The sequence below is a fragment of the Longitalea arenae genome (assembly GCF_016924755.1).
Lineage (GTDB): Bacteria > Bacteroidota > Bacteroidia > Chitinophagales > Chitinophagaceae > Niastella > Niastella arenae.
In genome coordinates, this window is record NZ_JAFFJX010000018.1 from 1 (window position 1) to 57671 (window position 57671).

The following is a 57671-nucleotide window of genomic DNA, read 5'->3' on the forward strand; positions in this document are numbered from 1 at the left end:
ATCTTTTAATATCGTATGTTATCTTTCTCTTACCTCTTTCCTATCTCACTTAACGTATTACCTAACTTGTTTTCTTTGCCCCTAACTGCTTCTCTCATCCTCTCTTCCCTTCCCTTCTTCTCTCTCTTCGCTATCCCGTTTTTGATTGGGGTTGCAAAGGTAAGAGTTTCTTTCAATCTGCCAAATCTTTTTTCGATTTTTTAAGAGCTAATTTTCAGTGGATCATCTCGTTATCTTCTCTCCTTCTCCTCACGCTTTTCTCTCTTTTCCGCTGCCCCTTTTTCGTTGGGGGTGCAAAGTTAAGAGCTTTTTTATTTCCACCAAATCTTTTTTCTATTTTTTTCTAAGAACTTCTCAGTGATTGTTACTCTTTCTTCTCTGTCTTTTTCTCTTTTTCACTGCCCCGTTTTCGATTGGGGGTGCAAAGGTAGGCGGATTTCGTTCTCCACAAAATCTATTTTACTTTTTTTAGAAATTTTTTCAGGAAAAGGGCCTGCCGGCCCAAATACCGTCTTCATCCCAGGTCCCTGAGACGATATCAGAAGCATGTTTAAGGAAATTATACAACTGCTTTATCGAAAGGCTCAGTCACCGGTAACCACTAACTTCCTGGTTTCCAGCACCTGCCCGCTGTGGGAAATAAAGCCTACCAGGTAATTTCCCGGCAGCTGCAGGCTCAGCGGGATAATATTCCGCTCATTTACCGGCTCGCGGTGAACCATTTGTCCCTGCACATTCCAGATCACCACATATTTAACGGCCGCCAGGCCATTGACACCCACATAGAAATGACGGGCCGTGGGATTGGGCCATACCAGCAGCTGGAAGCCGCCTGCTTTATTGCCCACAGCCACCACATTGGAGTAAGAAATACCGCCGCTATAGTCAACCAGCCGCAGGCGGTAATAACTGTTGCCCGTGTACCTGTTCGCATCTTCCAATGCATAATGCAAATGAAGATCACTGAATCCATTTACCGCCTGAGACAATACAGAATCCCTGTTGCTGAAGCCGGCCTCATTGCTTAACCTGCGTTCTACCACAAAGTACCTGATATTCATCTCCGGTTTGGTGGTCCAGTGCACTTGCACCTTGTTCTGATCCATCCGGTAAGCATTCAACCATACCCGGGTATAGCGCAGAGAGGTATCGCCTTTGCTGGTAAACTTGGTGAAATAAGAAGCGGACGAGATCCTGCTTTTCAGGATGCGTGTATTTACACCGCCTCCCGACAAGCGACCGGATGAATTCAGATAACCGGTTACCGGGTACACCTGCGGATAGGATGTATCCCATCCGCTGTTCTTAAACTGTGAAATGTAGGAATAACGCCGGTTTGCGCTGAATACACCGCCTTCGTCAGCCAGTTGGTGCTGCAGGGCTATTTCCGTTTCATCGTTATCCGGCCTGTTCCGTTTTCCGATCTGCCAGGTCTTGTTCACGCCCTCTTCTATAAGTTCATTACCGCTAAACAGTTCTTTTTTCACACCATCATAGACCCGCGCGTGATAATCATCGCCCTGCGAGCTGCGGCTTCTGATGGCCACCGGCGTATAGGCATTCACGCTGGTACCAACCGGGAAGATCACCCAGCTGTCGCGGCTGCGGATATTTTCCCGTACGAGCACACCGGTTCCACCAGCGCCGGTTATGATATACCGAATGGAATCGTAACCGGTAATAGTACCTGGCGCCCCATCTCCTACTACCAGCGTGTTATTGTCAAGGTAAAGGTGACCGGCACTGAAATGCAACTGATGCCGCACTTTGGTAGTGCTGCCGGTCAATTCAACGCCCTGTTCATTATGTATCTCGAGCCGCGCAAAGGCGGCGCCGCTACGGGTAACGGCATTATAACCGCCATCGATCTGCTGGCGGCCACTATCTCCGTTGAAGCGAATAAGTCCGCCCACACCACTTGCATCTTCGCCGGCATTGCCTTCATCCGTGATCATTGCTTCTTTGTCGTTCTCCCATTTCCTGCCCTTAAAATTCACCACCGCTTTTTTATCAACGCCCAGTTTGCCATAATTGTAAACATTGGAAAAGATGGTTGCCGTATCGCCGGAGAAATAGACTTTTCCCTTTTTAGGCACATAAATGCCCTGCTGGCTTGTAGCGGTAAATGCAGCGGCCAACAGCAGGTTTAAAAGGATAATATGACGAAGACGAAGGATCACTGAATTAAAGTAACATCAAAGGTGATGGCGCCTACCGCCAGAGGAACAAGGCTTGTATTCACCACACCAACGGTGATCGTATTAGAGCTGCTGATATAAGAATAGGCAATAAGCAAACCAGAGGGCAATGCACTTCTTGGATTGATCATTACTGTATTTTGAGCCGCCGCCCCGCTGATGCTTGCGGTGATCTGGCGGGTAGTTCCAACGGCAATACTGGTATTGTCGTTGATGCTGAAACTGGTTTTTATCAGATTGTTCAACACCGTTCCTGAACTGCCTAGTTTATAGGTACCGGCCACATCTAAAGTGGCCGCCGGACCAGTCGTTGCTACTCCTACCCTGCCTGCACTGGTGATCCGCATTCTTTCATTGGAAGAAGTGATACCACCGGTGAAAAAGATCAGGTTTTTATCTGATGCCGTGTTGCCAATGATGAATTCCTGGCCCGCGCTGTACAGGTAACCGTTGTTGGGGCCGCTCAAAATATTATTGGCGCTGTTATAGCCGCCTCCGTTGATACCGAGGTTCACATAATTGGTGGTCTCGGTTCCATTGTTGGCGGTAGCCACTATATCGGTACTGGCCTGCCCCTGGCCCGACTCATTCTGGATATTGAACTGCAGGTAGCCGTTCCGGCTTCCTTTTGCAATGAGCAGATTGTACGACTCGGTGCTTCCGGCATCTATCAATAATTTTTCCGGAGCAGCTGCATCGAAATCGGCGATGCCTATCGCCAGATTACCGGTTTTGCTCAACCGCATTTTTTCGGTATTGTTCGTAATAAAGGGCAGGTCATAGTTATCGATAGTGCCCAGCTTTTTTTCCGATGTTACGGTATTACCGGTCAACCCCCAGCCTGTGCTGGCGCCGCCGGTAGCTGTAATAACACCCGTAGCGGCATTGTAACTGATACCTGATCCCGCACTGAAAAGGCTGCGTACTTTCTGATAAAAATTGGAAATATGGGTGGTATCGATAGATGTTGTGGAAGCCAGTGACTGCCAGTGGCCGCTCGCGCGTAACAGCAATCGTTTCGATGGCGTAAAATAAACCACCATGCCATCCGGCGGGTTCAGGGCATTGATCAGCGCCGTATCTGTTATGCGGGTAAACAATAAACCCTGGTTGGCTGACTGCAGTTCGAGCACGGCGGATTTCTCCACCGACCAGGGATTGTTCCCCAATCGCAACTGCTGCGACACACCTTTCCCCGAGAGCAGTACTATTAACAGCATTGCTCCCAGCCATCTGTTGATACGCATATATCCTGCTTTAAGCGGTGGGTATACCGGTTATTATTTCTTGATGATGTACCAGTCAGTACCGTCTGTCTGAAGCGTAACGTAGGTCCAGTCGTTATAGATCTTGTAAGAGCTGCCGCCGTCGATCGTACCGCTGGCAGGTGAAATGGTGAGCTCTTTATCGATACCACCGGTACCTACTTTTTTGATGGTGTAAATACGGCCGGCAAAACTGGCGGGAGCTGGTAAAGTAATGGTGAAAGACGATGAGGTGGTATTGGCCAGAATGGTATTGTCGGCGCCCGTAACGGTATAGTTGGCGGTAACTGATTTGATGGCCATAGCTAATGAACCTGCTACTTGCAGAGTTGAATTGGCATTGCCGGTTGTACCGGCCAGGATCGCTTTGCTGGCGGCAACACTGTCCTGGAAGGTCTTATTACCACCAAAGGTTTGTGCCGCTGCGGTAACAATACCCGGATTGCTGGCATTGGCCGGATGCAATACGATCTGGCGTGAAGTACTGTCTGTTACGATGGAAGCGCCTTTCACATTGGATGAAGAAGCAACGGCGCCGATCGTGATGGTTTGAATACCGCTCTGGATCTTCGACCAGTCGTCATAGGTTAAAAACCCATATGGTTTATTGGCCGAAGCGCCATCCTGCACGGGCAGGTAGATAGCAATAGTGCTGTCGGCAGAACGGTTCTCTACTTTTACAGAATCTTCTGAAGTACTGGCTTCCGCAGTGATAGAAAGGGTTTGCTTTTGTATTCCATTGATAGCACTGATGGCATTGGTAAATGCGCTTGATGACATGGTCCTTTTATAGACCGAGCCATCGGCTGCCAGCACCAATACATCTACTTCCGTTGAATTACTGCCCAGGTTTTCGAGCTTTACGGTACCGTTTACGTTGAGGGTAGCAGAGGGCGTGGTAGTACCGATGCCGATATTACCGTTTGAACCGATGATCATGCGGGCTGCATTATCCGTTTTGATCGTAAACGGTTTTCCATCTGTTGTTCCAATAAAGTTAGTGGCTGAATCGGTGCCGCTGTTGCCGGTAAGCGACCAGTTGGCGGTTGCATCGGCCATACTGGCGAGCTTTTTCCAGGCGCCATTGCTGCGGATGCGCAAACTGTTGTCCGCTGTCAGATAAATGATCATGCCATTGGGTGGTGTAAGGGCATTGATCGCAGCCGTATCACTCAAACGTGGTAATAACAAACCCTGGCGGGTACTTTCCAGTTCGAGGATAGAACTCTTGTGCATGTTGGTGGGATTATCACCCACTTTAAGCTGGGCATTTGCCAGCATCCCTGCCCCCATAAGGCTTACCAATAAGAGGGTTCTTTTTCGGTTGATCAGGATGTTGAATACGTTCATGTTCAAGGATTTTGTGTTCGTAATTTTTACTATTATTAAAACAGTGAACCTTATAATTGTATTAGTGCAAAATCGATAACTATTCATGGATTTATTAGTAACATGGAAAAACGGTAGGTAATTATGCTTAACAATAATCCTTCTCCCCCAATACCCCGTAACCTGCACGCCGAACGTCAAACGAAAATTGCAGGCACATCGAACCGGCCAACAGCCAGGAGGCGCCAAACGGGTAAAGCCATAACGTACCTGACATGTACACTATAAATATGAAGAATGTTGAAAACTTAGGCGCCTGCCTGCGGTAACATGGTTTGATGTTTGTTTAGTACGGCTCGATAAAATTGATTTTCCTGCGGTGCGGTTTTATGCTGGTGACAATTTCGCACTAAAATGATAATATCAGTTAAGAACCGGTAAGCAGTAACCAGTATTTTTATTGTTCACATGCTTTCCCATACAGATATACGATGGGCTAGTATAGAACTCATTACACCGCTACACGTGTACAAGCACGTTACTAACGATCAGCTTCCTTTGAATGTTCATATAAATTTCCGGACAATAGCATTGTTAATTGAAAAAAAAGTCTTACTTATGTACTACATATTATCCTGACCAATTAAACCTTATTCATGAAAAACTGTACCCTTAGCGCACTGCCATATGAGAACTCTGCCAGGGCCAGCGGCAGAGTGATTGCCCCGCTGCATACTACCAACAGCAATCCTGCTTATGCAATTGCTTATCCCCCTTTCACCAGTAACATACCGGATATTGCAGCAGTGCCTTTACCGATGGCATGCGTAGCACCATAACAAGGTTTGTATACTAACCCCATTATTTGGGGCCGCCCTATTATGGCCATAGGCCATTCCGTACCTATTCCCTACACTAGTATAGCCCGTCGATGAAAGTTTCAGTAAACGCTGTTTACTGAACCATATACCTATTTGCCTGCCGGAACCCGGTTTCTGCAGGTACCGGAACCGGCATGCCTGACCTTATTCTTTTTAACCATTAAAATTAAACATTAAACACCATGAGTAAACGACGACTACTAACTGGTTTATTGCTTATCCTTTTATGCAGGCTGCAGACCACTGCCCAGGAGGCAGATAACTACAGCGGTTACTTTGCGGAAGCTTATCGATTGTACCCGAATATCCCGCAGGGTATACTGGAAGCTGCGGCCTGGTCCGCTTCCCGGATGTATAATATGCAGCCTACCACGCATGGCGATGGCGATGAAGTGGCTATGCCTTTGCGTTATGGGATCTTCGGACTGATCGAAGATGGCAAAGGTTATTTCAAGAACAACCTTACGGCCGTAACTGCCTTAAGCGGTTTAACGGCGGAACAATTCAAAAAGGATGTCCGGCTGCAGATCCTGTCCGTGGCGAGGTTCCTCAGCAATGAGGCCGGAAAACAAAAAGCGGGCGCCCGTCCCAGCGCCGAAGCTTTTGTGCATGTGCTGGATAAGCTCTCCGAGATCCCCGACGATGGAACAGCGGTTAATAAATATGCGCATTTATTGTACACCTATGATGTGTATGATCATTTACAGCGCGGTTTTGTTTCGCCCCGCTTAAAACAATTGCCCCGCCCTGTACAGCTCGACAAGATCTATGCCCCGCAAACCTTACGCACCTTGCGGGCGCCCGGCGTGCAGGTGAATTATTCACAGGATAAAATAAAAGCCAATGGAACTGTTTTACCTACCAGCCATACAACAGCTGCCAGCAATGCCAGAACTGAAAGCGTTACTGATATTGCGGCCGTGCAAAGCACTGATTATCCCCCGGCTTTGTGGGACCAGGCGAACACCAGCAATTTTACGGTAGGCCGTGGCGGCGTTGTGCCAACCAATATCACCATACATACCACACAGGGAAATTATGCGGGCACGATCTCCTGGTTCAATAACCCATCCGCAAAAGTCTCGGCCCATTATGTAATCCGCTCTTCCGATGGACAGATCACCCAGATGGTACTGGAGAAAGACAGGGCCTGGCATGTGTACAATAACAATTCCTACACATTTGGCATTGAACACGAAGGTTTCGTTGACCAGGGCAATACCTGGTATACCAATGCCATGTATAACAGTTCGGCTGCCCTGGTACGAGATATTTGTGCCGACTGGAATATCGATCGCTCGAAATGTTATCGCGGGCCTGCTTCTGCTACCGTAGTAGTGCTGCCCCGGGAAGTACGCATCAAAGGCCATCAACATTATCCCGATAATGACCATACTGATCCCGGCAGGTACTGGAACTGGGTGAAATATGCCGACCTGATCAATCCACCTACCGCCGTTACCGTTGCTTCTTTTGCAGTGAAAGATCAAAACACCGGACTGGCCATTGCCAGCGCAGCCGTTGCCATCACCAAACCCGATGGTACTACCGCCAGCGCTACTACCAATGCCAGCGGGCAACTCGTGTATGGACTGGACAGCGGCCGTTACAGTTTTACTTTTTCCAAAACAGGGTATAAAAGCCTGGCCACTTTCTTTATAGGCGGCCCCAACGACAGTGTGTATGCCGATATCAACCTCGATGCGGCCAGCACCGCCCGGGTAGCTACCAATACTTCACCCCTGCTTACGACCAGTAACAACCAAATGGTGTTGACCGGTTATGTACGTGATGCAGACGCCAACAGCGCCCTGGCCGGGGTACAGGTGCAGGCAGCTAATTATACTGCTACTACCGATGCCAGGGGATTCTTTTCCATAACGCTTCCTGCCGGTACGGTTGCTCCTGGCAGCACACCACCCACGATCTCTATCCAATCAAGCAAGGCGGGTTATCTCACCAACAGCATTCAGCATTTGTATGCCATTCCCGATACCTATGAAATGCAGATCGCTTTAACCGCAACGGCTTCCCCCCGTGCTGCCGGACTGCGCAGCCTGGGTGACCAGATCATTCGCCGCCATGGTTTATTTGATAAAACGATCGCCGAACAATTGGAATTTACAGGCAGCTTTACGCCCACCACTTTCAATGCCCGCGAGCAAGCAAGTGTTAACACCGCCGCCCTGCTGGCAGCTGTACCAACGGTGATCCGCGTAGTTACCAATTGCGCCTGCGTCAGCTGCGCCCGTCCACGCGTACAGGTCATGAGCCTGGAAGCCTATGTACAAACCGGTGTAGATGATGAATGGGTGAGCAGTTGGAACGCCGCTTCCCTGCAGGCAGGTACAGTGGCTTACCGTTCACGCGGCGCCTGGTTCGTGCAACATCCTGTTGCCAGCAATTATGATATCTCGGCTGCTGCCTGTCACCAGACCTGGCAAAGCGACCGGGCAAGCAGTGTAAAAAATGCGGCCATCGCTACAGCAGGTATTGTGCTCATTAAAAACGGCGCTATTTATAAAGCAGAATACTGCGCTGAATCCAATAACTCGGGTTGTGGGGATGGCTTCAGCGGCACCGGCACCGATTATCCCTGTATTGCCGACAGCCGTTGTGCGGGCCGCACCAAAAGCGGACATGGCCGTGGCATGTGCCAGTGGGGTTCCAGCTTCTGGGGCAGCGATCAAACCTATAGCTGGATCCTGAATCATTACTATAATCCCGACAGCGCCGCGCTTCAAACGACCACCATCGCCGGCGCCAGTGGCAACAACAGCGAGAGCAAGATCACCGAAGATGGCGCATTGAAGCTGGCGCCCAACCCTACCAGTGGTGCTTCTATCAGCATTGAATACACGCTGGCTGATGTATCACAGCCGGCCAGCATTGTAGTGACCGATAACTTCGGCAAATCGGCCCAACAGCGCAATGTGGTATTGCAGCAGGGACTGAACCGCTTAACGGTGAATACCAGCGGGCTCAAGCCCGGGATCTATAATGTTACCATTCGTCTGGGCGCTTCAGGAAAATCAGTAAGTAAGAAATTACTTGTTGTGAAATAGTAACAAAGACCTGTCAGGTACACATCAGGGGGCTGCCAACGCAGGCGGCTAAAGTGTACCTGACAGGTCGCATAAAAACGGTGGCTAGTGGCTAGTGGCGAGTAAGGGATAAACAAAGACCTGTTAGGTACACATCGGCGGCCTGCATATTCAGGCGGTTAAAGTGTACCTGACAGGTCGCACTAAAACGAACCGACCTGTCAGATGGACTCAATTCACTGATCTTTCAATGGCCTGCAGTCCACCTTACAGGTCTTCATCCAGATCAAACTTTATACTATGAATAAAACGCGACAATTCCTTTTAGGGGCACTGGCGGCTTTGCTATTCTCGCCCGTAGCGGCGCAACAGCCGGCTGGCGCCACCCATATTACATTTACCGTAAAAGATCAAAATACGGGATTTGCCGTACCCGGTGCGGTGATCCAGGTTACAGCGCCCAATGGCAGCAGCAGCAGTTTGACAGCAGCTGCCAACGGCAAAGTCCTATTCACGGCCGTGAATGGAAAGTATGACTTCTCCATTGCAGCCAATGGTTACAAACCTTTAGCCACTTATTTTTCATCGGGCGAAGTAAATAATATTGAAGCACGCATTAACCTGGAACCAGCTGACAATACTGTGCGCCTGGAACAACCGGCAGCGCGCGCAGGCGTGAATCAAACCACTATCAGTGGCTATGTACGGGATGAGACGAATAACAGTCCGCTCGCCGGTGTGCAGGTGAACAGCGGCAGCGCTTCAGCCATTACCGACGCCAGGGGCTATTTTTCATTGGCGGTTCCCGCATCCCAGGCAGCTATCGCACCCAATACTATACCGGCAAAAACAACGATCACTTTTACGAAGAATGGTTACGCACCTTATACTGCTCAACGGTATGCCATACCCGATGCTTATACCATGAAAGTGGCGCTTTCGCCGGCGAGTGCAGCGCGAACGCAGCAGCCTGCTGGCGAACCGGAAAAGCAGGTACATGGCATCTTCGACCGAACAGCTGCCGATGAGCAGCAGCGATCAGCGCCATCAACTGTACCAGAGGCCCGGGTAGAAGCGGCCCTGGCCGCCACGGTACCCCGCAGCATCCGGGTTGGCATTAGCTGTAATTGCACTTCCTGCAGTTCGGTGGAAGTAATGACACTGGAAGAATATGCGCAATCTGGCCTGGATGATGAATGGATCGCCAGTTGGGGCGCCGCCTCTTTACAGGCCGGGTCGGTTGCTTACCGTACCTACGGCGCCTGGTATGTATTACATCCCGTAGCCAGCAGCTATGATATTGCAGCCACTACCTGTAACCAGGTTTGGCAGGCCGACAGATATACCAGTTGCGTGAACGCTGCCAAAGCAACGGCCGGCATTGTGCTGGTAAAAAATGGCGCGATCTTCCGGTCGGAATATTCAGCAGAGAATAACAACTCCGGTTGCGGCAATGGCTACAGTGGCACCGGTTCAACCTGGCCCTGTATTTCGGATGGCCGTTGTGCCGGTTATGCCAAGAATGGCCATGGCCGCGGCATGTGTCAATGGGGCTCAAGCCGCTGGGCCAGCGATAAAACCTATACCTGGATCCTGAACCACTACTACAATCCGGGCAGCGTCTTCATTCAACTGCCACCGAGCCCTGCCGTTACCGTTGCTTCTTTTGCAGTGAAAGATCAAAACACCGGGCTGGCCATTGCCAGCGCAGCCGTTGCCATCACCAAACCCGATGGCACTACCGCCAGCGCTACTACCAATGCCAGCGGGCAGCTGGTGTATGGACTGGACAGCGGCCGTTACAGTTTTACTTTTTCCAAAACAGGGTATAAAAGCCTGGCCACTTTCTTTATAGGCGGCCCCAACGACAGTGTGTATGCCGATATCAACCTCGATGCGGCCAGCACCGCCCGGGTAGCTACCAATACTTCGCCCCTGCTTACGACCAGTAATAATCAAATGGTATTGACCGGTTATGTACGCGATGCAGACGCCAACAGCGCCCTGGCCGGGGTACAGGTGCAGGCAGCTAATTATACTGCTACTACCGATGCCAGGGGATTCTTTTCCATAACGCTTCCTGCCGGCACGGTTGCTCCTGGCAGCACACCACCCACGATCTCTATCCAATCAAGCAAGGCGGGTTATCTCACCAACAGCATTCAGCATTTGTATGCCATTCCCGATACCTATGAAATGCAGATCGCTTTAACCGCAACGGCTTCCCCCCGCGCTGCCGGACTGCGCAGCCTGGGTGACCAGATCATTCGCCGCCATGGTTTGTTCGATAAAACGATCGCCGAACAATTGGAATTTACAGGCAGCTTTACGCCCGCCACTTTCAATGCCCGCGAGCAAGCAAGTGTTAACACCGCCGCCCTGCTGGCAGCTGTACCAACGGTGATCCGCGTAGTTACCAATTGCGCCTGTGCCAGCTGCGCCAGTCCACGCGTACAGGTCATGAGCCTGGAAGCCTATGTACAAACGGGTGTAGATGATGAATGGGTGAGCAGTTGGAACGCCGCTTCCCTGCAGGCAGGTACAGTGGCTTACCGTTCACGCGGCGCCTGGTTCGTGCAACATCCTGTTGCCAGTAACTATGATATCTCGGCTGCTGCCTGTCACCAGACCTGGCAAAGCGACCGGGCAAGCAGTGTAAAAAATGCGGCCATTGCTACAGCAGGTATTGTGCTCATTAAAAACGGCGCTATTTATAAAGCGGAATACTGCGCTGAATCCAATAACTCGGGTTGTGGGGATGGCTTCAGTGGCACCGGCACCGATTATCCCTGTATTGCCGACAGCCGTTGTGCGGGCCGCACCAAAAGCGGACATGGCCGTGGCATGTGCCAGTGGGGTTCCAGCTTCTGGGGCAGCGATCAAACATATAGCTGGATCCTGAATCATTATTATAATCCCGACAGCGCCGCGCTTCAAACGACCACCATCGCCGGCGCCAGTGGTAACAACAGCGAGAGCAAGATCACTGAAGATGGCGCATTGAAGCTGGCGCCCAACCCCACCAGCGGCGCTTCTATCAGCATTGAATACACGCTGGCTGATGTATCACAGCCGGCCAGCATTGTAGTGACCGACAACTTCGGCAAATCGGCTCAACAGCGCAATGTGGTATTGCAGCAGGGACTGAACCGCTTAACGGTGAATACCAGTGGGCTCAAGCCCGGGATCTATAATGTTACCATTCGTCTGGGCGCTTCAGGAAAATCAGTAAGTAAGAAATTACTTGTTGTCAAATAGTAACAAAGACCTGTCAGGTACACATCAGGGGGCTGCCAACCCCGGCGGTTAAAGTGTACCTGACAGGTCGCATAAAAACGGTGGCTAGTGACTAGTGGCGAGTAAGGGATAAACAAAGACCTGTTAGGTACACATCGGGGGGCTGCCAACCCAGGCGGTTAAAGTGTACCTGACAGGTCGCATAAAAACGGGTCGAGCTGTGAGGTTTCACAGAAACCGCTGCCAGCTCAACACACGATGACGAACCTTACAGGTTTTGCCAAACAATCATTCTTAATAAACACAAACAACCATCTATGAAAAGAAACACCGCAAAGAACATGTCATTGGCCATGCTGATCAGCATGATGGCGATCCTGTCTTGCAACAAACAGGAAAAACCGGCCACGGAAGCGCAGGACCAGGAAATCACACAAACACCGGTACCAGAAGCGCAGGCAGGCACGGAATCTATAACAGCAGCCCGCGTAGCTTCACCCGTACCCGGTTATACGGTCACTTATCCGTATGGGATCAAGAATCCTAATTATGCGGCGGGTTATCACACGGGTGATGATTATGCGGCGCCCACCGGCTCAAAAGTAGTGGCCGTACTCGATGGCACTATTGCCTGGTCGAACAATAACGGCGGGGCCTATGGCCGCTGGATCGGACTGCGTGCGTCCAATGGCCGCGACTATGTGTATTGCCATTTATCGGTACGCTCTGTTAGCACCGGCACCAAAGTAGTTGCCGGTCAAAAAATAGGGGAAGTAGGCGCTACAGGTAACACCACAGGTCCACACCTGCATTTCGAAGACCGGCCCAAAGGCGGTGGGTATGGACAGGTACGGAAGCCGACCTGGTAAGTTCAAAAGTTGATCAGGGTTGATAAGTTGATAAGGATAATACGCAACTACACAACCATCAGGAACTGAAAAATAAGAAGGCCGCAAGGCTCCGCCGGCTGGCGGAGTTTGCGGGCTAAAACAACCGCTATAAGGGATTCACCAGTGCTCTTTGAACCGGTTTGTTTCATCCGGAAAACCAATGTTCTCTTTATGTGTGTCCCGGCATCTTCTTCTGCCGGGCACACTTTCATTGTAAACAATAAAACCTGAAAAATGAAACAAACAAAATGCCCAAACAACACAAGCACTAAACGGCTGCATGGCCTGCTGGCTATGATGGCCGTGATCGCCTTATCAGCCACTGCCTGCAAAAAAGGCGCTGGGAACAAAGCAGCCGTCACCGATGAGGAAAGAGCTCCGCTAACCGAAGCTACCCAAACCCATACCTATAGTAAGATCTTTGATGGCGGAACAGGCGGCTATCATTCCTTCCGCATTCCGTCGATCGTTCGTACCAATGCCAATACCCTCATCGCTTTTGTAGAAGGCCGCATGAGCATGAATAAAGACCATGGCAATATCAATGTAGAATATAAACGGTCTACCGATAATGGCGCCACCTGGTCGGCCATGATGGAAGTGGTTGGCGCAGGCCTGGGCACCTGGGGTAATCCAACGGCGGTGGTTGACCGCAGTACAGGCCGCATCTGGGTATTTATGAACTGGAATGCAGAAAATAAAAACATCGGCGGCACCGATGGTTATGAAAAAATTGATACCTGGGGCGACCGTAAAGTATACTATTCTTACAGCGATAACGATGGCCTCAGCTTTTCAACACCTACCGATATGACCAGTACCCTGCTGCCCCCCAATTATACCTGGGATGCCATTGGACCCGGCGTAGGTATTCAAACCAGCAATGGCACTTTGGTTATACCTGCCCAGGGCAGAAATATTTACAGCACCGATCATGGGGCTACCTGGCATTATAAATTAATACCGGGCGGCACCAGCGAAGGCGCTATTGTAGAATTGATGGATGGGCGCCTGATGCGTAATGACCGGGCCACTACCACGGTTTGGAATACCGCCAAACGCCGCTGGGTATCGCGGGGAACCATCGCCGGCAGCTTCAGCACATTTGCTCCCGATGATGTATTGCTCGATCCGGCCTGCCAGGGCTCTATTGTTCGTTACACCGGTGCACCTGACCGCATCATGGTGCTGAATTCAGCCAGTACAGAAACGCGCTGCAAAATGCGGGTGCGCATCAGTTATGATGGCGGCCAAACCTGGCCGATCAGCCGAAAGATCTATGACTGGTTAACAGACAGCGAGGCTTTTGCCCAGGGTAAAGGCGGTTATAGCAGTATGGTAAAAACAGCCGACTATACTATTGGCGCTCTTATCGAGATCAATGAGAACACCGGCGACAGTCAGAACAGCCATCGTTCCATTGAGTTCCATAAATTCAATCTTCCCTGGATGTTGAATGGAAGTGCGGAACCTATTCCTTAATAATAAATGTGGCATCCGCCAGTTGGTGGATGCCACAATATTTTTTATGTCATGGGCACCTGTACCAGTAAACGGCAGCCGCCCATAGGTTTTGAATCGATGGTGAGGGTACCGCCCAGGGTTTCAGCCCGGTTCAGCATGTTCAGCAGGCCAATGCCTTTGGTTTGCTTTTTCGTATCGAATCCTTTTCCATTATCTTCAATAAGCAATGACAGGCGGTCATCCTGTTGTTCAATGGCGATCCGCACATAACTTGCTTCTGCATACCGCATGATATTATTGGTTTGCTCCTGGATGATGCGGTACAGCATCAATTGTTTATCCTGCGACAACAGATCTTCCAGTGAAGGGTCACATTCAAAATCTACTATTAAAGGCCGCGCCAGCTGCATGTTCTTGATGATATCTTCCACCGGGTCTATCAGCCCCACCTCATTTATAATAGAAGAATTCAGTGATTTGGAGATCTTTCTTATTTCCTGGATCGCGATATCGATGTACTGCGTTGTTTTTTCGATCAGGAACTCCTGGTCTTCGGCATTAGTCCTGGCGGTGGTCAGCATGATCATGGCCGATGAAAGGATCTGGTTCACATTATCATGCAATTCCTTGGAGATCTCATTGCGCTCATATTCCTGGCCGGAGATCATGGCCTGGTTGATCCGCAGGCGTTCCTTTTCCTTTTGCTGTTCCAGTTCCTCTTCCAGTTTTCTTTTTTCGGTAAGGTCCTGGATGGCGCCGATCGCGCGCACCGCAATGCCATCTTTATATATGATGTAAGCGCGGTCCGACATATACTTATAACTGCCGTCGGCGCAGCGGAAACGGTATTCATCGTGCCAGTAATTCTTCTGCGCCAGCAGCATGGCATTGATCTGCTGCATGACCCGGTGGCGGTCTTCCACATGGATCTTTTCCAGCAACCAGTACAGGTCGTTTTCCATCTCGTTCTGGGTATAACCGGTAAGCTGGCAGAAAGGCTCACTGCGGTAAATGGTGCCTTTTTCAATATTCCAGTCCCAGATATAATCTGACGTAGCTTTGGTTGTATAGTAGAACCGTTCGTTTATTTTACAGATCTCTTCCTGCGCTTTTTTCTCGAAGCTTTGCAAGAGGTTCTCACTGTCAGACAGGCGCAGCTCGGCTTCCCGGCAGGCAGTGATGTCATTGAAAGTACAAGCAACCAGTCCGGGTACCGAATCATTGAACTCTTCCAGTAAACAGGTGCTTACCGATAACCAGGTAAGCACTCCCTGGGCATTCCTGAAGCCAAGCACACTCTTTTTGAAAATGGCGCCCGATTTCACGGTAATGATGCCCGGGTAATCTTCTACCGGCATGGGCGAACCATCTTCATGAAAGGCGCGGCCACCGATATCTGAAAGGTTCTTCCCAATTATCTGGTCGTGGGTGAAACCGGTGATCTCGCAGGCTTTATGATTGGCAGAAATTATGGTTCCCAGGTCGCCCTGTAACAACAGTACGCCTTCTTCCAGGGAATTAAGCAGGGTCTTATACATCACATCGGGCCGGATATCTTTTTTACGCTGTATCACCGCCTGCAGATCGCGCAGGATGATCACTACATCGAGCAGGTATTGCGTACCCGGAAACTTATGGGTATAACAGGAAATGCGAAAAGTGCGGCCGTCAGGGGTGGATACAAAAATATCTTCCACCTGTTCATCGAGGGCGATGGCCCTTTGCAGCTGGTTTTGTACTTCAACATGCCCTGGAAAGAGCCCGTCAAGGAAATCGACGATATTCTTTTTAGCAGGTCTTCGCGGTTGCCTGAACCAAAGTTCTTCGGCCATCACATTCCAGTGCAGTAAATTAAAATGCCGGTCAGTAATAAATACGGCGTCCTGGCAGTCGTTCAGAATAGCTTCAAGCCAGGGAGACATCTCTCGGTAATTAGTTGCAAAAATGGGGGTCATAGGGTTTCTCAAGTAAAATGTTATGGTCACGGATCTTTGTAACACACATCCCAAATTATGCCAATGATGTAAACACTTTACTGTCAACGCGAATACAGATCAGGCACAGGATATTCTTTCCCACAAATAGAAAAACGTTCCCATACATTAGTATCTTATACGAGTCCCATGTTTGTGCATAAATATTTGTTTCTTATACAATTAAATATTTCTACTTACCACTATGTACATAAAAGTCCTCCCACTCTTTTCTGAGCATGGAATACACAAAGAGATCAACGAACTGGTTGTTTACAAATTCGCCCTGCCTGATAATACCTTCGCGTTTGAGACCAAGCCGTTCGGGTATGGCCTGGCTTTTTAGGTTGGCAGTTGCGGCCCTGATCTCGATGCGGTTTAATTTAAGGCGGGCAAACCCCTCATCGATGATCACCTTGCAACAGCGGGTAATAATGCCTTTACCCATATGATCCTTATCGATCCAGTAACCGATGGAGGCGTTTTTATTGTGCTGATCGATATTGTATAACCCGATGCGCCCGATCATCACATGTTTCTCCAGGATCACATAACCCATCTCCAGCTGGCTGGCGTACCGCTGTTTGGAACTGTTAATGTACTTCCTGAAATCTTCTACCGTGCGCATATGATCCACCCAGGGCAACCATTCGCGCAAATGCTGCCTGTTCTGCTTTACCAGCTGATACAGGGTTTCTGCATGGTGGTAATCGATCAGTTCCATTACAATTGTATCATCTACCCTTATTTTAACACCCAGCCGCAACAACATATACCTGGATTTTAAGATTTCGGGATTTTGAGATTTTGGGATTTTGATTTAATCCTTTTGAATTTACAGATTAATTGGATGCCGCGCATAGGAAAATCAGGAAATCTCAAAATCCCGAAATCAGCAATCCCGACCAGTGGTTCATTTCAGTAAACAACTCGTCAAGAACCATTAACACATTTACCCGCCACGAATATAAATTCGTAATTGATGAGAAATGGATATTTTCTCCTGTTCTGATAACTACATGGTAAGCCTGGTCCTGACCCTATACGATTCTATAAATGACCCGGGCAACCGAAGACACCCGCCGTAGCAAGACTATTCAGCACAACCAAAACACCCATAACATGCATCCAAGACTGCTATGTATCATTGCATTTCTTGCAGCGTTCATCATTCATTCCGCTGCATGGGCACAAAGCAAAACAGTAAAAGGCAAAGTGCAGGCTGAGGACGGAAGTCCTTTGCCCAAGGCATCGGTGCTGGTAAAAGGCTCCAAAGCCGGCACCAGCAGCGGCGATGACGGCAGTTTTGAACTGGCCGTTCCGGCCAATGCTACCCTGGTCATCAGCGCCATTGGTTATTCCAAAACAGAAGTAAAAACGGCTGCAACCGATTTTGTCACCGTTACGCTGCAAGCCGACAACCGTTCGCTGAACGAAGTAGTGGTCACCGCGCTGGGCGTAAAACGCGAAAAAAGAAATCTCACCTTCAGCTCCCAGGAAATAAAAGCCGAGGAGCTGCTGCGCGCCAAAGAATCGAATGTGCTCAATGCGATGACCGGGAAAGTAGCCGGTGTGCAGATCACCAGTTCTTCGGGCACGCCGGGCGCTTCGAGCCGCATCGTGGTGCGCGGCGTTACTTCCATCATCGGTAACAATGAGGCCCTGATCGTAGTGGATGGCATTCCCATCAACAATGCAGAGACCGGAGCGGTGAACAGCGGACCGGGCAGTAACCGGCTGATCGATCTCGATCCTTCCATCATTGAAAGCATCAATGTACTGAAAGGTGCATCCGCCACCGCGCTGTATGGTTCAGCAGGCGCCAGGGGCGTGGTCATGATCACCACCAAAAGCGGCGCTGCCAGTAAAAAACCGGCGATCACCCTTTCGCAGGACCTCTCTTTTGAAAGCGGCATCTTTCCCGAGATCCAAAGCAAATATGCCCAGGGCGACCGCAAGGAGATCAATAACGTCATTTACGACAATGTGTATTATGATGGGGAGACGGATAAAGCCAGCAGCTCCTGGGGCCCCCTGATGGATACCTTACGGGTAAACGGCCAGCCGGTACAGAAAAGGAACCAGTTAAAAGATTTCTTTCAAACCGGTGTTACGTCGAACAGCACCATCAGCTTTTCTGGTTCCAATGGAGCTGGCTCCAATTATTTTGCTTCCTATTCTTACCTGGATCAGAAGGGCATGGTGCCTACCACCTTTTTGAAACGCCATTCGGTGTTCACCAAGTTCACCACCAAACTTACTGAGAAGCTGAGCGGAACCTTTCAATTCAATTATGCCAACAGCCGCACGAACCGCATGCCCGAAGGCTATATCCTGGAAAGTCCCATCTGGACCATTTACTCAGCTCCGGTTTCCTGGAATCCGCTGCCTTACCTGAATCCCGATGGCACACAACGCGTTTTCCGGTTCTCGCGTAACAATCCTTATTGGGTATTGGATAATGTTTATACGCGGGGCACGGTAAACCGCTTTATTCCGGTGATCACTTTGAATTATGCGCCGTTCAGCTGGTTGAACATTACAGAAAGAATGGGCCTTGATACCTACAATGAACAGGTAAAATATTATGAGGCCCGCGGTTCCGTAGCCAATATCAACGGGGTGGTCGTTGACCGGGTAAATACTTTCCGGCAATACAATCACGATCTTATTATAGATGTGCATAAACAATTCAACAAGTTCAATGTACAGCTGCTGTTTGGGAACAATGTGCTTTCCACTTATTCGCAGAATGTGGAAGGCCGGGGCGTTGGCTTATCCATCACAGGCGGTTATGATAATGTAGCCAATGCTTCTACCCAAACCTATAGTGAAAAACATTACCTCACCCGTAAAACAGGTTTTTATTCCCAGGCAAATATTGAATACAACCATATCCTGAACCTGGCGCTGACCGGCCGTTATGATGGCAGTTCGGTATTGGCCAAAGGAAATAATTTCTACCCCTATGGTTCTGCCGCGGCTGGATTTATTTTTTCTGAATTGCTGGGCCCCAGGTTATCGGGCATTCTCAATTTTGGTAAACTGCGGGTGTCTTATGCTACCGTAGGTAACGACAATGTAAATGCGTACGCACTCACTACGCCTTATCTCAGCGTAAGCACTACCAATGGCAATACGATCGGCGGCATCTCTTTTCCTTTCCAGGAACAGAACGGGTTCCTGCTGAACGGCGTATTGGGTAATCCATTACTGAAGAACGAACTGGTGCGGGAGTTTGAAGCCGGCATCGAGCTGAAAGCATTGGGCAACCGTATAGGCGCTGAAATTTCCTGGTTCAATAAAAAAGTCACAGATGGCCTGATTCCTGTGACCATCTCACCTTCTACCGGCTATAACCAAACGACCATTAACACGGCGCGTATGCAAACCAGGGGCATCGAGGTCTTGCTGAATGCCAATCCGGTGAGGGCCGGTAAATTCAACTGGGACCTGGTATTCAGTTTTACCAAACTGAACAACAAAGTGCTGGCCCTGCGGGAAGACCTTACCCGGGTAAACGTTGGCTTTACACAGGCTATTGTCGGCGAGCCCTACGGTGTTAAGTTCGGTACCCGCTTTGCCCGCGACAGCGCTACGGGTCAATGGCTGATCAATGCCAGCGGGCTGCCCTTTGCCGATACCCAACAGGGCATATTGGGCAATATTACGCCCGACTGGCTGGCCGGATTGACCAACAATTTTACGTATGGCCCTTTCAGTCTCAGCTTCTTTTTTGATATGAAAAAAGGCGGCGTTACAGAAAATAACGTAGATGGATATGGTTATTTTTATGGCACGCCCAAAGTGACCGAAGACCGCGATGTGCGTGTGGTAGAAGGCATCAGTATTGTTGATAACAAACCCAACACAGTTCCGGTAAAAGGCCAGGATTACTGGCGGCAGTTATCAGGAGTGCTGGAATCGGTTATCCAGGATGCCACCTATCTTAAACTTCGCAACGTGAGCATTGGTTATGTGCTGCCATCGAAACTGATAGAGAAAACACCGCTTAGATCGGCTTCCCTCACCCTTACCGGCAGGAACCTGTGGATCCATAGTCCGCACTTTACCGGCGGCGATCCCGAGACCAATTCCTTCGGTTCTTCAAACGGATCGCTGGGCATGTATTCTTTTTCCACACCAACTGCCCGCTCATTCAATATCAGTTTGAAACTTGGTTTGTAACCATTCCATTGATCCTTTAAACACGTTCATCATGCGCAGTAAAACATATCTTCTTTTTGCGGCCATTTGTATATTGGTTGTAAGCGGCTGTAAAAAATTCATCGACGTTAACAACGATCCCAATAATCCGCTCAGTGTGCAGGAAGCATTGATCCTGTCGCCGGTGGAGCTGAACCTGGCCAGCGTACTGACCGGCGGCGCCGGCACCGGCGGGCTGGCGGCCACCCTGGTGAATCACTATATGCAGAATGTAGCGCTGAACCAGCCGGTACCCAATCATGGCACTTACTGGCTTTTCAATGTGGATCTGGATGACACCTGGCGGAATATTTATGTAACCAGCCTGAACAACCTCAAAGTAATGAACGATAAAGCCACGGCGAATGGCAATTTCAATTATGCAGGCATAGCGAAGATCTTAAGCGCTTTTTGCCTGGGCATTGCCACCGACTACTGGGGCGATATTCCCTATACAGAGGCTTTTAATGGCAGCAACAATCTGCAGCCGGCATACGATTCCCAGGAAAACATCTATAAGACCATTCAGCAGCTACTCGATGAGGGCATCAGCGATATCAACAAGAGCGCTGTTATTAAACCCGGCAAGGATGATTATTTCTACCAGGGCAATATGGATAAATGGAAAAGGCTGGCCTACACCTTAAAGGCACGGTATTATATCCATCTTACCAAAGCGCCGGGTTATACGGCGGAGGCGCAGGCCGAACTGGTTTTAGCCGCATTACAGAACGGCATGCAGGCGAACAGCGATGATCTGAAAATGGAATATCCCGGCGGGGCGGGCGAAGAAAATCCCAGGTACATTACCATGCTGCCGGTATCCACCCTGGTATTGTCATCGGCCTGTGTAGATACCCTGGTGGCAAGGAAGGATCCGCGTTTACAGCAGCTCGTGGCCAAAGCCAAACAAACCGGTTTATACAATGGGCGGCCCATCGGGTCGGTGAATATCAGCGGCAGCCTGGATGTTTATTCATTACTGGGAGAAGCCGCCGGCATGGCCGGTTCACCGGTGTATGTGTTCAATTATTCTGAAGCCCTGTTCCTGAAGGCTGAGGCCACCCTGATCAAATCGGGTTTTGCAGCCGCGCAGCCCATTTACCAGGAAGCCATCCGATCGCATATGAGCAAGCTGGGCGTAAGCGAGGCGGATATGAATACCTACCTGGCAAGCCGCGGTACGCTCACGGCCGGTAATGCGCTGCAACGGATCATGGAGGAAAAGAAGATCGCCAACTTTTTTTCTATTGAGAATTTTAACGACTGGCGCCGCACCGGTTATCCGCAGCTGGCCAAGGTGCCGAATGCATTATCGGAGATTCCCCGCCGTTTGTTGTACCCGCAGGTAGAGCTTACTTCGAACCCGCAGGACATGCAATCGGCCCGGCTGACAGACCGGGTTTGGTGGGACCGGTAGCCCCCGGCCTCTAATCGAATCGAGTAGGCGGCCGTGAGCCAATCGCTCACGGTGCGCCTCTCACACCACCGTACGTACGGTTCCGTATACGGCGGTTTGTTAAAATAACTTTGTTTGGTGAGTTGTTTTCCAGTAATAGTGATTTGCGAACCCTATGTACCCTTGTTGGGTAAAGTAATCGTTGTTCAAGGCCCTACACAGAATGGCACTTCGCGCGATGCGACAGTATCCTTTACTGCTTCCGCCCCATTCAATAGCTTGTCTAACGTTGATTCCTAGTCTTTTCAGGTTCCTCTACCGTGTTGCCGGCTTTTTCCATTGTTTCCATAAACCCATTCGTAGACGCATTCTAACCCAGCCATCCAGATCTTCCATTCTGTATTTGGCTTTGGCTATTATAAAGTAGTTCACCCATCCAACGATTGTAGCCTCTATCTTCGTGATCTTGTCTTTCACTTTACCAGGGGCCTTACGTTGCGTTAAAGTCTTCATCTTTTCTTTTATCTTTCTCACCGACTTGGGGGCAATCCGTACTCCCAGACTTGTTTGCTACGATAGAAAGAAAAACCCAGTAACGTGCTCTCCATTGGACGACTTACTTTACTCTTTGTGCGGTTTACTTTTAACTTTAGCTTTTTCTCAATGAACTCCGTGATTGTTGCCAGCACGCGCGTCGCTGACTTCTCACTTTTCACGTAGATGCTACAGTCATCGCAATACCGTACATACCGGTGGCCTCTTGCCTCTAGTTCTTTGTCCAGTTCATTCAAAACAATGTTGCTCATCAGCGGCGATAGCGGGCTGCCTTGCGGGGTACCTTCCTTGCGCTCCCTTACTACCCCGTTTTCCATCATTCCGCAATTCAGGTATGCCCGCAATAATTTCAGCGTTCGCTTGTCAGTTATCTTTCGGGCAAGCAACGACATTAGCCTGTCGTGGTTCACCCGATCGAAAAACTTATCCAGGTCCAACTCCACTACCCATTCACGGCCATCGTTCAGGTTTGTTTGTGCCTGATACACGGCCTGATGAGCATTCCGGTTCTCTCTAAACCCATAGCTATGTTCGGAGAACTCTCCTTCATACAGTGGGCTTAACCATTGGGCTATTGACTCGGTAATTAGCCTGTCGATCACAGTGGGTATTCCCAGCATCCGTTTTCCGCCTCCATTTTCTTTGTCTATTTCTACTTTCTTTAAATGTTGCGTACCAGTATTTTAGAAGGCACGTACCGCCCCCAGGCAGTAGCTTCCGGCTTATCCTCACACAGGTAGTTCTCTAATGTGTGTTTTCTGTTGTAAGCACCTCGCTCATACATTTCTTATGATAAAGGATTGCCCGTCTACAAGGTGATGAATTTTATCCTTAATAAACACCCTAGCGGCTATGTTGTAGTAGAAAAGCCGCATATACTTTCAGATAATCGCTATGGGTTCCCTTTTATTGGAATAGCTGATAATATTATTCAATACTTGCTCAGCCATCGCACACTTTTTACCAATTTTATTAATGTCAAAGAAAAGATGGTTTGCTTAATAGGTATTGAAGCTGAAAAAAACCCACAATCCGTAGGTTTACCGGCTGATGTATTAGTGCTCAATAAAAAAAGACACAAATGGTACTTCAATAGATACTGTGCAGACGCTTTGCCTACGGAGTAAAATTTTGAAATGGAACGAAGATTTTAGCGTAAGTATAAAGCCTCCCCAAAGGAGGCTTTACTGCGCTATATTCAATAACCCCGTTATGGAAAAGCTTTCAGTAAAAGTAAAAGTAATGTCCACGTACAGGTAATTTTAACAGTTTTAAATTAATAAAGTAACTTCGAAAAAGCCTAATTATGCTTGAACATTTACTTAAGCTGCCTCACATAAGGCTTGTAGCAGGAGTGTTTTTTATTTTTGCTTCAATTTTTGCTCCTTTATCTTTTTATTTTCATTTTGCTCGTTCATTATCAAAGTTTTGATTTTTGGAAAATGATAGTGATCAGCTTCGGTGCAGGATTCCCAGTTGTTCTGTTAAACACTTTCTTTTCCAGTCTTGTACTGCAGGGTATCAGTAAAATGGAATCTATTATGGTGGGAACCATTGGTATTATAGTGCAATTATAGGATCCATTTTAACAATGACTACTTTTTATGTGCCGATGATTGACTTGGTTTATCCGAAGAAAAATAGCGTTGCATCTTTACACTCCGCAACCATTTTTTTGGTTAAAATGGAAGCGATTATTGTCTTGTATCTTTTAGCTTTTGCCTGGCTCAGGGAAATTAGGTGGAAGAATAAAGGTAAAGAAGCAAATGGACAAAGAATTTCTATTTTTGATAATAAAAAAAAGCCCCGACAAATATCAAGGCTTTTAAAGCGTGTTTTCTATTACGATTCTCGACTGATTATAAGTGCACAGCTAGTAGCTCACTGCCTAATTGATGTAAGGCCTCTTCAATTTTTTTCTTTTGAGCAGGCCTGGGCTTCTTTAATCCACTGCTATAGTGTTGTAACTGGCGTTGGTTTATACCTGTAAGATGCTCTAGAGCGCTTTTTGTGAAAACCTTTTGATAGTAATTCAACAAGCTCTCTGTATCAAATTTATAGACAATTTTATATTCTCCTTTTAAAATAGCCGGTATATTGCTTAGTTTGTTATGTTTTTTGAATAGTTTGATTGATTCAACAATAGATTTTATAGCTTCTTCAGGAGTATCGCCCCCTCCATAAATACCTTCCAAATTGTCCGTAAAGGCGCTATAATGGTCTTTGGTTTTTTCGATTGTTACATTTACGATTTTCATACATACATTTATTTGGTTCAGAAAGCAGAAAGGAAGGGGCACTATTTCAACCCCAGTTCCTTTTCGATTTTCTTTTGTAATCCTTTTCCAATTTCTTTTGAGCCATGATTTGGTACGGGATATCTCTTGCCGTCCTTTTCATAAATATAATGGCTCCCTTCAGTACGGATATGAACCCACCCGTTTCTTTTAATTAGGCGATGTAATTCGCTATACTTCATTTTTCAAAGATCTTTATGGTTTATAAAATCAGGGGTAGAGTCGCAAACAAAGGTAGTAATATTACTACTCTTTTCCAAAGCTTATTTAGGAACTTTAGTAAGATTGACTATTGGCGACGCGATTAAACTGTATTTTTAACTTAGATTTGAAATAATGAAAGATCATAAAAAAGTACTGCTAATCGACGGGTGGTATTTCCCGGTAATGGGGTTATATAGCTGAATATCAACTTTATCTTTTTCTGTCTCTATGAGAGCCCGGGCCGCTAGCTGGCGTTGAGAAAGATCTTTAATCTCATTTAAGCCGGCTCGAATTGGAATTTTCTTGCCCGATCGCTTCTTCCTTTCTGAACGAATATTTCCCTGTCTTTTTCCTTAATAGATAGGGATCGGTATCTCAGTTTTTGGGGGTTACCTTGATTTCGCTGCGGGCGCAGCCATTACCTAATTGAATCTTCATTGTGCAATTTTTTAAAAGTGTTCCGGATTTTGTTCCGGTTTAAAAAATTGCTACAAAACTGCAGAGAGAAAAAAAAGGCTTAAGCTATTGATATTTAATATCTTAAGCCCTTTGTTGCCCGAAGAGGGCTCGAACCCCTACATACAGAGCCAGAATCTGTCGTACTACCATTATACTATCGGGCAGACTATTTAAGAACGGATCCCCTTTCTTAAAAGGTGGGTGCAAATTTAAAATTTATCCAAATCGCCACAAAAAGATTATTGGGTGCAGGGCAACTAACCGTGTCATCCGGCTGTAAAACCGTTAGAAGCCCGCTTATGGATGGCTTATCCGGTTTTACCCCACCATATCGAATGATTTCGTAAGTTGTAGGCGCAAACACTAAAAGGCCGTCTTTTTGAACGAACTGGAACTGATACAACGACTCCGCGAAGGAGATGAAGGGGCATTTAAAAAATTGGTAGAAAACTATCAGGACCTTGTATTTAATACGGCCATTGGGATCGTTCAGAACAGTGAAGATGCCGAGGATGTTGCCCAGGAGGTCTTTATCCAGGTCTACCGTTCTATCGATCAGTTCAAGGGTGATGCCCGGTTGTCGACCTGGATCTACCGAATTACCACTACAAAGGCGCTGGACCATATCCGCAGCCGCAAGCGAAAAAAGCGTTTTGCCTTCATTACCAGCCTTTTTGGCCCCAATGATGAACTGATTCATGAACCTGTTGATTTTCAACATCCCGGGGTAGCCCTCGACCGTAAGGAGCAGGCGGCCCTCCTGTTTAAAATGATTGATCAACTGCCTGAAAATCAGAAAGTAGCTTTTACCTTACATAAAACGGAGGAATTGAGTTACCAGGAGATCGCCGATGTTATGCAATTGTCGGTATCTGCGGTGGAATCGCTCTTGTTCAGGGCCCGGCAAAACCTGCGCAAACTGCTTGAAAAACATTATCAACAGAATAATTCACAAGGCAGGTGAGCGTTTCGAAGGATTTGCGATTTATTAGCGTCAAATGTATAAGTTTACATCGTAAATTAGATTTATGTCAATCGATCCAAATAACGACTCCCGGATAGATGCAGTGCTGAGCAGCCTGGATGGCATACAGCGGGCGAAAGCGCCTGACTTTATGTATACCCGCCTGAAAGGAAGGATGGAGCAGGAATTTGACCAGGGCGGTCCGCTCGGCCGCTGGCTTACAAAGCCCGTGCTGGCTTTGGCGATTGCAGCTGTTATACTTATTGTTAATGCTACCACTGTGTTGAAAATGTGGGAACAGGGAACTACTGCCGGCAGTACTATAGAATCAGGACAGCTGGTAGCTGCTGATTATCCGGCAGCCGTATATCCTGTATATAATGAAAATCTGCTGGAACCATGATGAGGCCTCCCCGACAAAAATGGCTGTTGGTACTTGTAGCGATCTTACTGTTGACCAATATTGCCACGCTTTCTATTTACTGGATAAAAAAACCCAACCGGGATGAAGGCCGTGATGCGGGTAAAAAAAGAATGGGCCAGTTCATGGTAGACCAGATGAGATTTGATGCCGCCCAGGAAGCTGCCTACTGGAAACTGCGCGATTCTGTGATGGCTATTCAAAAGCCGGTAATGGATTCCATGCGTGCTGCGAAAAAAAACTTCTTCGATCTGCTGAACCAACCCAATCCTTCTGACTCTGTGTTAGTGCAACGCAGTAATGAAATTGCCGAACTGCAGAAAAAACTCGATATCGTTACCTTCCACCATTTTCAAAAAGTAAGGGCCATCTGCCGCCCCGATCAATTGCAAAAATTCGATACGGTGATCAAAGAGATCGTTAACCGTATGACGCCCTTCAGAAGAAAACAATAGAGAACATTGCTGTTGCACCGGTCAATTTACCACTAAAAGGGTATTATCTGGTACTTATTTTGGTTGTTACTTTGCTTTAACCTGTAACACCAAAACTAACTACTATGCGATCGATCTTTTTAATGGCCGCCTGCTGCGGCCTCCTTTCAAACGCCAGTCTGGGTCAGGATTGCAACACCTTTTACTTACTTCAGAAAGACAAGACCATTGAAATGACCATCTACGATAAAAAAGGTCAGCCCAATGGCAAACAGGTATACACCGTATCAAATGTCAACAACAGCGGCGGCAACACTACAGCAACGGTCAATTCTGAGATGTTCAGTAAAAAAGGCAAATCAATTGCCAAAGGGCATAGTGAGATCGTTTGTAACAACGGGGTCATGATGGTTGATATGAAAATGCAATTGCCCCAGGCGCAGCAGGAACAGTTTGCCAAGGCAGATGTAAAAGCCGATAAGATCTATATTGAATATCCGGTGAACATGAAAGCCGGCGACAAATTAAAAGATGCCACTTTAGACATGTCGATAGACAACTCAGGGATGAAACAGAACGTACATATGGTTACCAGCGACCGTTCTGTCGTGGGCAAAGAAAGTGTTACGACCACTGCGGGCACCTGGGACTGTTTCAAGATCACGTTTAAGAGCAAAATCACTATAAAAACGATGGGCGTTGGAATGCCATTTAATATGGAAGGAACAGAATGGTTCGCACCAGGCTTCGGCATTGTAAAAACGGAAAGCAAACACGGCGGCACAGCCATAACAGCCATCAAATAAGTAATATCCTCAGTACGGAAACCAGGTCCCCCCGGCTCCACCGGGGGGATTTCTTTTATCCCCTTCAAGGTATCATGCTGCGCACCGCCCCAGTATGATTGTATCAGGCGAGCAGCTGCAAACATTTTTGCAGGGAATCTTTCCAGGCGGGGATCGTGCAATGAAATGTCTTTTGCAATTTGGTGGTATCCAACAAAGAGAATGCAGGTCTTTTAGCCGGAGTGGGATATTGTGCCGTCGGGATTGGATTTACCACGCAGGCACTGTTTGTCATCTCTTTTATCGCAACGGCAAAATCGTACCAGCTGATCTTGCCCCGGTTACAGTAATGATAAATACCGGGTACCCAGCTGCCGGCCGACAACTGACTATTGGCAATGATGTGCATGATGCAATTCGCCAGGTCGGCGGCATAGGTAGGCGCCCCGATCTGGTCGTTCACAACATTGATCGCAGGCCTTTCCTGCATCAGTTTCATCATTGTTTTTACAAAGTTCTTACCAAAGGAAGAATACACCCAGGCGGTTCTTATGATAACAGCTGCGGGGTCGGCAGCCATACAAAGCTCTTCGCCTTTTAATTTAGAAGCGCCATAGAGGTTCACGGGATCCGTAGGCGCATCTTCGGTATAAGGCGCCGGCGACTGGCCGTTGAATACATAATCGGTTGAAATATGAATGAAGCGGGTATTATAGGTTTTACAGGCAGTGGCCAGCAAACGGGGACCTTCTGCATTGATGCTGTAGGCAGCCTCCTGTTCCGATTCCGCTTTATCAACGGCGGTATAGGCTGCACAGTTTATACAATAAGCAGGTGTATGTTCAGCAAACAGTTTTTGAATGGCGGCCTCATCATTTACCGGCATATCTTCCCGGGTGGTAAAAACGAATTGAAAAGCAGGATAAGCAGCGGCCAATACCCGCAACTCCTGCCCTAGCTGTCCGTTGGCGCCGGTAACGATAATAACTGGTTGCGACATATACAAGATTATCCGTTAAACTCAAAAGGATTGACACAATCAGCGAATAGCGGCAGTACCTGGTCCTTCTCCGATACAATGGCGTTTTCCAATGGTACTTTCCAGTCTATTTGTAAGACCGGATCATTATATAAAATGCCATGTTCACTGGCCTTATGATAAAACTGATCGCATTTATACAATACTTCAGCGGTATCGCTGAGTACCGAGAAGCCGTGTGCAAAACCGGCGGGGATATACAATTGCTTTTTATTGGCAGCAGATAACTCAATGGCAAAGACCTTTCCAAAGGTAGGTGAGCCTTTGCGGATATCAACTGCCACGTCGAGGATGGCGCCCACTAAAACCCTTATCAGTTTAGCCTGGGCATATGGCGGGATCTGGTAATGTAATCCCCTGATCACTCCATAGGTGGAGCGGGATTGATTATCCTGCACGAACTTGGTTTCTATACCTGCACCACCAAAAATCTTCTGGTTATATGCTTCGTAAAAATAACCACGGCTATCATCAAATACCATTGGTTCAAAAACCAGTAAACCCGGAATGCCTGTGTCAATAAAAGCCATTAGATATTGTAGATTTTAAGTCCTGTTCAATTAGCACAACCTGTACCGGCCTTCGCCGGATGAGCTAATTATCACATTAGCATATCAGCGTTTAGCGTATTGCTCTTCATAATAATGCTGATAATCGCCCGAAGTTACATGTTTTATCCAATCTTCGTTTTGCAGGTACCAGTCCACTGTTTTTTCCAGGCCTTCTTCAAACTGCAGGGATGGTTTCCAGCCCAGTTCTTTATTCAGTTTGGTGGCATCGATGGCATAGCGCAGGTCGTGGCCCGGCCGGTCTTTTACATATGTGATCAATTTGGCAGATGTACCTTCTGGCCTGCCCAGCTTGGCATCCATTATTTTACATAACAGATGAACGAGGTCGATATTCTTCCATTCGTTAAAGCCGCCCACATTGTACTTATCACCTGTTTTCCCCTGGTGAAAGATCAGATCGATGGCCCGGGCATGGTCTTCCACGAACAACCAGTCGCGTACATTTTCACCCTTGCCGTATACCGGTAAAGGTTTATTGTTTTTAATATTATTGATCATTAAGGGGATCAGTTTTTCCGGGAAATGATATGAGCCGTAATTGTTGCTGCAATTGCTCATGACCACCGGCAAACCATAGGTGTGGTACCAGGCCATTACAAAATGGTCCGAAGAAGCTTTGGAGGCGGAATATGGGGAACGCGGATCGTAAGCCGTTTCTTCCGTGAAGAACCCTTCTTCGCCCAGCGAACCATATACTTCATCGGTGGACACGTGATAGAAACGTTTTCCCGCCATTTTACCGGGTGATTGATCCCAGTATTTCCGGCTGATGTGCAGCAGGTTGGCAGTGCCCAATACATTGGTCTTAACAAATGCCAGGGGATCCAGGATGGAACGGTCGACATGGCTTTCTGCCGCCAGGTGGATCACGGCGTCAAATGCATATTTTTCAAACAGCGCCTCTATACTGCCGCTATCGGTAATATCCGCTTTTTCGAAGCGGTAATTGGCAGCATGCTGCACGTCTTTCAGATTCTCGAGGTTGCCGGCATAGGTCAACGCATCGGCATTCACTATCAGATAATCGGGGTACTTGTTTACAAACAATCTCACCACATGGGAACCTATAAAACCGGCCCCACCGGTGATCATGATCGTTTTTGAAACGGCACTCATAGTATATTCAATTATTGTCAATGGTGAACGGTCAATGGTGAATATACTTCAATACCAAACACCAAATAACAAATAAACTTATTTAAATTCAACCAGTCGCTCCCATTGGCCGGGAGATTATTTCTTTGCCTGGAACTCTTTCGGTTGCTTGAACCATTCTTCCTTGGGCAATGATTTAAAGTATTCGTAGGTCACTTTCAGTCCTTCTGATCGGCTCACTTTCGGCGTCCAGCCCAACACCTCTTTTGCCCGCGTGATATCCGGCTGCCTTTGTTTGGGATCGTCAACCGGCAGAGGCTTATGTACGATCTTTTGGGTAGTGCCGGTAAGTTTAATGATCTCTTCGGCAAATTCTTTCAATGATATCTCATCGGGGTTACCAACATTCACCGGCAAATGATAATCGCTCAGCAGTAACCGGTATATTCCTTCAATAAGATCGTCTACATAACAGAAGCTCCTGGTTTGTGAGCCATCGCCGAAGACGGTAAGATCTTCCCCGCGTAAGGCCTGGCCAATAAATGCAGGCAGGGCGCGGCCGTCGTTCAATCGCATGCGCGGACCATACGTATTGAAGATCCGTACTATGCGGGTCTCAACACCGTGAAAGGTATGATAAGCCATGGTCATCGCTTCCTGAAAACGTTTGGCTTCATCGTATACGCCCCTGGGGCCAACCGGGTTTACATTGCCCCAGTATTCTTCATTTTGCGGATGCACCAGGGGATCGCCATATATTTCCGAAGTAGAAGCTACCAGGATGCGGGCGCCTTTTGCTTTGGCAAGCCCCAGGCAGTTATGGGTTCCCAATGAGCCTACTTTCAGCGTTTGAATAGGGATCTTCAGGTAATCGATCGGACTGGCAGGAGAAGCAAAGTGCAAAATATAATGCAGGTCGCCGGGAACATGAATGAACTTCGAAACATCGTGATGATAAAACTCAAACTGTTCCAGCTTGAATAAGTGTTCAATATTGCGCAGGTCACCCGTGATCAGGTTATCCATGCCGATAACATGAAAACCTTCTTTGATAAAGCGATCGCACAAATGAGAACCAAGGAAACCGGCTGCCCCGGTGATAAGCACTCTTTTTCTTGCCATGAGGTTATTTATTTGTTTTTAACACCATTCGCTGGTTCAGCTACTGCGCGGCCCACACTTTCATAATAGAATCCTAACTCTTTTATTGCATCAGTTTCAAACAGGTTACGGCCATCGAAGATCACTTTGTTCTTTAACGCAGTTACGATCTTCAGGAAGTTTGGCGTGCGAAACTCGTTCCATTCGGTGGCAATGATCAATGCATCGGCGCCCTCGAGGCAATCGTACTGGTTTTCAGCATATTCGATCTTATTACCCAATAAAGCGCGCACATTGTTAACGGCCTCGGGGTCATACGCACATACCACAGCGCCTGCTTTTAGCAGTTCATCGATCATATATAAAGCCGGCGCCTCACGAATATCATCGGTATTGGGTTTGAACGCCAGTCCCCACAAAGCAAACCTTTTTCCTTTCAGATCATTCTTGAAGAATCTTTTGATCTTGGGAAGCAGGTGCAGTTTTTGTTTTTCATTCACATCCATCACGGCATTCAGGATCTGGAAATCATAGCCAACTTCAGTAGATGATCTTACCAACGCCTGTACATCCTTGGGGAAACAGCTTCCGCCATAACCGATGCCGGGAAACAGGAAACGTTTTCCAATGCGGTCGTCGCTGCCAATACCACGGCGAACCATATCCACATCGGCGCCCAGGCGCTCACAGAGCTGGGCGATTTCATTCATGAAGGATATTTTGGTAGCCAGGAATGAATTGGCGGCATATTTGGTAAGCTCGGCAGAGCGAACATCCATATAAATGATGGGGTTACCCGAACGAACGAAGGGTGCATACAATTCACCCATTACTTTACGGGCCCTTTCAGAAGAGGCGCCGATCACCACGCGGTCGGGTTTCATGAAATCTTCAACGGCTACCCCTTCGCGGAGGAACTCGGGATTCGACACCACATCAAAATCACCTACAAATGTTTTGGCAATAGCGGCATGTACTTTTTCAGCAGTACCAACCGGCACCGTACTTTTATCTACCACTACTTTATAATCGGTCATAAGCTCGCCCAGGTCTTTGGCCACTCCCAAAACGTATTTCAGGTCGGCACTTCCATCTTCACCGGGCGGTGTTGGCAATGCCAGGAAAATGATCTCTGCTTCCTTTACCCCTTCGTATAAGCTGGTGGTGAAGCGTAAGCGCTCTTCTTTGAGATTACGCAGGAATAATTTTTCCAGTCCGGGTTCGTAGATAGTGATCTGGCCGGCAGAAAGTTTTTCTACTTTAGATTTATCTATATCAACGCAGGTAACATCGTTACCAGTTTCAGCAAAGCAGGTGCCCGTTACCAATCCAACGTACCCTGTGCCTACGACAGCGATTTTCATTTACGGTTGTTTTAATGGTTCCTGAAATAATTACTGTTGACCAATAAACTCCAATACCTTACCGGTAATAAACTGGAGTTGTTCCACGCTTAATTCGGTATGCATAGGAAGGGATATTACGCGTTCGGTGAGCCAGTCGGTAGTTTTCAACTCAATTTTGGCACCACCAAAAGCCTCGAACATTTTCTGGCGATGAGCCGGTACGGGATAATAGATCATGGACGGAATACCATGGCCAGCCAAAAACTGGTGAAGGGCATCACGGTCAACACCCTGGAGCAACAAAGTATATTGATGGAAAACGTGGTTGCTGTAAGGCGCTCTGTAAGGAACCGTGATCTTCGGGTTGCCGGCAAAAGCTTTGTCGTAAAAATCAGCAGCGCTGCGGCGTGCTTCAATATATTCATCGAGGTGCGGCAGCTTCACATTTAATATAGCGGCCTGTATGGTATCGAGCCGGCTGTTGCAGCCAACGCGTTCATGGTAATATCTTTTTTTCATGCCGTGGTTGGCAATCATACGCAAAACTTCAGCCAGCTGGTCATCGTTGGTAAAAATGGCGCCGCCATCACCAAAGCAGCCCAGGTTCTTCGAGGGGAAAAAAGAAGTGGTGCCAATCGTACCCAATGTGCCGGTCTTTTTGGTGGTGCCATCGCTCAGGGTTATATCCCCACCGATCGCCTGTGCATTGTCTTCAATGACTGCAATCTTATGCCGGCTGGCAATTTCCAGAATGGCTTCCATGTTGGCAGCCTGTCCATATAAATGAACCGGGATGATGGCTTTTGTTTTAGGCGTAATGGCCTTTTCAATAGCTACGGGATCAATACAGAATGTTTTGGCATCTACCTCTACAAACACCGGTTTCAATTGCAGCAGGGCAATTACTTCGGTAGTGGCAATGAAAGTAAAAGAGGGGGTGATCACTTCGTCGCCGGGCTGCAGGTCCAATGCCATTAAGGCTATCTGCAGGGCGTCTGTTCCATTGGCACAGGGAATAACATGCTTTACGCCCAGGTATTTACTCAAGCCGGCAGCAAAGTCCTGAACCGCTTTTCCATGAATGAAAGCGGTGCTGTTTATTACGTCTGCAATAGCTGCATCTACCTCAGGTTTTATCTTTGCGTACTGCTGCTTGAGATCAACCATCTGAATGGGCTGCATATCAATTCCTTTTTTTAAATTAAATGGGCACAAACGTACTGCAAAAAAATGGAGTGAGCAAGCCTATCCGAAAGCGGAATGCCCTGAAACAGCGCATACATAACCATATGCAGATTTATTGTGGTGTATATTCAGTGCCCCGTGAAATCTGTTTTTCTTCGGTTAACTTCTATAAAACCGCTAATTTGCCCTTTTTGTCAATTCTGGCGATAAAAACGACATTTGTTCTCTGAATTCAAATTATTACCGTGCACCTGTTTATTTATAATATCTTTTTGTTTTTATACTCAATCGGCATCCGTATTACTTCACTCTGGAATCCCAAGGCCCGTTTATGGCTCAATGGCCGGGAGGATATCTGGCTGAAATTACAGAACGCGGAAGGCCTGAGGCGGAAGACCGAAGGCGAAAGGCAGAAAGCGGCAGGCGAAGGTAAAACCGCGGGCCCCCACTCGCCGCTTGCCACTAGCCACGCGCCCCAGGGCCACTCCCCGCTTGTGTGGATGCATTGCTCTTCCCTGGGTGAATTTGAACAGGGCCGGCCGGTGCTGGAGGCCATCAGACGGCAATATCCGAACGCGAGGGTTTTACTGACCTTCTTCTCCCCCAGCGGTTATGAAGTTCGTAAAAATAATTCCGGCGCTGATTATGTATTATACCTGCCCATGGATTCCAAAACCAATGCCCGCAGGTTCATCAACCTCGTACAACCCGACCTGGTGGTTTGGATCAAATACGAATACTGGTTCTATTACTTAACAGAATTGAAGAAAAAGCAGATCCCGCTGCTGCTGGTATCCGGCATCTTTCGGAAAGACCAGCCTTTTTTTAAATGGTATGGCCGGTTGCACTGGTACATGCTGGAAAGCTTCAATCACCTCTTTGTACAAACCCCGGCCAGTAAACAATTACTGGGCACCATCGGGTTTACCAATAATGTGACCATCAGCGGCGATACGCGGTTCGACCGCGTGGTGCAGATCGCCGAACAGTTTGAACCGGTAGATAAGATCGCTGAATTTTGCGGCGACAGCGCGGTCATTGTGGCTGGCAGCACCTGGCCCGAAGATGAAGAGGAAATGGATCATTATGCGAATAGCCACCCGGAAATAAAATTCATTATCGCACCGCATGAAATAACCGAAGAGCACCTCAAAGAGATAGAGAAATTATTCAAACGCAGTGTACGCTATTCAAAGCTTAGCGTTCCCGGCAGTTCCCCGGTGCCCATTCCACGGAACCGGCAGCTGAATATAGAACCGCCGAATACGCTTATCATTGACAATATCGGCATGTTATCTAAACTGTATAAATATGCTACTATTACCTATGTAGGCGGTGGCTTTGGCGATGATGGCGTACACAATGTACTGGAAGCCGCCGTGTATGGCAAACCGGTGGTATTTGGGCCGGTATATGATAAGTACATCGAAGCTGTTGAACTGGTAGAACAGGGCGGCGCTTTTGTGATTAATACAGCGCTTGAACTGGAAAAAACATGTGATCATTTACTGATGAATACCAGTGCCTGGGAAGCAAGCTGCCAGGCTGCCCGTAATTATGTATATAATAAGAAAGGCGCCACTGACATGGTAATGCATTATATTCAGGAGAACCGTCTTTTGACCAGCTGATAAAAATGGCGGGTGCTTTCTTTGTTCTCATCCCAGCCCAGTTTTACTTTTAATTCCCTTTCGATCCAGTACTGGGCTTCGGGCAGTATGCGAAAACTGTTGATCGTTTTTATACTGCGTTCATACATTACTTCGTCGTTGCGGAAAAGCTCGCTGATGAAGACAAAGCGGTCGTTGATGCCGATCGCCCGGCGCAAGTCGCGAACCGGCGCATCGTTCAGCACATGCGCTACTTCTTTCACCTCTTCTTTTAACTTTTCGTTAAGGGACGCTTCTTTCGAAGCCATCACCTCGTTCAGTTCTTTAACTGCCTGCTGATGGGCCAGGGTAGGAATTTCGCGGAGGGGATCAAACTTCCATCCATTCTCAGCCTTTTGGCTTTCATAATGATGGCCATTGCCATTTTTTTCCACAGGCTGGCTGGCGCCATTCATTTCCACAACCGGTGTTGGCACTACAACCGGTAATTCTTCCGGCGCTTCCTGTACCGCTACCGGTGGTGTTTCTACTACAACGGGTTCGGCCACTGTTTTTGGAGGCGTTTGGGTAGTTTTTTCTTCCCGCTGCTGTATATGCCGGTTCTGATAGCTATGACCATTAGCCGCCGGCATCACCACTGCCACTTTGCTCGAGTTGACAGGCCGGTGAGTGGACGTTGACATCTGTACCAATTCTGTTTCAATTAATTGAGTTGTCACTAATAGTTGAAACGGATCGGCATTTTGTGCAAATTGTTCATTTAATTTGCCAATAAGTTGTGCTAAACGTTCCATAATAAGCGGGTACTTTTTTATGGTTAGAGTTAATTGATTGATGGTTAGAGCTAATTGATAAAGTTAACAATTATTGTACCTATTTCCGTTAACATGTTTATAGAACCTAATATATCGGGTGAACGCCGGGGCAGTATTGAAGTGATTTGCGGGTCTATGTTTTCCGGAAAAACAGAAGAATTGATCCGGAGACTAAAACGGGCAAAGATCGCCAACCTGCGGGTAGAAATCTTTAAGCCTAAGATGGATGTGCGCTATGATGCGCAGAACATCATCTCACATGATGAAAACGCCATTCTCAGTACACCTATTGATAACTCCCAAACCATATTATTATTGCATGGAGATGCCGATGTGATAGGTGTTGATGAGGCTCAATTTTTCGATGATCAGTTACCGGATGTTTGCGACCAGCTGGCCTTAAAGGGTATAAGGGTCATTGTGGCCGGTTTGGACATGGATTATAAGGGTAAACCATTCGGACAAATGCCCTTTCTGTTATCAAAAGCCGATTTTATTACGAAACTGCACGCCATTTGCGTGAAATGCGGTCATATTGCCAATTATTCCTTTCGTAAAAAAGCCGATAAGACCCAGGTGCTGCTCGGCGAAAAAGACATGTACGAACCCAGATGCAGGAAGTGTTATTATGAGTTGACGGGTTGACTGGTAGAAAAGTTAAAAAGTTGAGAAAGTAGAGAAAAGTTAAAAATCTGAGAAAGTGGAAAGTTTAAAAGTTGAGGAAGTGGAAAGTGGAAAAAGAAGAATGCCGGATACAGGAATATCGAAAAAGAGGAATGCCGATAAAGAAATGTGTCGAAAAAGAAGAATGCCGAAAAACAATAACGCGTCCAAAGAATAAAGAACCACAAACCACAAACTACAAACCACAAACGCCTGCTAGTAAGAAAAAGCAACATTAAAACCGAAGACTTGAACCATATACTTACCCTTATTAAAAAAGATATCCTGCTTGAAGTGCGCCAGCAATACACTTTTTACGGGATCCTGCTGTATGTAGCATCTACCATCTTTGTATTGTACCTGGCGATGGGTCAGCCCGAAGAAAAAGTATGGAATGGATTGTTCTGGATGATCCAGCTGTTCATTTGTGTGAATGCGGTCGCCAAGAGTTTTCTGCAGGAAAGTCAGGGCCGCATGCTTTATTTTTATACGGTAGCCGGCGCGCGGGATTTCGTGCTCTCGAAATTATTGTTCAATGCCGGATTAATGGTGGTCATGAGTATTGTGAGCCTGCTCTTATTTCAGTTGCTGATGGGTAATCCCTTACAGAATCCCTTGCGTTTTGTAGGTTTTGTTTGTTTGGGTGGCTGTAGTTTAAGCCTTGTATTTACTTTTCTCGCTGCCATAGCGGCACGCGCCCGCCAGGGCGCAGCCCTGATGGCCATTTTGGGTTTCCCGCTGATCATTCCCCAGGTGCTCCTGCTGATGCGCATGTCGAACACTGCCTTTGCCGATGTCATTCAGGCCGGCCTTTGGCAGATCATTTTGCTGCTCGCAGGTCTTGATGTATTAGTGATCGCCCTGGCAATCATCTTGTTCCCTTTTTTGTGGAAAGACTAAAACAGTCACCGGTTGCCAGTTACCAGTCGCCGGTCGAAGGAGGTCAGCCGTTGCCACTGCCAGTTGGGCGTCGCCGGAAACCGGTAACCGGTAACTGGTAACTAATTTTTGCCGGAGGCCACTTTCATTCACATAACCCGCAGGAAACATAAACAACCTTCTATTTAAGTTCTTTTCCCCTAATTTTGCCCCACCTATTTTGGATCATTGGGTCGTACGATTGCTTTCAGGTACCAGTGATCATTCAACAAACTACAGGACTCTATGCGCCAGTACTGGTGGAAAATACTAAGCATTGTATTACTGATCTATACTTTTATTGCAGGTCTTTTGATCCCCCTTCCGTACGAAACAGCCTATGCCAGCAGTAACCTCTACGAAAGCATGCGCAATTTCTTCTTTCATGTGCCTATGTGGTTCAGCCAGCTGGCTTTAATTACGGTTTCCCTGTATTATTCTATCAAATACCTGCGCAATCCCAATCCCACTTACGACATTTACGCCACCGAATTTGCCCGCACCGGAACGGTCTTGGGTGTGCTCGGTTTGATCACCGGCGCCATTTGGGCCCAATACACCTGGGGGGCAGCATGGAGCAACGATCCAAAACAGATCGGAGCAGCCATTGCCCTCCTGATCTATGTGGCCTATTTTGTATTGCGCAATTCGATGCCTGATATGGATAAAAGAGGCCGGGTGGCGGCAGTTTATAACATATTCGCATATTTTATTTATATCCCCATGATCCTGATCTTACCGCGGCTCACAGAATCACTGCACCCCGGCGGAAAAGGATCTGAAGGAAATCCCGGCCTTGGTGGCAGCAGCCTCGATGCTACTATGCGCCTCGTGTTCTGGCCCGGCGTGCTGGGCTGGATACTTCTGTCTACCTGGATCTCTACCCTCAGGCTGCGCGTTCGATTACTGGAAGAGAAAAAACATTCTGCATAATTTTTAGTATGAAGCAACTAATTGTAACCCTGATCGTTTTATTTTTCCATTTACTGGCGAATGCCCAGGATTCAGTGAACCATGTTGACCAAACGCGTACCGGTTTATATGCTGGCGGCAAGATCTATGTTGTACTGGTGGTAGCCGTTACTATTTTGGTGGGTTTGTTCCTGTACGTGATCCGGCTCGACAGAAAGATCACCAAACTGGAGAAGAACGGTTAATGGTTAGTAGTAAGTAGCGAGTAGGATTGCTCACAAACTTATGTGCCGCCTGACCAAATTTATTTGAAAAGAATTGTTGGTGATGAGGTTCAGATGATCTTTTACGACGGTAGCTACTGTTGTTTGAATTTAACGAAGTAAATGAATCCGGTGGAGTGAATGCGGTTGAGTCGCACCAACCACCAGCCATTTACCAATAACTTGTCATATACTGCTCAATACATAAACAAAAACAGCTAGTCATGTCAGATTACAGTTTTTTTGGCGCGGTGGAAAAGAGCTTCGATAAAGCCGCGCAATTCACCACCTGGGATCCCGGCATCCTGGAACAGATCAAACAATGCAATGCCGTATACCGCATGCATTTCCCGGTTAAAATTGGCGATAAGATCGAAGTGATCAAAGCTTATCGCGTGCAACACTCTCATCACAAACTGCCTTGTAAAGGCGGGATTCGTTTTGCCCTGTCAGTAAACCTCGATGAGGTAATGGCCCTTGCCGCCCTCATGACCTACAAATGCGCCATTGTGAATGTGCCATTTGCCGGCGCTAAAGGAGGTATCACCATCGATCCCAAAAAATATACGCCGTATGAACTCGAAAAGATCACCCGGCGCTATACATCAGAATTAATTAAGAAGAATTTCATTGGCCCCGGCATCGACGTACCCGCGCCTGACTATGGCACCGGTGAACGCGAAATGGCCTGGATCGTTGACACGTATACGAGCATGCGCCCCGGCGAAATAGATGCACTGGGTTGTGTAACAGGGAAACCTGTTACCCAGGGTGGCGTCCGTGGCCGCCGGGAAGCGACCGGACTGGGTGTTTTCTTTGGCCTGCGTGAAGTATGTTCCATGAAAGATGTGATGGACAAACTGGGTTTACCGGTTGGTGTGGCAGGCAAACGTGTAGTGGTACAGGGATTGGGCAATGTAGGTTATCATACCGCCAAATTCTTCCAGGACCATGGGGCTAAGATCGTAGGCTTAAGTGAATACGAAGGCGCTATCTTCAACCTAGATGGACTGGATATTGATAAAGTGGTTGAGCACCGCAAAACCAAAGGTTCTATCCTCAACTTTCCCGGCAGCACCAATTTTGCCAAGAATACCGATGCGCTGGAAATGGAATGTGATATCCTCATTCCGGCAGCACTGGAGGCCGTGGTCACCGGTCAGAATGCCCCCAATGTAAAAGCCAAGATCATCGGTGAAGCTGCAAATGGACCGCTCACGCCGGAGGCAGATGAGATCTTCGCTAAAAGAGGCATCCTGGTGGTACCCGATATGTACCTCAATGCCGGCGGTGTAACTGTATCGTATTTTGAATGGCTGAAAAACCTTAGCCATGTGCGTTATGGCCGGATGGAAAAACGATTTACAGAAAACCTGAACACCCATATACTCGGTCAAATCGAAGAGTTGACCGGCAAAAAAGTAAATGGCAAAGAAAAAGAATTGATCCTGCATGGTCCCGAAGAGGTGGATCTGGTTCGCAGTGGATTGGAGGAGACCATGATCACCGCTACCCGTGAGATCATGGAGGTATGGAAAAGCAATCCGCAAATCCCCGATATGCGTACAGCCGCCTACGTGGTAGCCATCAATAAAGTAGGTACCAGCTATGCTGAGCTGGGTATCTTCCCGTAAAGCTGACTAAGTCATTACTCGAAAGCTCCCATCCCTACCGGGTGGGAGCTTTTATTTTACTTATAAATCAATGATTATCAAAATAAATACATTTTACATTTTTAATACATGAACCATTTAACCAGAACCTGATCTGTTGTATCATAGCATTAAATATCAAAATTGATTTGGACGATTGTTACCCCATAAAGACTTTACCCAACAACTCGCTGCTAACTACCTTCGAAACAGACTTATATTCTGAACCCCCTCCACCACTGGATAGAATTTTTCTTTTTCAGGTCTTACTTATACAAGTCCTGGTCCTTGATATAATCAATGCCATTCTCTTTCAGATACCCAATGCCCCATTCACTGATAAAAGTATATAAAGGCGACAGCGATCTTCCGAAACCGGTTAAACGGTATTCAACCCGGTAAGGCTTTTCAGAAAGCACTTTCTTTTCAATTAGTTTATCCCGCTCCAGTTCCTTTAACTGCTGGCTTAACATTTTCTCCGATACGCCCGGCAGGTTATCCCGGATCTCACTGAACCCTTTTTTCTCGAACTGATGCAGATGCGATAATATCAGCAGCTTCCACTTACCGCCAATAAAATGGAGGGTTACATCAACGGGGCAGGTAAAAGTTTTATCGTGGAGTTTGATCATAGGAAAACTGTTTCTGCAAATTACTAAAGAAACTGCCGGCCGGGCTTACTTTCCGGTAAGTTATTGTTTGCCCCAATGATAGCCGCTAACTTGAACGCCCAAAATCAAAAGCGTATGAGATTTCTAACCTGTCTTCTTTTTTTAACAGCAACACTCATGGTAAATTCCACTTGTGCACAAAACAATAACAAACATATGGAAACGAAAAAGGATCATTCCGTTGAGATCATCCGGTATAATCTTGCCACCGGTCAGCAAAAGGATTTTGAACAGGCCTATACCAATGCAGGCAAATACCTGAAAGCATCCCCCTATTGTTTGGGTTATAAAATCATTCATGGTAAGGAAGAACCCAACCGGTATATCGTGATCATTCACTGGACCTCGATGGAGGATCATTTGAATGGTTTTAGAAAAAGCGCCGACTTTATGCCTTTTCTCAGCCTGGTAAGGCCATTTTATAATAACATCGATGAAATGAAACATTACGAAAACACGACGATCGAATGGACTAAAGAATAATCACAAAACCGTGCCGGGTGCAAAACCCTGGCACGGTTAACTATTTAATTATTTCCCTGCTTATCTTCTGGTTTTGCCGCTTCCCCAAATAACACATCCTTATACTTGTTATACAAAAAAGACATCACCAGTAACAACACACCGAGTGAAATAAAGGATACTGTTTTGGTGATAGTGCCCGAACCGGCCAGGTCATACAGGAACAACTTGATCAATGTAACCAGGAAAAGCGTTATGGCGGCCAGCCGCAAATGTTTTTGTTTTCCTCGAATGCCCAGCACGATCAGCATCATGGCGTACAACCCCCACAGAATGCTCAATCCAAGTTTATACTGTTTGTCGGCGCCTGAAGCGGCCGTCCAGCACAGGTATTCTGCACTTACAAAAGCCAACACCATCCCATATACGAGAAGCGTATATGCTTTTTTTACCACCGGTTCCTGTACAAATTCCCTGGTGGCCTGCTGGCCGGTATAAAGCAGCACCGCGGTAATGGCCATAAGAATATAGCGGCTCAAAAAATCAAGCGGACCAAAGCTTCCCCAGCCTTTCTGGAAATAAACCCGCGTGAGTTCGTTCAGCAACGGCAGGGCCTGCGCCACTACAATGATCATCATTAAAGCAAGACCGGCAAGGGAGGATATTCCGAGCAACTTACTGCCCACCCATCGCTGATTGATCATCATCAGCGTGATCGTAAATACCATCGAATACAACAAGAGTACGATAAATGCAAAGGCGCTAACAGGGCTGTTCCATACCCCATAGAACACATCATAAACGGGCCCCGGTTTTTCCAGCTGCCTGAAATACCCATTGATCTCGATGTGAAAAATAAAATAGGCCGTGATTATGAAAACAGCGGGCAGCAAATAATTATAAAACCGAAGGTATAAACTGCCAGGTGCTAAAACCGACCGGTATTTTTTATGGCGATCATAATAGATGATCGCCGCCTGGGCTGCCGCTATCAGCAAACCGGTGACAAACACAATATTTATAAAAGGATTAATAGCCCCCTTATCGGGAAAAGTAAAGTCTCTTGTATGTTGAAACCAGTCATGCACCAGGCTTAAAAAGCTCAAAACAGCCAGCCCCGCTCCCAGCATTTCATAAGCCGGGGCCTGCCGGGTACGGCCGATCACAAATACCAATACCGCCTCGGCTGTCCATAATAGCGTGACCCAGTTGCCATCGAGCTGCACCGGCACCGCAATGGTACCAAACACGATCACCAATCCCAGGATGAGGTAGTACAGCGACCGGTCGGCCAGCTCTAAACGCCGGATCAACTGGCTCACTGTTAAATGAATGCCCGCATTCACAATAGTGAAGAGCCCGGCATAATTGCTGCTGGCATCCTGGGTAATGAGATCATAGCCAAAACCGTAGAAAATAAAAGCATTGCTTAGCAGGATCAACAGATCAGAAAAACCATACTGTTCTCTTTTTATGATCTTATAGCCCAGGAAAGTGGCATAAAAGATCAGAAAGAAAACAGAAAGGTAGGTCCATGCAATGAATGTATGATCTGCATACCGGAAGTTGAAAATATACCAGCTGATATAAATGATCCAGGTAAGTATAAATGCCGAATAGAACAAGGACTTCCAGTATTTGCGCAGTGAAACGAGGAGTATACCCGTGTTGATGAAGGCCACATAAGCAAAGAAAACGGCATAACGGCCGGAATTATCGCTTAACAAAAATGGAATGGCGTAAGCACCCACCTGCGCCAGGTGGGCAATGATAACCCGGTTGTATAAGAATGCCGCATATACGGTACCTGCAGTTACCACCAGCATCAGGGCGAAAGCAGCCAGTTGCGGCATCAACTGGTAAAAACTGTATGCGGTATAGGTAATGAAATACATTACTGCCAGTCCGCCCCCCATTAACACACTGCTATAGGCCTCATATTTTTTCTTTAGCCATAGCGCAACGCCGATCAATGCGGCTCCGGCAAGATAGCCATTGATGACCCGGATCAGCGGGCTTACCATATTATGTTCTATGGCGTATTTGGCGCCAATGAAAATACCGATAATAGTAACCAGTATGCCTACCTTGCTGGCGACATTCTTGCCGATGAATTCTTCAAAAGAGGAGCTGGAGCGGGATCGGGGTGCAGAAGTTCTTGCCGGTGGGCGCGGCGGAGCCGGCGGTTGAGCAAGCGCCCGGTGAGGCGCCTCAATGACTTCAATGACCTCTACCGTTTTTACCTCGACTTGTTCGCCGGAAGGAGCCCCAGGTGAACGATCATTTATTGACAGCTTTAATGCATGCAGTTCATCGATCAATTGTACCAGCTGTTCACTAATGGCAGTTTGTTGCCGCGATAACTCCTGAATACGGCGGGTCAGCGCTTCAATTTTCTCATGGATCTTTTCATCCATAAACGAGTTATTGGTTGCGCTAAAGAAAGCATAAAAAGCGTTAATAACAACTTAAATTCCAAAGGCTGGCAAGGACTCAAGCATTTGCAGCTGGTTGTTTTTTCTAATATATGCAAAACAGGCCGATCCATTGGTGATCACCAGGTAAGGAACCGGTACAGCCATGTTATAGCGCAATACCTGCTGCAACACCTCATCGCTCAAAGGCACTTCCATGCCCTTACATTCCACCATCAGCCAGGGCTTATGCTGGCCATCATAGATGAGAATATCGAACCTTTTCCTTAACTCCCCGAGCCTGATCTCTTTTTCAACGGCCGTTAAGGCAGCCGGATATTTTTTCACCTGTAATAAATACTGCAGAAAATTCTGGCGCACCCATTCTTCAGGAGTTAAGCGCAACCATTGCCGGCGGCATTCATCAAAAATAAATTCTTTCTCTTCTTCCTTTTTTAAACGGAATGGGAAAGAAGGATACTCAATCCTGATCATGGCATCAAAACTACTATTTGTTATACAGAAGGCGCAAGTTATAAACTACCGGCTTTACTATTTGTTATTACTAAAAAACTGCTCGTTTTGCCTAAAATAAACGAAATTTATTGATGAACCTAACTGAAGCGCAACCCCACCTGCACGGCAATCCCTGCCGGGATAACGATTGACCCAATAAAAAGAAGGAAATAATAAGATGAAAACAAAAGAAGAAATAGTTAAGAACTGGCTGCCCCGTTACACCGGAGAAACCCTGGACAATTTTGGTGAATACATCCTGCTTACCAATTTCAGCAACTATGTAAAGATGTTTGCCGAATGGAACGATGTTCCCATTACCGGCATCGACCGTCCCATGCAATGCGCTACTGCAGAAAATATCACCATCATCAATTTCGGAATGGGTAGCCCCACGGCGGCTACCGTAATGGACCTCCTGACCGCCATTGAACCCAAAGCCACTTTGTTCCTGGGTAAATGCGGGGGACTCAAAAAACGCAATAATATCGGCGACCTTATTTTACCCATTGCAGCTATCCGGGGCGAAGGTACTTCCAATGACTATTTTCCACCCGAAGTTCCCGCTCTGCCGGCATTCGCCCTGCAAAAAGCGGTGTCTACGACTATTCGTGACTATGGGGTCGACTACTGGACGGGCACCGTATACTCTACCAACCGCCGGGTTTGGGAGCATGACGACCATTTCAAGGAATACCTGCAAAAGATCAGGGCAATGGCCATAGATATGGAAACCGCCACCATCTTTTCAGTAGGCTTTTATAATAAGATCCCTACGGGCGCGCTCTTACTGGTAAGCGATTCGCCCATGGTGCCGGAAGGCGTCAAAACCGAGGAAAGCGACAAAAAGGTTACCGCCAATTTTGTAGAACGGCATGTACGCATTGGCATCGATTCGTTGAAACAGCTGATCAATGATGGGCTAACGGTACGCCATCTTAAGTTTTAAGTTCACAGTTATTCAGTTATTCAAACTCACTTTATTTAACTGAATAACTTATAAACTCAGGAACTGAATAACTAAGGAACTCTATACACCGGGTACTTCATATGATCCGGTTCAAAGTAGGGAGAATTCCTGTAAACGAAATCGAGTTGGGCCGAAGCGCTTTTGGCAAACACCGAATCGCTGGCCCGTTTTTCATCCAATTGCTTTTTAAGTTCCGGGTGTTCATGCAGGTATTGGGCCGCCAAGTCTTCAAACGCATAAGGACTGTACCCTTCTTTGCGGCTCAGGATGGCATCAAAATAATTCCAGGCAAAGTAAGAATCATCGGCCTGCGGTTCCAGCACCGTTACCAGAAAACGATCCGCTTCCTGGTTCAATGGAATGTAATAATCTCCTTTTCTGCAATGTACTAACTGCTTCTTTTTACTCACCACCACCTCGGTATTCAGGTGGTGCATTTCGTATTGCCGGGGCAGGGTCTTGTAGTCTTCAATGCGATATACTTCCACGGTGATGCTGGTATCTTTTGATAAGGGCACCATCCGCACCTTGTTTAGCTTCAACAGCTCGATCACCTTCCACCAGCCCTGGGGAACGATATAGGCAGCAGGTTTTTGAATAGTGGTTTTGGGTATATAAAAGTTATAGTAAGGCAATTGCTTCTCATAGGGTTTGGTTCTGTCGTAATAAAGCCTGGGCAGTCCCGATACCTCGCTGTTCTTATAACCGGCCTCATAACCTTTAAAAAGCACCTGTTCCTGACGGCTGGTATCCAGTTTCCAGCTGACGGGGAAAGCGCCGGCCGCCCGGTCATTATTTTTAGCCTCGGTTCGTAATTGTTTGATGGCAGCACTGTTCACCGATGTGAACGCTATGAACGATTCCATCAGCGCATAGGTAGCTTTTACCCGCTGGTCGTAGGGTTTTAGCATATGCGTTTCTGGCACGAACGCAAAACTATGCCACAAGGTGGCATAACCGCTGCTGTAACGCGGGCCATCGAAATAGGCGGTTAAACCGGCATCCGGCGTATTACCGGCAAAATCAACATAGGGCACCAGGTCGTAGCCCTTTTCCTTCATCAGTTTGTACAAGCCGGGCTCAAAGCGGTCATGCAAATATTCCCCCATTACACCGCCCATTTTAGAATGCTGGGTGGCCAGCAGCGTCATCACATGCTGGTAATCGGCCCCGTTGCTTACATGGTTATCGATGAACACATCGGGATCGCATTCGTGAAAGATAGCGGCAAAGGAGCGGGCTTCTTTGGAATCGCATTTTATGAAGTCGCGGTTAAGATCGAGGTTCTGAGAATTTCCGCGCGAACCAAAGGCGGCCGGGCCGTTCTGATCGGCGCGGTACCAGGGACTGCGGTTCAAACAGCCGCCAATATTATATACCGGGATAATGGCCAGCACTACATTCGCCGGCAGCTTTATCTTTTGGGTCACCATGTCACGCACCAGCAGCATGCTGGCGTCGATGCCATCGGGTTCACCAGGGTGAATGCCGTTATTGATGAGAATGATGCGTTTATTCTTCCGGCGCAGGCTGGCCAGGTCGAAATCGCCGTCGCCTGACACTACTACCAGGTGCAGGGGAAAACCGGCATCGGAGGGGCCCATGGTGCGCATTTTTACCAAAGCAGAGCGGCTGTCGAGTTTTTGCCACCAGCTGATGATCTCCTGGTAAGTGGGCGTTTCTCTGCCCTGGCTTTGCTCGAATTTGGTGAGAATCGACTGGCTGAAAAGAGAAAATGGGAATAGAATAAGTAGCAATATTCTCATAGTGTGGCTGTTAGGGGCTAAATATAAGGAATGTTAGCAGTTAGCGGGTACCAGTTAACGGGGAAGGCGGTAGCAAGTGGGCAGCGGTAAATATGCCCTCCCATAGCACTGAGATAGCTCTGGAATAGCTCTAGGATAGCTCTGGAATAGCTCATACGCACAAGCTTTTGTGCAGTTACCTGGAGCTTTTCCGTACAATACCCTGAACTATTATTCTACTATTTGGGTACAATTCCGCTACCGTAACGATATCACCGGCGCTCGATCTTCTACCTTCCGGCGGCTGACCTCTTCCAACGGCTGATCTTGGCTTCCGGCTTCTGACCCTGGCCTTGGGTTCCAACTTCCGGCTTCCGGCCTCGATTTCGGGAAATAAAAAAACCTCCCGCGCGAACGGGAGGAAAAAACAAAAAAAATAATATTATTCGAGATAATTGTAATTCGCTATGGGACTCAACAGAGAGACCTCAGCCAATTACCACTTATTTCGCAAGGGTATTGATCTTTTTAGCCAGCTTGCTTTTCAGGTTAGCGGCTTTATTCTTATGGATAATACCTCTTTTAGCTAATTTATCTATCATAGAAGCTACTTCAGGGAATTCTTTGGTAGCCTCAGTGCCAGTCTTGAGTGCTTTCAGATCACGGATGGCATTACGGGTAGTTTTACCGTAATACTTATTTCTTTCACGTCTTTTAGCGGCTTGACGCACGTCTTTTTTGGTAGCCTTATGATTTGCCATTTCGTTCCAAAGTTTAAATCCGAATAATTTTCGGGGATGCAAAGGTAACAATTTGCACCACAAAAAGAAAAATAAAACGGTAAAAATCTTGACGCATCACCGTTTTTCATGAAATACAGCCGGTTAGCTTGTGCCAGTTGGCAGTTCGCAGTTGAAGTTGGCAGTTACCAACTCCAATTACCGGCGGAGCAATAGCAAGGTTGCAAATTTTCAGGAACTTTACAAGGCAAAACATCCGCCCCTTGCAGGTTTTAGCGGCCTGCCCTTGTTTATAGTGTCAAAAAACACAAATTCAGATAATTTGGCTTCCGTTCCTACCTTTTTTGACCGATATTTGTACCCCGATTTTAAATAACTCAATACACTTTAAGTTTCAATTGCATCCTCATGAAGGATTTTTCGTATATCACCAGTTCCCACCCGGCCTTTATTGAAAACCTGTATCAGGATTTCTTACGAGACCCAAACAGTGTTGATCCCGACCTGAAAAAATTTTTTGAAGGATTTGACTTTGCCGTGGGACAAGGCAAAAACGGGACAAACGGTACCGCAACAACAGCCCCCGAAACAAGCGGCGCCACTGCCGAAAGTTTCGACTGGAAAAAAGAAGTAGGCGCCTACCGCCTCATTCTCGGTTACCGCAACAAAGGCCACCTGATTGCTAAAACCAATCCCATCCGTCCGCGTAAGGACCGGGGCGCAAACCTCGACCTTGGGTTCTTTGGTTTTACCGAAGCTGATCTCGATAAAACCTTTAATGCAGGCAATATGATCGGGCTGGGTACCACTACCCTGCGCAACATTTTGCAGCACCTGCAAAAGACCTATGCATCGCATGTAGGTATCGAGTTCAAATATATCAGCGATCAAAAGAAAGTTGACTGGCTTACCAATGAAATGGAACGGAACTTCACCCGGCCATTACCCATCAACAAGAAAAAACGCATCCTGGAAAAACTGAACCAGGGCGTTATCTTCGAAAAATTCCTTCACACCAAATATATCGGTCAAAAACGTTTCTCACTGGAAGGTGGTGAAACCACTATAGCCGCCCTCGACGAGATCATTACCACGGCCGCCAATAACGACGTACAGGAAGTAGTGATCGGTATGGCCCACCGCGGCCGCCTGAACGTTCTGGCCAACATCATGGGTAAAACCTATGAGCAGATCTTCAGTGAATTTGAAGGCACCGCCAAACTCGACCAAACCATGGGTAGCGGCGACGTAAAATACCACATGGGTTATGGCAGTGAAGTGCAAACAGCCGATGGCAAGACCATTCACCTGAAGCTGATGCCCAACCCATCGCACCTGGAAGCCGTTGACCCCGTAGTGGTTGGCTTCGCCCGGGCAAAAGCCGATGTATTGTACAAAAGTGATTTCGACAAAATATTACCCATACTCATCCACGGTGACGCCTCTGTTGCCGGCCAGGGTGTGGTATACGAAGTGCTGCAGATGAGCGACCTCGACGGTTACTATACCGGCGGTACCATTCACTTCGTGATCAATAACCAGATCGGTTTCACCACCGACTTTGAAGATGCCCGCAGCTCCGATTACTGTACTTCACTGGCCGCCATGATACAGGCGCCCGTATTACACGTAAACGGCGATGATGCAGAAGCGGTAGTGAAATGCGTTGAAATAGCCACCCGCTACCGCCAGGAATTCAATTCAGATGTGTTCATCGATATGGTTTGTTACCGCCGCCATGGCCACAATGAAGGCGACGATCCGAAATTCACCCAGCCGCATCTTTACCAGCTGATCGAAAAACACGCCAACCCGCGGGAAGTGTACACCAACTACCTGCTCGAGAACGGCGAACCGGATGCGAAAGACCTGGCCAAGGAAATGGAAAAGAAATTCTGGGCCGACCTGCAGGAACGCCTCGATGAAATAAAGCAGAATCCCCTTCCCTACCATTACCAGCAGCCGGAATTGGACTGGAAGAGCCTGCGCAAGGCCACTGAAGACGATTTCGACAAATCGCCTGATACCGCCATCGATGAAGCCAGCTTCAAAAAAGTATTCGAAGCCCTCATGAAATGGCCCGCCGATTTCAAACCATTGAAAAAGGTAGAAAAGATCATCCAGGATAAAGTAAAATTATATAACGACGAAGGCAAGATCGACTGGGCAACCGGAGAATTGCTGGCTTACGGCAGCCTTTTACTCGAAGGCAAGGATGTGCGCATGAGCGGACAGGATGTACGCCGCGGCACTTTCTCGCACCGCCACGCTGTACTGCGCGACGAAAATACCGACAAAGCGTACAGCAGGTTGAGCCAGATCCCCGATGCCAAAGGCGAATTCAGGATATACAACTCTTTACTGAGCGAATATGGCGTACTGGGTTTTGAGTACGGTTACGCGCTGGCCAACCCCAATGCCCTGGTATTATGGGAAGCCCAGTTCGGCGATTTCTGTAACGGCGCCCAAACCATGATCGACCAGTTCATTTCGGCCGGAGAGCAAAAATGGAACCGCATGAACGGCGTCACCATGTTATTGCCCCACGGTTATGAAGGACAGGGTCCCGAACATAGCAGCGCCCGCATGGAACGCTTTTTACAAATGTGCGCCGAACAAAATATGGTGATCACCAATATCACCACGGCTGCCAACTTCTTCCACGCCCTGCGCCGCCAGCTGGCATGGCCTTTCCGCAAACCATTGATCAACTTCTCACCCAAAGCCAACCTGCGTCATGCCGGCACTTATTCGGCCACCCGGGAGTTCACCAGCGGCGGATTCAAGGAAGTGATCGACGATACCTTTGCAGACGATGCCGGCCGGGTACGGAAAGTATTATTCTGCAGCGGTAAAGTTTATTTCGACCTCGCAGAACGCCAGCAAAAAGAAAACAAGAAAGATACCGCCATTGTACGGCTTGAACAGTTATATCCTTTACCTGTTAAACAACTGGAAGAACTGTACCGCAAATACAATAAGGCCACCTGGTTCTGGGTTCAGGAAGAACCGCTGAACATGGGCGCCGCCTCCTTCCTGCAAATGAACCTGAAGAGCATCAACTACGGCGTGATCAGCCGCCAGCCAAGCGCTGCCACCGCTACCGGTTATGCCAAAGTACATGCACAGGAACAGGCAGAGATCATTGAAACAGCATTTTCAATATAAGCAGAGGGTAGAAGATAGAAGATCCGGCAGCATAAGATCAGTCATTAATTTCAAATGTGGTGAGCTATTCACCATTCACCATTGACGATAAATAAGAAACGTTTTTTATGATAGATATAAAAGTTCCGACAGTTGGAGAATCCATTAGCGAGGTTACTTTATTAAAATGGGTAAAGAACAGTGGAGATTATGTTGAACGTGATGAAGTGATCGCTGAACTGGAAAGCGAAAAAGCCACTTTTGAAGTAAACGCTGAAAAAGCAGGCGTTTTGAAACAATCCGCCCAGGAAGGCGATACCCTTCAAATTGGCGACGTACTGGCTACTATTGATGAATCAGCAGCCAAACCAGAGAAAGCAGACTCCAACGGAACGCCGGCTAAAGAAACAAAGTCAGAAGCCGGAGGGCAGAAGCCCCAGGCTCCTGCTACGCAGACCTCTCAGGCGCCTGTAACAGCTGTATCTAATGATGTAAAAGCGACCCCGGTCGCTGCTGCCATCATTGCCGATAAAAAAGTTGATCCCAAATCAGTTACGCCAAGCGGATTCAGCGGTAAGATCGTAAAGAACGATGTACTGGCCGCCCTCTCCAATCCCGGTAAAGTGACCGGCGGTAAACCGCTGTTCAGCCGCGATGAAAGAAGGGAGAAAATGAGCCAGCTGCGCAAGACCATCAGCCGCCGCCTGGTAGAAGCTAAAAATACAACGGCCATGCTCACTACCTTCAATGAGGTAGACATGAGCCGCATCATGGAGATCCGCAGCAAGTTCAAAGATAAATTCAAGGAAGCCCATGGCGTAAACCTCGGTTTCATGAGCTTTTTTGCCAAAGCCTGCGCCATCGCATTACAGGAATGGCCTGCAGTGAACGCCTATATCGACGGCGATCAGCTGGTTTACCATGACTATGCCGATATTTCTGTAGCCGTATCTACCCCCCGCGGCCTGACCGTTCCCGTTATCCGCAATGTAGAAAGCCTCAGCATGGCCGAGATCGAGAAGAAAGTGATAGAACTGGCCGGTAAAGCAAGAGACAACAAATTATCAATGGAGGAGCTCACCGGTGGCACCTTCACCATTACCAACGGTGGGGTGTTTGGCTCCTTAATGAGCACGCCCATCATCAACCTGCCCCAAAGCGCCATCCTGGGCATGCACAAGATCCAGGAGCGCCCGATGGCCATTAACGGACAGGTAGTTATTAAACCCATGATGTACCTGGCTTTAAGTTATGACCACCGCATTATCGATGGCCGTGAGTCTGTAAGCTTCCTGGTGCGCGTAAAAGAATTGCTCGAAAATCCCGAGCTCTTATTGTTTGGAAAGGATCCGGTTAAGACTTTGTTGGAACTGTAAAATCAATTGGCAATTCGCAATTGGTAAAAATACAAAGAGCTCCTGCAAAACAGGGGCTCTCTCGTTTATTGGAGTCAATGGTCAATGGTCAATGGGCAGTTGGCAATGGGCAAAAATACAAGAGCTCCTGCACAAACAGGGGTTTATAGCGGTCAATGGGCAATGGGCAGTTGGCAATGGGCAAAAATACAAGAGCTCCTGCACAAACAGGGGCTCTCTCGTTTATCGCGGTCAATGGTGAATGGGCAATGTTGAATGGCTCGTCAATTTGTCAAATTAATAAGCGACTTTAAACCGCTGCTTTTGGGCTTCATTGCCTCTGTGTCTTTTTGCCTCCTCGCCTTTTTGCCTTTTGTCGCCTTTTCGCCTCTATGCCTTCTTGCCTTTCCTAGTTGCCGATTTACCTCTGTGCCTTGTTGCCTCTGTGCCTTGTTACCTTTTGCCTTCTCGCCTCCTCGCCTTGTTGCCTCTTTGCCGTTTTGCCGCCTTTCCTTGTTGCCTTTACTCTCTATACCTCTTTGGCTCTTTGCCTTTTCTCTATGCCTCTTTGCCTTTTACAGTATCTTGCAAACCGTATGAAATACTTCTCCCACCTGAACACGGCGGTGCAGTTGCTGCAACAGTACGACGGCAGTGTACCGTTCGGGAGTTTTATAAAATCTTTTTTCAGCCAGTATAAAAAGTTCGGTTCCCGGGACCGGAAGAATATTGCACATCTCTGTTATGCCTTTTTCCGCCTGGGCAAAGCCCTGCCCCAACTGCCGCTGGAACAGCGGATCCTGACCGGACTCTTTTTCTGCAGTCCAGAACCCAATGAGCTCCTGCAGCACCTGAAACCGGCGTGGAATGAACAGGCGCACGGATCCTTACCGCAAAAATTCCAACTAATAAACGACACACTGGCCCCGGTTACCATACAGGAGGTATTTCCCTGGACCAATGAACTGAGCGCCGGTATGGACCAAACCGCCTTTAACGCTTCCTTCTTCACCCAGCCTGATCTTTTCCTCCGCCTGCGCCCCGGTAAGGAAGCAGCCGTAAAAAGCAAACTGCACGAGGCAGCTATTCCCTTCCGCGTTTTGAACAGTTCCTGCCTTGCCCTGCCCAATGCGTCGAAAATAGATACGATCATCGAAACCGATCGCGAAGCCGTGATCCAGGATTACAGTTCCCAGCGGATCGGCGAATTGATGGAACTTATTCGGAGCTCAACGGGCCAGAGCGCCAAAACACTGAAGCTATGGGACGCCTGTGCAGCCAGCGGCGGCAAATCTATCCTTGCCAGCGATATTTTTAACCGCATCGACCTCACGGTTTCTGATCTTAGGAAATCGATTCTTATTAATCTGGAAAAACGGTTTGCGGCCGCAGGCATTAGGAACTACCATTCTTTTACTGGTGATCTATCTGCTGCCCCGATCGATCATCCGTCAACATTCGACATTATCATCACCGATGTACCCTGCACCGGTGCAGGCACCTGGAGCCGCACCCCGGAACAATTATATTATTTCGATCATGTACAGGTCGACCGCTACAGCGCCCTGCAAAAAAAGATAGTGCAACATGCCCTTGCCGCATTAAGACCAGGCGGCTTTCTGTTGTATTGTACCTGCTCAGTATTCAAAAAAGAAAATGAAGAAGTGGTGCAGTTCATCCAGGACCGGCATTCGCTGCAATTGCTGCAGACAAACTTATTTACCGGTTACGATCAAAAAGCCGATACCCTCTTTGGCGCGCTGTTTCAAAAAAGCTAAGCTTTATTTCTTCAACACCTTGCGGCTGTAGATCCGCTTGTTATTATTGTACAGAATGATCTCATAAATGCCGGGGCTCCAGCCCGGGGCCATTACCGTTGTACTGTAATAACCCGCCGGCTTGGCGATCTTTCTGGCATAAACGATGCGGCCGCGCATATCGCTTATCTGAATGCCCATATTATCGATGGCCTCCGGTGTATTCACTACTACCTGCAGTTGTTGGTCGAAGGGACTGGGCATTGTCATTAATGTATTATCCGGGAAACAGACAGTATGAATGGCTTGCTGTAAACTGGCTATTTCAAAAACAGTATCTGTAGAGCGCATAGCCTGCAGTATGCGGTAATGAACAGGTCCGCCGGCAGCTTTTAACGTATCCCTGTATTCATAACTATTTGCTTTAAACGATGGTGAGACGGACGCTAACTGGCCAATGGTGGAGAAACCGGTCTCCCCTGGCAATTTCCGTTGTATGGTATACAGGCTGCTGGTATCATCCTTGCTTCTCCAGTTTACCGATACAATACAATTATTAAAAGCGGTGCTGGCCGTTGCGTATTGTTTGGTAAGCAGCGCAACCGCTTTTTTCATATTCGGTAAACCATAACCATACCGGAAATCGGGATTGGCCGATTGACTGGCGCTCTGTTGCAGCGCATCCATGATCTGCATATTGCTGAACTCAGGGAATACCTGCCATAGGCAGGCACTGAGGCCGGCCATATTCGGGCAGGCATAGGAAGTGCCGGTACCGGTCTCCGGTTCCCAGTTGAGGGGATTGGCTACCCATGCATTCACGCCCACGGCCACCACATTCGGTTTTAATAAACCGGCGCCGTTTGGTCCCAGGCAACTGGTATTGCCAATAATGCCATTGATATCAACGGAGCCAACAGTCAGTACATGTTCGGCATCTGCCGGAACACCCACATATTTCAACTCATTGGAATAATGGCCGCTGTTACCGGCCGCCACTACGACCAGGATCCCTTTTTTCGCTGCAAGATCAGCACCCAGCGATATCATGGCCGTTTTACCATTACGTTCCGCATAGGAGTAATCGAAGATCGGGTTCTCAAATACGTTATATCCCAATGAACAGGAGATCATATCAACACCCGCGCTGTCGGCAAATTCAGCTGCTGCCAGCCAGTTCTGTTCTTCCACCGGATATTCGGTGTCAACGTCTTCTGTACGCAACAACCAATAGCTGGCGTGGGGTGCGGTTCCTATCATTATGCCCGGCCGGTTAGCTGCCAGCAGGGAAAAAACATTGGCGCCGTGAAAATAGTCTTCATCCACACTGGTTTCGTTCTTTACGAAATCCCAGGTACCTAATACCCTCCCCTGTAACCGAACACTGTCGAATGCCGGGTTGCTGAGGTAATTCAGGAAACCGGCATCCAGCACCGCTATGGTCATACCGCGGCCGGTAAAACCCATTTGATGCAGCCAGTCGCCATGATGAACACGGATCTGATCATACATTTTACCATAAGCCAATGCCGTAACGCCTGTCTGGCCCGTCAATTCCCTTGCCGGCGCCGGAGCTGCTGCTTTAGTGGCCAGGGTTCCCGAGAGGCCATTATGACCGGTGTTTTTTCTTGGCGCAATGCCGTTCGTTTTCTTTACAAATGGAAATGCGTTGATCCTCGCAAGCGCATTGGCATCCGTGGTCGTGATCAATACCTGGTTCAACCATTTTGAGACGTTTATTATAGCAACATTCGGAATGCTGCGGATGCTGTCGAGATAAGCGGCGCTCAGCGGCAGGTCGGTTGAATCGTAACTTATATTGTACCTCAACCTGCGGGCCATTGCTTTTGATGAGAGAAAGGCCGAGGGGTTAGCCAATGTATAGGCAGATCCTTTTTTATCGGTAAACTGTACAATGTAACGGGAGAATTGAGCTTGCGTAAAACCGGTACCTGCGATCAGCAATACCAGCAGCGTAGCTAATTTTTTCATGGCGGTTATTGTTAATGGTAGATAGCCTTCAGTGTAACCGGCACGCGATTAATTATGATCCATGATGGTCATTGTTACGCCAAATCCGGTCAGGTAACCCGAAACGGTTGTAGGTGGCTGGTATTCCCAAACGGCCACTTCTTTATATACGAGGCCGATATTTTTTGCATATTTCTCCACCCAGTATGTTTTGGAAGCGGATACGCCAGGCTCCAGGGGCAGATTGGTTGAATCGGCGATCTGCACAACGGTAATGGTGCTGTCGTATGTTTTATTGTTCAACGTCAATGAAGCGCCTACATCGTGGTAGGTATAATCCCAGGTGCGGATATCCTGGTCATTACTGAAATCATACACGCCTTCATACGGATTATCTGGCAAATAGCCATTACCCCGCCAGCTAACGCCGTCTTTTACCGGTATTACCAGTTTCACATACCTGAAATTGGACTCATTCATTTCAATATTCTGCGCGGAAGGGATCACATGGTATGTGAGCAGTGGTTTCCAGTCGTTATCGTTGGTGCTGTTAAAGTCGCGCAGGTAGCGAACGATGCGCCAGCCGGCACGGCCCAGATTATCTGTCAGCTGTCCTTCCACGATATCTTTTGCCTGGTAGCTGACAATGGTATCTCTTTGATCATGATCTACAAAGCGGAGTGAATCGTAGCGGTATAAAATATATTTACCCGTTTGCAGGTTCAGATAATCTGTAACCGCATCGGA

47 protein-coding genes and 1 tRNA gene (1 of these 48 running past the window's edge) are annotated in these 57671 nt (G+C 47.7%); 23 read left to right on the forward strand and 25 right to left on the reverse strand.

The genetic code is table 11. The features are described 5' to 3' along the window. Positions 1-29: 29 nt before the first annotated feature. From JT717_RS24205 to JT717_RS24220, 4 genes are all read right to left on the reverse strand, one after another. Positions 30-176 carry a hypothetical protein gene (locus JT717_RS24205; protein ID WP_205513626.1) on the reverse strand — a complete coding sequence of 49 codons (147 nt, stop codon included), beginning with the start codon at positions 174-176 and terminating at the stop codon, positions 30-32. Positions 177-584: 408 nt separating this feature from the next. Continuing rightward, positions 585-2180, reverse strand: coding sequence for a T9SS type A sorting domain-containing protein (locus tag JT717_RS28910; protein WP_205513627.1), 1596 nt, complete (start codon positions 2178-2180; stop codon positions 585-587). Continuing rightward, the gene (locus JT717_RS24215; protein WP_205513628.1) at positions 2177-3445 is read right to left on the reverse strand and encodes a phage tail-like protein; all 1269 of its coding nucleotides are present in this window, start codon (positions 3443-3445) and stop codon (positions 2177-2179) included. Before JT717_RS24215 ends, JT717_RS28910 begins: the two co-directional genes overlap by 4 nt. A gap of 33 nt (positions 3446-3478) precedes the next feature. After that, positions 3479-4813: a phage tail-like protein gene (locus JT717_RS24220; RefSeq protein ID WP_205513629.1), complete on the reverse strand. Its 1335-nt coding sequence runs from the start codon at positions 4811-4813 to the stop codon at positions 3479-3481. 635 nt (positions 4814-5448) lie between these two features. Here JT717_RS24220 and JT717_RS24225 point away from each other — a divergent pair. The 5 genes from JT717_RS24225 (at position 5449) to JT717_RS24245 (ending at position 14326) form a co-directional block, all read left to right on the forward strand. After that, positions 5449-5631 (forward strand): hypothetical protein, encoded by a 183-nt coding sequence (locus JT717_RS24225; RefSeq protein WP_205513630.1) that lies wholly within the window; start codon positions 5449-5451, stop codon positions 5629-5631. A gap of 224 nt (positions 5632-5855) precedes the next feature. Beyond that, entirely contained in the window at positions 5856-8738 is a 2883-nt protein-coding gene (locus tag JT717_RS24230; RefSeq protein WP_205513631.1) for an N-acetylmuramoyl-L-alanine amidase, read from the forward strand. A gap of 279 nt (positions 8739-9017) precedes the next feature. Then, positions 9018-11975 carry a carboxypeptidase regulatory-like domain-containing protein gene (locus tag JT717_RS24235; protein ID WP_205513632.1) on the forward strand — a complete coding sequence of 986 codons (2958 nt, stop codon included), beginning with the start codon at positions 9018-9020 and terminating at the stop codon, positions 11973-11975. A 296-nt stretch (positions 11976-12271) separates the two neighbouring features. After that, on the forward strand, positions 12272-12823 hold the full coding sequence (locus tag JT717_RS24240) for a M23 family metallopeptidase (protein ID WP_205513633.1): 552 nt from the start codon (positions 12272-12274) through the stop codon (positions 12821-12823). A gap of 255 nt (positions 12824-13078) precedes the next feature. After that, the gene (locus JT717_RS24245) at positions 13079-14326 is read left to right on the forward strand and encodes a sialidase family protein (protein WP_205513634.1); all 1248 of its coding nucleotides are present in this window, start codon (positions 13079-13081) and stop codon (positions 14324-14326) included. Positions 14327-14370: 44 nt separating this feature from the next. Here the strand turns inward: JT717_RS24245 and JT717_RS24250 are convergent, their stop codons facing one another. Both JT717_RS24250 and JT717_RS24255 read right to left on the reverse strand, forming a co-directional pair. Further along, positions 14371-16230, reverse strand: a complete 1860-nt coding sequence (locus JT717_RS24250) for a PAS domain-containing sensor histidine kinase (RefSeq protein WP_205513635.1) — start codon at positions 16228-16230, stop codon at positions 14371-14373. Positions 16231-16474: 244 nt separating this feature from the next. Then, a complete protein-coding gene (locus JT717_RS24255) occupies positions 16475-17053 on the reverse strand; it encodes a GNAT family N-acetyltransferase (protein ID WP_205513636.1) in 579 nt (192 codons plus the stop codon). A gap of 350 nt (positions 17054-17403) precedes the next feature. Between JT717_RS24255 and JT717_RS24260 the strand changes: the two genes are divergently transcribed. Both JT717_RS24260 and JT717_RS24265 read left to right on the forward strand, forming a co-directional pair. Then, positions 17404-20469, forward strand: coding sequence for a SusC/RagA family TonB-linked outer membrane protein (locus JT717_RS24260; protein WP_205513637.1), 3066 nt, complete (start codon positions 17404-17406; stop codon positions 20467-20469). Between the two features lie 31 nt (positions 20470-20500). Next, positions 20501-21907: a SusD/RagB family nutrient-binding outer membrane lipoprotein gene (locus tag JT717_RS24265; protein WP_205513638.1), complete on the forward strand. Its 1407-nt coding sequence runs from the start codon at positions 20501-20503 to the stop codon at positions 21905-21907. A 294-nt stretch (positions 21908-22201) separates the two neighbouring features. On the opposite strand, the gene JT717_RS24270 is transcribed toward JT717_RS24265, so the two are convergent. Together JT717_RS24270 and JT717_RS24275 are read right to left on the reverse strand one after the other, a co-directional pair. Continuing rightward, entirely contained in the window at positions 22202-22399 is a 198-nt protein-coding gene (locus JT717_RS24270) for a group II intron maturase-specific domain-containing protein (RefSeq protein ID WP_205513639.1), read from the reverse strand. Between the two features lie 17 nt (positions 22400-22416). After that, on the reverse strand, positions 22417-23091 hold the full coding sequence (locus JT717_RS24275; RefSeq protein WP_369411746.1) for a reverse transcriptase domain-containing protein: 675 nt from the start codon (positions 23089-23091) through the stop codon (positions 22417-22419). Between the two features lie 168 nt (positions 23092-23259). Between JT717_RS24275 and JT717_RS24280 the strand changes: the two genes are divergently transcribed. After that, positions 23260-23568 carry a hypothetical protein gene (locus JT717_RS24280; protein WP_205513641.1) on the forward strand — a complete coding sequence of 103 codons (309 nt, stop codon included), beginning with the start codon at positions 23260-23262 and terminating at the stop codon, positions 23566-23568. 732 nt (positions 23569-24300) lie between these two features. Here the strand turns inward: JT717_RS24280 and JT717_RS24285 are convergent. The 3 genes from JT717_RS24285 to JT717_RS24295 form a co-directional block, all read right to left on the reverse strand. Then, a complete protein-coding gene (locus JT717_RS24285; RefSeq protein ID WP_205513642.1) occupies positions 24301-24699 on the reverse strand; it encodes a type II toxin-antitoxin system HicB family antitoxin in 399 nt (132 codons plus the stop codon). Positions 24700-24740: 41 nt separating this feature from the next. Further along, the gene (locus JT717_RS24290; protein WP_205513643.1) at positions 24741-24920 is read right to left on the reverse strand and encodes a type II toxin-antitoxin system HicA family toxin; all 180 of its coding nucleotides are present in this window, start codon (positions 24918-24920) and stop codon (positions 24741-24743) included. 574 nt (positions 24921-25494) lie between these two features. Next, positions 25495-25565, reverse strand: a tRNA-Gln gene (locus JT717_RS24295). A 215-nt stretch (positions 25566-25780) separates the two neighbouring features. Here JT717_RS24295 and JT717_RS24300 point away from each other — a divergent pair. From JT717_RS24300 to JT717_RS24315, 4 genes are all read left to right on the forward strand, one after another. Continuing rightward, positions 25781-26365 (forward strand): RNA polymerase sigma factor, encoded by a 585-nt coding sequence (locus JT717_RS24300; RefSeq protein WP_205513644.1) that lies wholly within the window; start codon positions 25781-25783, stop codon positions 26363-26365. Between the two features lie 64 nt (positions 26366-26429). After that, positions 26430-26768: a hypothetical protein gene (locus JT717_RS24305; RefSeq protein WP_205513645.1), complete on the forward strand. Its 339-nt coding sequence runs from the start codon at positions 26430-26432 to the stop codon at positions 26766-26768. Beyond that, entirely contained in the window at positions 26765-27241 is a 477-nt protein-coding gene (locus JT717_RS24310; RefSeq protein ID WP_205513646.1) for a periplasmic heavy metal sensor, read from the forward strand. Before JT717_RS24305 ends, JT717_RS24310 begins: the two co-directional genes overlap by 4 nt. Before the next feature lie 104 nt (positions 27242-27345). Continuing rightward, complete coding sequence (locus JT717_RS24315) at positions 27346-28026, forward strand: TapB family protein (protein ID WP_205513647.1); 681 nt, start codon at positions 27346-27348, stop codon at positions 28024-28026. 103 nt (positions 28027-28129) lie between these two features. Here JT717_RS24315 and rfbD read toward each other — a convergent pair whose 3' ends face one another. The 6 genes from rfbD to JT717_RS24345 all read right to left on the reverse strand — a co-directional run bounded on the left by rfbD (position 28130) and on the right by JT717_RS24345 (position 34340). After that, complete coding sequence (rfbD, locus tag JT717_RS24320) at positions 28130-29005, reverse strand: dTDP-4-dehydrorhamnose reductase (protein WP_205513648.1); 876 nt, start codon at positions 29003-29005, stop codon at positions 28130-28132. An 8-nt stretch (positions 29006-29013) separates the two neighbouring features. Further along, positions 29014-29574, reverse strand: a complete 561-nt coding sequence (rfbC, locus tag JT717_RS24325) for a dTDP-4-dehydrorhamnose 3,5-epimerase (protein WP_205513649.1) — start codon at positions 29572-29574, stop codon at positions 29014-29016. An 84-nt stretch (positions 29575-29658) separates the two neighbouring features. Then, the gene (gene rfbB, locus JT717_RS24330) at positions 29659-30732 is read right to left on the reverse strand and encodes a dTDP-glucose 4,6-dehydratase (RefSeq protein WP_205513650.1); all 1074 of its coding nucleotides are present in this window, start codon (positions 30730-30732) and stop codon (positions 29659-29661) included. A 117-nt stretch (positions 30733-30849) separates the two neighbouring features. Continuing rightward, positions 30850-31833, reverse strand: a complete 984-nt coding sequence (locus JT717_RS24335; protein WP_205513651.1) for a UDP-glucuronic acid decarboxylase family protein — start codon at positions 31831-31833, stop codon at positions 30850-30852. A gap of 8 nt (positions 31834-31841) precedes the next feature. Then, positions 31842-33176 (reverse strand): UDP-glucose dehydrogenase family protein, encoded by a 1335-nt coding sequence (locus tag JT717_RS24340; protein WP_205513652.1) that lies wholly within the window; start codon positions 33174-33176, stop codon positions 31842-31844. A 30-nt stretch (positions 33177-33206) separates the two neighbouring features. Beyond that, positions 33207-34340: a DegT/DnrJ/EryC1/StrS family aminotransferase gene (locus JT717_RS24345; RefSeq protein ID WP_205513653.1), complete on the reverse strand. Its 1134-nt coding sequence runs from the start codon at positions 34338-34340 to the stop codon at positions 33207-33209. Positions 34341-34588: 248 nt separating this feature from the next. Between JT717_RS24345 and JT717_RS24350 the strand changes: the two genes are divergently transcribed. Beyond that, positions 34589-35974 (forward strand): 3-deoxy-D-manno-octulosonic acid transferase, encoded by a 1386-nt coding sequence (locus tag JT717_RS24350; protein ID WP_205513654.1) that lies wholly within the window; start codon positions 34589-34591, stop codon positions 35972-35974. Here JT717_RS24350 and JT717_RS24355 read toward each other — a convergent pair. Then, on the reverse strand, positions 35947-36636 hold the full coding sequence (locus JT717_RS24355) for a DUF8457 domain-containing protein (protein WP_205513655.1): 690 nt from the start codon (positions 36634-36636) through the stop codon (positions 35947-35949). The genes JT717_RS24350 and JT717_RS24355 overlap by 28 nt on opposite strands. Positions 36637-36840: 204 nt before the next feature. Between JT717_RS24355 and JT717_RS24360 the strand changes: the two genes are divergently transcribed. From JT717_RS24360 to JT717_RS24380, 5 genes are all read left to right on the forward strand, one after another. Beyond that, complete coding sequence (locus JT717_RS24360) at positions 36841-37413, forward strand: thymidine kinase (RefSeq protein ID WP_205513656.1); 573 nt, start codon at positions 36841-36843, stop codon at positions 37411-37413. 267 nt (positions 37414-37680) lie between these two features. Beyond that, positions 37681-38331, forward strand: coding sequence for a heme exporter protein CcmB (locus tag JT717_RS24365; RefSeq protein WP_205513657.1), 651 nt, complete (start codon positions 37681-37683; stop codon positions 38329-38331). A gap of 264 nt (positions 38332-38595) precedes the next feature. Continuing rightward, positions 38596-39282 carry a cytochrome c biogenesis protein CcsA gene (ccsA, locus tag JT717_RS24370; RefSeq protein WP_205513658.1) on the forward strand — a complete coding sequence of 229 codons (687 nt, stop codon included), beginning with the start codon at positions 38596-38598 and terminating at the stop codon, positions 39280-39282. An 8-nt stretch (positions 39283-39290) separates the two neighbouring features. After that, a complete protein-coding gene (locus JT717_RS24375; RefSeq protein WP_205513659.1) occupies positions 39291-39506 on the forward strand; it encodes a CcmD family protein in 216 nt (71 codons plus the stop codon). A gap of 242 nt (positions 39507-39748) precedes the next feature. Continuing rightward, entirely contained in the window at positions 39749-41158 is a 1410-nt protein-coding gene (locus JT717_RS24380; RefSeq protein WP_205513660.1) for a Glu/Leu/Phe/Val family dehydrogenase, read from the forward strand. A 284-nt stretch (positions 41159-41442) separates the two neighbouring features. On the opposite strand, the gene JT717_RS24385 is transcribed toward JT717_RS24380, so the two are convergent. Beyond that, positions 41443-41808 (reverse strand): winged helix-turn-helix transcriptional regulator, encoded by a 366-nt coding sequence (locus JT717_RS24385; protein WP_205513661.1) that lies wholly within the window; start codon positions 41806-41808, stop codon positions 41443-41445. 195 nt (positions 41809-42003) lie between these two features. On the opposite strand from JT717_RS24385, the gene JT717_RS24390 reads away from it, so the two are divergent. Further along, complete coding sequence (locus tag JT717_RS24390) at positions 42004-42330, forward strand: antibiotic biosynthesis monooxygenase family protein (RefSeq protein ID WP_205513662.1); 327 nt, start codon at positions 42004-42006, stop codon at positions 42328-42330. 44 nt (positions 42331-42374) lie between these two features. Here the strand turns inward: JT717_RS24390 and JT717_RS24395 are convergent, their stop codons facing one another. Together JT717_RS24395 and JT717_RS24400 are read right to left on the reverse strand one after the other, a co-directional pair. Continuing rightward, on the reverse strand, positions 42375-44726 hold the full coding sequence (locus tag JT717_RS24395) for a DUF2339 domain-containing protein (RefSeq protein ID WP_205513663.1): 2352 nt from the start codon (positions 44724-44726) through the stop codon (positions 42375-42377). 51 nt (positions 44727-44777) lie between these two features. Further along, complete coding sequence (locus tag JT717_RS24400) at positions 44778-45218, reverse strand: type I restriction enzyme HsdR N-terminal domain-containing protein (RefSeq protein ID WP_240348399.1); 441 nt, start codon at positions 45216-45218, stop codon at positions 44778-44780. A 199-nt stretch (positions 45219-45417) separates the two neighbouring features. Here JT717_RS24400 and JT717_RS24405 point away from each other — a divergent pair, with 199 nt between their 5' ends. Continuing rightward, the gene (locus JT717_RS24405; RefSeq protein ID WP_205513664.1) at positions 45418-46188 is read left to right on the forward strand and encodes an AMP nucleosidase; all 771 of its coding nucleotides are present in this window, start codon (positions 45418-45420) and stop codon (positions 46186-46188) included. A gap of 71 nt (positions 46189-46259) precedes the next feature. On the opposite strand, the gene JT717_RS24410 is transcribed toward JT717_RS24405, so the two are convergent. After that, positions 46260-47975 (reverse strand): M14 family metallopeptidase, encoded by a 1716-nt coding sequence (locus JT717_RS24410; RefSeq protein WP_205513665.1) that lies wholly within the window; start codon positions 47973-47975, stop codon positions 46260-46262. Between the two features lie 482 nt (positions 47976-48457). Beyond that, positions 48458-48715, reverse strand: a complete 258-nt coding sequence (gene rpsT, locus JT717_RS24415) for a 30S ribosomal protein S20 (RefSeq protein ID WP_205513666.1) — start codon at positions 48713-48715, stop codon at positions 48458-48460. A gap of 387 nt (positions 48716-49102) precedes the next feature. Here rpsT and JT717_RS24420 point away from each other — a divergent pair, with 387 nt between their 5' ends. From JT717_RS24420 to JT717_RS24430, 3 genes are all read left to right on the forward strand, one after another. Beyond that, the gene (locus tag JT717_RS24420; protein ID WP_205513667.1) at positions 49103-51862 is read left to right on the forward strand and encodes a 2-oxoglutarate dehydrogenase E1 component; all 2760 of its coding nucleotides are present in this window, start codon (positions 49103-49105) and stop codon (positions 51860-51862) included. 107 nt (positions 51863-51969) lie between these two features. Further along, positions 51970-53217 (forward strand): 2-oxoglutarate dehydrogenase complex dihydrolipoyllysine-residue succinyltransferase, encoded by a 1248-nt coding sequence (gene odhB / locus JT717_RS24425; protein ID WP_205513668.1) that lies wholly within the window; start codon positions 51970-51972, stop codon positions 53215-53217. 575 nt (positions 53218-53792) lie between these two features. Next, positions 53793-54974 (forward strand): RsmB/NOP family class I SAM-dependent RNA methyltransferase, encoded by a 1182-nt coding sequence (locus JT717_RS24430; protein ID WP_205513669.1) that lies wholly within the window; start codon positions 53793-53795, stop codon positions 54972-54974. Between the two features lie 3 nt (positions 54975-54977). Here JT717_RS24430 and JT717_RS24435 read toward each other — a convergent pair whose 3' ends face one another. After that, on the reverse strand, positions 54978-56945 hold the full coding sequence (locus tag JT717_RS24435) for a S8 family peptidase (protein WP_205513670.1): 1968 nt from the start codon (positions 56943-56945) through the stop codon (positions 54978-54980). Between the two features lie 48 nt (positions 56946-56993). Continuing rightward, positions 56994-57671 carry the 3' portion of a hypothetical protein gene (locus tag JT717_RS24440; RefSeq protein WP_205513671.1) on the reverse strand. It continues 93 nt past the right edge of the window, so the window shows 678 of its 771 coding nt (coding positions 94-771); its start codon lies beyond the right edge, outside the window — the gene reads right to left on this strand; its stop codon occupies positions 56994-56996.

Bases quoted from the DNA above. Each gene is read 5' to 3' on its own strand.
- JT717_RS24215 (WP_205513628.1), bottom strand. From the start codon at position 3,445: ATGCGTATCAACAGATGGCTGGGAGCAATGCTGTTAATAGTACTGCTC.
- JT717_RS24220 (WP_205513629.1), bottom strand. From the start codon at position 4,813: ATGAACGTATTCAACATCCTGATCAACCGAAAAAGAACCCTCTTATTG.
- JT717_RS24225 (WP_205513630.1), top strand. From the start codon at position 5,449: ATGAAAAACTGTACCCTTAGCGCACTGCCATATGAGAACTCTGCCAGG.
- JT717_RS24230 (WP_205513631.1), top strand. From the start codon at position 5,856: ATGAGTAAACGACGACTACTAACTGGTTTATTGCTTATCCTTTTATGC.
- JT717_RS24235 (WP_205513632.1), top strand. From the start codon at position 9,018: ATGAATAAAACGCGACAATTCCTTTTAGGGGCACTGGCGGCTTTGCTA.
- JT717_RS24240 (WP_205513633.1), top strand. From the start codon at position 12,272: ATGAAAAGAAACACCGCAAAGAACATGTCATTGGCCATGCTGATCAGC.
- JT717_RS24245 (WP_205513634.1), top strand. From the start codon at position 13,079: ATGAAACAAACAAAATGCCCAAACAACACAAGCACTAAACGGCTGCAT.
- JT717_RS24250 (WP_205513635.1), bottom strand. From the start codon at position 16,230: ATGTCTCCCTGGCTTGAAGCTATTCTGAACGACTGCCAGGACGCCGTA.
- JT717_RS24255 (WP_205513636.1), bottom strand. From the start codon at position 17,053: ATGTTGTTGCGGCTGGGTGTTAAAATAAGGGTAGATGATACAATTGTA.
- JT717_RS24260 (WP_205513637.1), top strand. From the start codon at position 17,404: ATGCATCCAAGACTGCTATGTATCATTGCATTTCTTGCAGCGTTCATC.
- JT717_RS24265 (WP_205513638.1), top strand. From the start codon at position 20,501: ATGCGCAGTAAAACATATCTTCTTTTTGCGGCCATTTGTATATTGGTT.
- JT717_RS24270 (WP_205513639.1), bottom strand. From the start codon at position 22,399: ATGAAGACTTTAACGCAACGTAAGGCCCCTGGTAAAGTGAAAGACAAG.
- JT717_RS24280 (WP_205513641.1), top strand. From the start codon at position 23,260: ATGAATTTTATCCTTAATAAACACCCTAGCGGCTATGTTGTAGTAGAA.
- JT717_RS24285 (WP_205513642.1), bottom strand. From the start codon at position 24,699: ATGAAAATCGTAAATGTAACAATCGAAAAAACCAAAGACCATTATAGC.
- JT717_RS24290 (WP_205513643.1), bottom strand. From the start codon at position 24,920: ATGAAGTATAGCGAATTACATCGCCTAATTAAAAGAAACGGGTGGGTT.
- JT717_RS24305 (WP_205513645.1), top strand. From the start codon at position 26,430: ATGTCAATCGATCCAAATAACGACTCCCGGATAGATGCAGTGCTGAGC.
- JT717_RS24310 (WP_205513646.1), top strand. From the start codon at position 26,765: ATGATGAGGCCTCCCCGACAAAAATGGCTGTTGGTACTTGTAGCGATC.
- JT717_RS24315 (WP_205513647.1), top strand. From the start codon at position 27,346: ATGCGATCGATCTTTTTAATGGCCGCCTGCTGCGGCCTCCTTTCAAAC.
- rfbD (WP_205513648.1), bottom strand. From the start codon at position 29,005: ATGTCGCAACCAGTTATTATCGTTACCGGCGCCAACGGACAGCTAGGG.
- rfbC (WP_205513649.1), bottom strand. From the start codon at position 29,574: ATGGCTTTTATTGACACAGGCATTCCGGGTTTACTGGTTTTTGAACCA.
- rfbB (WP_205513650.1), bottom strand. From the start codon at position 30,732: ATGAGTGCCGTTTCAAAAACGATCATGATCACCGGTGGGGCCGGTTTT.
- JT717_RS24335 (WP_205513651.1), bottom strand. From the start codon at position 31,833: ATGGCAAGAAAAAGAGTGCTTATCACCGGGGCAGCCGGTTTCCTTGGT.
- JT717_RS24340 (WP_205513652.1), bottom strand. From the start codon at position 33,176: ATGAAAATCGCTGTCGTAGGCACAGGGTACGTTGGATTGGTAACGGGC.
- JT717_RS24345 (WP_205513653.1), bottom strand. From the start codon at position 34,340: ATGCAGCCCATTCAGATGGTTGATCTCAAGCAGCAGTACGCAAAGATA.
- JT717_RS24355 (WP_205513655.1), bottom strand. From the start codon at position 36,636: ATGTCAACGTCCACTCACCGGCCTGTCAACTCGAGCAAAGTGGCAGTG.
- JT717_RS24360 (WP_205513656.1), top strand. From the start codon at position 36,841: ATGTTTATAGAACCTAATATATCGGGTGAACGCCGGGGCAGTATTGAA.
- ccsA (WP_205513658.1), top strand. From the start codon at position 38,596: ATGCGCCAGTACTGGTGGAAAATACTAAGCATTGTATTACTGATCTAT.
- JT717_RS24375 (WP_205513659.1), top strand. From the start codon at position 39,291: ATGAAGCAACTAATTGTAACCCTGATCGTTTTATTTTTCCATTTACTG.
- JT717_RS24380 (WP_205513660.1), top strand. From the start codon at position 39,749: ATGTCAGATTACAGTTTTTTTGGCGCGGTGGAAAAGAGCTTCGATAAA.
- JT717_RS24385 (WP_205513661.1), bottom strand. From the start codon at position 41,808: ATGATCAAACTCCACGATAAAACTTTTACCTGCCCCGTTGATGTAACC.
- JT717_RS24390 (WP_205513662.1), top strand. From the start codon at position 42,004: ATGGAAACGAAAAAGGATCATTCCGTTGAGATCATCCGGTATAATCTT.
- JT717_RS24395 (WP_205513663.1), bottom strand. From the start codon at position 44,726: ATGGATGAAAAGATCCATGAGAAAATTGAAGCGCTGACCCGCCGTATT.
- JT717_RS24400 (WP_240348399.1), bottom strand. From the start codon at position 45,218: ATGATCAGGATTGAGTATCCTTCTTTCCCATTCCGTTTAAAAAAGGAA.
- JT717_RS24405 (WP_205513664.1), top strand. From the start codon at position 45,418: ATGAAAACAAAAGAAGAAATAGTTAAGAACTGGCTGCCCCGTTACACC.
- JT717_RS24410 (WP_205513665.1), bottom strand. From the start codon at position 47,975: ATGAGAATATTGCTACTTATTCTATTCCCATTTTCTCTTTTCAGCCAG.
- rpsT (WP_205513666.1), bottom strand. From the start codon at position 48,715: ATGGCAAATCATAAGGCTACCAAAAAAGACGTGCGTCAAGCCGCTAAA.
- JT717_RS24420 (WP_205513667.1), top strand. From the start codon at position 49,103: ATGAAGGATTTTTCGTATATCACCAGTTCCCACCCGGCCTTTATTGAA.
- odhB (WP_205513668.1), top strand. From the start codon at position 51,970: ATGATAGATATAAAAGTTCCGACAGTTGGAGAATCCATTAGCGAGGTT.
- JT717_RS24430 (WP_205513669.1), top strand. From the start codon at position 53,793: ATGAAATACTTCTCCCACCTGAACACGGCGGTGCAGTTGCTGCAACAG.
- JT717_RS24435 (WP_205513670.1), bottom strand. From the start codon at position 56,945: ATGAAAAAATTAGCTACGCTGCTGGTATTGCTGATCGCAGGTACCGGT.